Origin of the sequence: Nocardia aurea (assembly GCF_003123685.1) — a bacterium.
Taxonomy (GTDB): Bacteria; Actinomycetota; Actinomycetes; order Mycobacteriales; family Mycobacteriaceae; genus Nocardia; species Nocardia aurea.
Window position 1 is genome coordinate 1 of sequence record NZ_QCYJ01000005.1, and the last position, 57,671, is coordinate 57,671.

Annotated in this window: 52 protein-coding genes and 1 tRNA gene (1 of these 53 running past the window's edge); 27 read left to right on the forward strand and 26 right to left on the reverse strand. The window is 67.7% G+C overall.

Going from position 1 to position 57,671, the window contains the following annotated elements; genetic code table 11:
* The first annotated feature begins 326 nt into the window (after positions 1-326).
* The 3 genes from nhaA to DAT37_RS00735 all read left to right on the forward strand — a co-directional run bounded on the left by nhaA (position 327) and on the right by DAT37_RS00735 (position 3,186).
* A complete protein-coding gene (nhaA, locus tag DAT37_RS00725) occupies positions 327-1,544 on the forward strand; it encodes a Na+/H+ antiporter NhaA (protein WP_109522711.1) in 1,218 nt (405 codons plus the stop codon).
* Between the two features lie 86 nt (positions 1,545-1,630).
* The gene (locus tag DAT37_RS00730; protein ID WP_109522712.1) at positions 1,631-2,167 is read left to right on the forward strand and encodes a phage holin family protein; all 537 of its coding nucleotides are present in this window, start codon (positions 1,631-1,633) and stop codon (positions 2,165-2,167) included.
* A gap of 83 nt (positions 2,168-2,250) precedes the next feature.
* Positions 2,251-3,186 carry an alpha/beta fold hydrolase gene (locus tag DAT37_RS00735; RefSeq protein ID WP_109523187.1) on the forward strand — a complete coding sequence of 312 codons (936 nt, stop codon included), beginning with the start codon at positions 2,251-2,253 and terminating at the stop codon, positions 3,184-3,186.
* A gap of 15 nt (positions 3,187-3,201) precedes the next feature.
* Here DAT37_RS00735 and DAT37_RS00740 read toward each other — a convergent pair whose 3' ends face one another.
* The 4 genes from DAT37_RS00740 to nth all read right to left on the reverse strand — a co-directional run bounded on the left by DAT37_RS00740 (position 3,202) and on the right by nth (position 6,647).
* On the reverse strand, positions 3,202-4,395 hold the full coding sequence (locus DAT37_RS00740; protein WP_109522713.1) for a MarP family serine protease: 1,194 nt from the start codon (positions 4,393-4,395) through the stop codon (positions 3,202-3,204).
* Positions 4,392-5,111, reverse strand: a complete 720-nt coding sequence (locus DAT37_RS00745; protein WP_109522714.1) for an NUDIX hydrolase — start codon at positions 5,109-5,111, stop codon at positions 4,392-4,394. The genes DAT37_RS00740 and DAT37_RS00745 overlap by 4 nt, the downstream gene beginning before the upstream one ends.
* A 145-nt stretch (positions 5,112-5,256) precedes the next feature.
* On the reverse strand, positions 5,257-5,898 hold the full coding sequence (locus DAT37_RS00750; RefSeq protein WP_408637352.1) for a TlpA family protein disulfide reductase: 642 nt from the start codon (positions 5,896-5,898) through the stop codon (positions 5,257-5,259).
* Positions 5,895-6,647 (reverse strand): endonuclease III, encoded by a 753-nt coding sequence (gene nth / locus DAT37_RS00755; RefSeq protein WP_232839480.1) that lies wholly within the window; start codon positions 6,645-6,647, stop codon positions 5,895-5,897. The genes DAT37_RS00750 and nth overlap by 4 nt, the downstream gene beginning before the upstream one ends.
* A gap of 187 nt (positions 6,648-6,834) precedes the next feature.
* On the opposite strand from nth, the gene DAT37_RS00760 reads away from it, so the two are divergent.
* Together DAT37_RS00760 and DAT37_RS00765 are read left to right on the forward strand one after the other, a co-directional pair.
* Complete coding sequence (locus DAT37_RS00760; protein WP_109523190.1) at positions 6,835-7,062, forward strand: hypothetical protein; 228 nt, start codon at positions 6,835-6,837, stop codon at positions 7,060-7,062.
* Between the two features lie 166 nt (positions 7,063-7,228).
* On the forward strand, positions 7,229-7,903 hold the full coding sequence (locus tag DAT37_RS00765) for a Crp/Fnr family transcriptional regulator (protein WP_067648128.1): 675 nt from the start codon (positions 7,229-7,231) through the stop codon (positions 7,901-7,903).
* A 72-nt stretch (positions 7,904-7,975) separates the two neighbouring features.
* Here the strand turns inward: DAT37_RS00765 and DAT37_RS00770 are convergent, their stop codons facing one another.
* From DAT37_RS00770 to DAT37_RS00780, 3 genes are read right to left on the reverse strand one after another with little or no spacing between them, the layout of a single operon-like run.
* Positions 7,976-8,767: an MBL fold metallo-hydrolase gene (locus DAT37_RS00770; protein ID WP_109522715.1), complete on the reverse strand. Its 792-nt coding sequence runs from the start codon at positions 8,765-8,767 to the stop codon at positions 7,976-7,978.
* A 43-nt stretch (positions 8,768-8,810) separates the two neighbouring features.
* The gene (locus tag DAT37_RS00775; RefSeq protein WP_109522716.1) at positions 8,811-9,284 is read right to left on the reverse strand and encodes a RidA family protein; all 474 of its coding nucleotides are present in this window, start codon (positions 9,282-9,284) and stop codon (positions 8,811-8,813) included.
* A 3-nt stretch (positions 9,285-9,287) separates the two neighbouring features.
* Complete coding sequence (locus DAT37_RS00780) at positions 9,288-9,452, reverse strand: DUF4177 domain-containing protein (protein ID WP_109522717.1); 165 nt, start codon at positions 9,450-9,452, stop codon at positions 9,288-9,290.
* 147 nt (positions 9,453-9,599) lie between these two features.
* On the opposite strand from DAT37_RS00780, the gene DAT37_RS00785 reads away from it, so the two are divergent.
* Together DAT37_RS00785 and DAT37_RS00790 are read left to right on the forward strand one after the other, a co-directional pair.
* Entirely contained in the window at positions 9,600-10,619 is a 1,020-nt protein-coding gene (locus DAT37_RS00785) for an ArsA-related P-loop ATPase (protein WP_109522718.1), read from the forward strand.
* Positions 10,619-11,797, forward strand: coding sequence for an ArsA family ATPase (locus DAT37_RS00790; RefSeq protein WP_109522719.1), 1,179 nt, complete (start codon positions 10,619-10,621; stop codon positions 11,795-11,797). The genes DAT37_RS00785 and DAT37_RS00790 overlap by 1 nt, the downstream gene beginning before the upstream one ends.
* A 72-nt stretch (positions 11,798-11,869) precedes the next feature.
* Here DAT37_RS00790 and DAT37_RS00795 read toward each other — a convergent pair whose 3' ends face one another.
* Positions 11,870-12,193 carry a WhiB family transcriptional regulator gene (locus tag DAT37_RS00795; RefSeq protein WP_054816825.1) on the reverse strand — a complete coding sequence of 108 codons (324 nt, stop codon included), beginning with the start codon at positions 12,191-12,193 and terminating at the stop codon, positions 11,870-11,872.
* Between the two features lie 373 nt (positions 12,194-12,566).
* On the opposite strand from DAT37_RS00795, the gene DAT37_RS00800 reads away from it, so the two are divergent.
* Positions 12,567-14,924: a penicillin-binding protein gene (locus DAT37_RS00800; protein ID WP_109522720.1), complete on the forward strand. Its 2,358-nt coding sequence runs from the start codon at positions 12,567-12,569 to the stop codon at positions 14,922-14,924.
* 171 nt (positions 14,925-15,095) lie between these two features.
* Here the strand turns inward: DAT37_RS00800 and DAT37_RS00805 are convergent, their stop codons facing one another.
* The gene (locus DAT37_RS00805; protein WP_109522721.1) at positions 15,096-15,560 is read right to left on the reverse strand and encodes a GatB/YqeY domain-containing protein; all 465 of its coding nucleotides are present in this window, start codon (positions 15,558-15,560) and stop codon (positions 15,096-15,098) included.
* Positions 15,561-15,705: 145 nt separating this feature from the next.
* On the opposite strand from DAT37_RS00805, the gene DAT37_RS00810 reads away from it, so the two are divergent.
* The 4 genes from DAT37_RS00810 (at position 15,706) to DAT37_RS00825 (ending at position 19,891) form a co-directional block, all read left to right on the forward strand.
* Positions 15,706-16,668: a metallophosphoesterase gene (locus DAT37_RS00810; protein WP_109522722.1), complete on the forward strand. Its 963-nt coding sequence runs from the start codon at positions 15,706-15,708 to the stop codon at positions 16,666-16,668.
* 680 nt (positions 16,669-17,348) lie between these two features.
* Positions 17,349-18,053, forward strand: a complete 705-nt coding sequence (locus DAT37_RS43760) for a hypothetical protein (RefSeq protein WP_157978231.1) — start codon at positions 17,349-17,351, stop codon at positions 18,051-18,053.
* A 60-nt stretch (positions 18,054-18,113) separates the two neighbouring features.
* Positions 18,114-18,187 (forward strand) — tRNA-Pro (locus tag DAT37_RS00820).
* A gap of 249 nt (positions 18,188-18,436) precedes the next feature.
* Complete coding sequence (locus tag DAT37_RS00825) at positions 18,437-19,891, forward strand: AAA family ATPase (RefSeq protein ID WP_198654033.1); 1,455 nt, start codon at positions 18,437-18,439, stop codon at positions 19,889-19,891.
* 6 nt (positions 19,892-19,897) lie between these two features.
* Here DAT37_RS00825 and DAT37_RS43765 read toward each other — a convergent pair whose 3' ends face one another.
* The 3 genes from DAT37_RS43765 to DAT37_RS00840 form a co-directional block, all read right to left on the reverse strand.
* Positions 19,898-20,194, reverse strand: a complete 297-nt coding sequence (locus DAT37_RS43765; RefSeq protein ID WP_157978232.1) for a hypothetical protein — start codon at positions 20,192-20,194, stop codon at positions 19,898-19,900.
* 124 nt (positions 20,195-20,318) lie between these two features.
* Positions 20,319-20,498 (reverse strand): DUF6374 family protein, encoded by a 180-nt coding sequence (locus DAT37_RS00835; protein ID WP_157978233.1) that lies wholly within the window; start codon positions 20,496-20,498, stop codon positions 20,319-20,321.
* Positions 20,499-20,552: 54 nt separating this feature from the next.
* Positions 20,553-20,846, reverse strand: a complete 294-nt coding sequence (locus tag DAT37_RS00840; RefSeq protein WP_109522727.1) for a hypothetical protein — start codon at positions 20,844-20,846, stop codon at positions 20,553-20,555.
* Positions 20,847-21,187: 341 nt separating this feature from the next.
* On the opposite strand from DAT37_RS00840, the gene DAT37_RS00845 reads away from it, so the two are divergent.
* From DAT37_RS00845 to DAT37_RS00860, 4 genes are all read left to right on the forward strand, one after another.
* Complete coding sequence (locus DAT37_RS00845; protein ID WP_109522728.1) at positions 21,188-21,895, forward strand: GntR family transcriptional regulator; 708 nt, start codon at positions 21,188-21,190, stop codon at positions 21,893-21,895.
* Positions 21,896-21,903: 8 nt separating this feature from the next.
* Positions 21,904-25,509, forward strand: a complete 3,606-nt coding sequence (uca, locus tag DAT37_RS00850; protein ID WP_109522729.1) for an urea carboxylase — start codon at positions 21,904-21,906, stop codon at positions 25,507-25,509.
* The gene (atzF, locus tag DAT37_RS00855; RefSeq protein WP_109522730.1) at positions 25,510-27,249 is read left to right on the forward strand and encodes an allophanate hydrolase; all 1,740 of its coding nucleotides are present in this window, start codon (positions 25,510-25,512) and stop codon (positions 27,247-27,249) included.
* Positions 27,250-27,412: 163 nt separating this feature from the next.
* The gene (locus tag DAT37_RS00860) at positions 27,413-28,654 is read left to right on the forward strand and encodes an FAD-dependent monooxygenase (protein ID WP_109522731.1); all 1,242 of its coding nucleotides are present in this window, start codon (positions 27,413-27,415) and stop codon (positions 28,652-28,654) included.
* On the opposite strand, the gene DAT37_RS00865 is transcribed toward DAT37_RS00860, so the two are convergent.
* On the reverse strand, positions 28,627-29,178 hold the full coding sequence (locus DAT37_RS00865) for a MarR family winged helix-turn-helix transcriptional regulator (RefSeq protein ID WP_109522732.1): 552 nt from the start codon (positions 29,176-29,178) through the stop codon (positions 28,627-28,629). The genes DAT37_RS00860 and DAT37_RS00865 overlap by 28 nt on opposite strands.
* 60 nt (positions 29,179-29,238) lie before the next feature.
* Here DAT37_RS00865 and DAT37_RS00870 point away from each other — a divergent pair, with 60 nt between their 5' ends.
* The gene (locus DAT37_RS00870) at positions 29,239-31,341 is read left to right on the forward strand and encodes an MMPL family transporter (RefSeq protein ID WP_109522733.1); all 2,103 of its coding nucleotides are present in this window, start codon (positions 29,239-29,241) and stop codon (positions 31,339-31,341) included.
* Here DAT37_RS00870 and DAT37_RS00875 read toward each other — a convergent pair.
* From DAT37_RS00875 to DAT37_RS00890, 4 genes are all read right to left on the reverse strand, one after another.
* Entirely contained in the window at positions 31,327-32,007 is a 681-nt protein-coding gene (locus DAT37_RS00875) for an arsenate reductase ArsC (protein WP_109522734.1), read from the reverse strand. The two genes, DAT37_RS00870 and DAT37_RS00875, sit on opposite strands and share 15 nt — an antisense overlap.
* A gap of 792 nt (positions 32,008-32,799) precedes the next feature.
* On the reverse strand, positions 32,800-33,252 hold the full coding sequence (locus tag DAT37_RS00880) for a Fur family transcriptional regulator (protein WP_109523191.1): 453 nt from the start codon (positions 33,250-33,252) through the stop codon (positions 32,800-32,802).
* An 84-nt stretch (positions 33,253-33,336) separates the two neighbouring features.
* Complete coding sequence (locus DAT37_RS00885) at positions 33,337-34,368, reverse strand: tetratricopeptide repeat protein (RefSeq protein WP_109522735.1); 1,032 nt, start codon at positions 34,366-34,368, stop codon at positions 33,337-33,339.
* Positions 34,365-35,639 (reverse strand): ATP-binding protein, encoded by a 1,275-nt coding sequence (locus DAT37_RS00890; RefSeq protein ID WP_109522736.1) that lies wholly within the window; start codon positions 35,637-35,639, stop codon positions 34,365-34,367. The genes DAT37_RS00885 and DAT37_RS00890 overlap by 4 nt, the downstream gene beginning before the upstream one ends.
* Before the next feature lie 364 nt (positions 35,640-36,003).
* Between DAT37_RS00890 and DAT37_RS00900 the strand changes: the two genes are divergently transcribed.
* Positions 36,004-37,356, forward strand: a complete 1,353-nt coding sequence (locus DAT37_RS00900) for a serine hydrolase domain-containing protein (protein WP_109522738.1) — start codon at positions 36,004-36,006, stop codon at positions 37,354-37,356.
* A 2-nt stretch (positions 37,357-37,358) separates the two neighbouring features.
* Here DAT37_RS00900 and DAT37_RS00905 read toward each other — a convergent pair whose 3' ends face one another.
* The 3 genes from DAT37_RS00905 to DAT37_RS00915 are packed head-to-tail and all read right to left on the reverse strand — an operon-like array spanning position 37,359 to position 40,631.
* Positions 37,359-38,276, reverse strand: coding sequence for an aminotransferase class IV (locus DAT37_RS00905; RefSeq protein ID WP_109522739.1), 918 nt, complete (start codon positions 38,274-38,276; stop codon positions 37,359-37,361).
* Positions 38,276-39,310 (reverse strand): aspartate-semialdehyde dehydrogenase, encoded by a 1,035-nt coding sequence (locus DAT37_RS00910; RefSeq protein ID WP_109522740.1) that lies wholly within the window; start codon positions 39,308-39,310, stop codon positions 38,276-38,278. Before DAT37_RS00910 ends, DAT37_RS00905 begins: the two co-directional genes overlap by 1 nt.
* A gap of 55 nt (positions 39,311-39,365) precedes the next feature.
* Entirely contained in the window at positions 39,366-40,631 is a 1,266-nt protein-coding gene (locus DAT37_RS00915) for an aspartate kinase (protein WP_109522741.1), read from the reverse strand.
* Positions 40,632-40,849: 218 nt separating this feature from the next.
* Here DAT37_RS00915 and DAT37_RS00920 point away from each other — a divergent pair, with 218 nt between their 5' ends.
* Entirely contained in the window at positions 40,850-41,260 is a 411-nt protein-coding gene (locus tag DAT37_RS00920) for a YjbQ family protein (protein WP_109522742.1), read from the forward strand.
* Here the strand turns inward: DAT37_RS00920 and DAT37_RS00925 are convergent, their stop codons facing one another.
* Entirely contained in the window at positions 41,261-41,836 is a 576-nt protein-coding gene (locus DAT37_RS00925) for a dihydrofolate reductase family protein (RefSeq protein ID WP_109522743.1), read from the reverse strand.
* Between the two features lie 58 nt (positions 41,837-41,894).
* Between DAT37_RS00925 and DAT37_RS00930 the strand changes: the two genes are divergently transcribed.
* The 4 genes from DAT37_RS00930 to DAT37_RS00945 all read left to right on the forward strand — a co-directional run bounded on the left by DAT37_RS00930 (position 41,895) and on the right by DAT37_RS00945 (position 44,653).
* Positions 41,895-42,524, forward strand: a complete 630-nt coding sequence (locus DAT37_RS00930; RefSeq protein ID WP_109522744.1) for a TetR/AcrR family transcriptional regulator — start codon at positions 41,895-41,897, stop codon at positions 42,522-42,524.
* A gap of 30 nt (positions 42,525-42,554) precedes the next feature.
* Positions 42,555-42,746 carry a DUF1918 domain-containing protein gene (locus tag DAT37_RS00935; protein ID WP_109522745.1) on the forward strand — a complete coding sequence of 64 codons (192 nt, stop codon included), beginning with the start codon at positions 42,555-42,557 and terminating at the stop codon, positions 42,744-42,746.
* A gap of 166 nt (positions 42,747-42,912) precedes the next feature.
* Positions 42,913-43,368: an SRPBCC family protein gene (locus tag DAT37_RS00940; RefSeq protein WP_109522746.1), complete on the forward strand. Its 456-nt coding sequence runs from the start codon at positions 42,913-42,915 to the stop codon at positions 43,366-43,368.
* 76 nt (positions 43,369-43,444) lie between these two features.
* Complete coding sequence (locus DAT37_RS00945) at positions 43,445-44,653, forward strand: low temperature requirement protein A (protein WP_109522747.1); 1,209 nt, start codon at positions 43,445-43,447, stop codon at positions 44,651-44,653.
* A gap of 6 nt (positions 44,654-44,659) precedes the next feature.
* Here DAT37_RS00945 and DAT37_RS00950 read toward each other — a convergent pair whose 3' ends face one another.
* The 4 genes from DAT37_RS00950 to DAT37_RS00965 all read right to left on the reverse strand — a co-directional run bounded on the left by DAT37_RS00950 (position 44,660) and on the right by DAT37_RS00965 (position 49,898).
* Entirely contained in the window at positions 44,660-45,508 is an 849-nt protein-coding gene (locus DAT37_RS00950) for a hypothetical protein (RefSeq protein WP_109522748.1), read from the reverse strand.
* A gap of 129 nt (positions 45,509-45,637) precedes the next feature.
* Entirely contained in the window at positions 45,638-47,260 is a 1,623-nt protein-coding gene (locus DAT37_RS00955; RefSeq protein ID WP_109522749.1) for a GMC oxidoreductase, read from the reverse strand.
* Between the two features lie 108 nt (positions 47,261-47,368).
* Positions 47,369-49,024, reverse strand: coding sequence for an alpha/beta hydrolase (locus DAT37_RS00960; RefSeq protein ID WP_232839416.1), 1,656 nt, complete (start codon positions 49,022-49,024; stop codon positions 47,369-47,371).
* Between the two features lie 106 nt (positions 49,025-49,130).
* Entirely contained in the window at positions 49,131-49,898 is a 768-nt protein-coding gene (locus DAT37_RS00965; RefSeq protein WP_109522750.1) for a sulfite exporter TauE/SafE family protein, read from the reverse strand.
* A 268-nt stretch (positions 49,899-50,166) separates the two neighbouring features.
* On the opposite strand from DAT37_RS00965, the gene leuA reads away from it, so the two are divergent.
* Both leuA and DAT37_RS00975 read left to right on the forward strand, forming a co-directional pair.
* Positions 50,167-51,960 carry a 2-isopropylmalate synthase gene (leuA, locus tag DAT37_RS00970; protein WP_109522751.1) on the forward strand — a complete coding sequence of 598 codons (1,794 nt, stop codon included), beginning with the start codon at positions 50,167-50,169 and terminating at the stop codon, positions 51,958-51,960.
* A 292-nt stretch (positions 51,961-52,252) separates the two neighbouring features.
* Positions 52,253-53,944, forward strand: a complete 1,692-nt coding sequence (locus DAT37_RS00975; RefSeq protein WP_232839417.1) for a MinD/ParA family ATP-binding protein — start codon at positions 52,253-52,255, stop codon at positions 53,942-53,944.
* 47 nt (positions 53,945-53,991) lie between these two features.
* On the opposite strand, the gene DAT37_RS00980 is transcribed toward DAT37_RS00975, so the two are convergent.
* Complete coding sequence (locus tag DAT37_RS00980) at positions 53,992-54,888, reverse strand: LysR family transcriptional regulator (RefSeq protein ID WP_109523193.1); 897 nt, start codon at positions 54,886-54,888, stop codon at positions 53,992-53,994.
* A 123-nt stretch (positions 54,889-55,011) separates the two neighbouring features.
* Between DAT37_RS00980 and DAT37_RS00985 the strand changes: the two genes are divergently transcribed.
* Together DAT37_RS00985 and DAT37_RS00990 are read left to right on the forward strand one after the other, a co-directional pair.
* A complete protein-coding gene (locus DAT37_RS00985; protein WP_198654034.1) occupies positions 55,012-56,112 on the forward strand; it encodes an EamA family transporter in 1,101 nt (366 codons plus the stop codon).
* Positions 56,113-56,996: 884 nt separating this feature from the next.
* A protein-coding gene (locus DAT37_RS00990) for a hydroxysqualene dehydroxylase (RefSeq protein WP_288049784.1) crosses the window boundary here: on the forward strand, positions 56,997-57,671 show its 5' end (the start). The gene runs 1,002 nt beyond the window's last position; only the first 675 of its 1,677 coding nucleotides appear in the window; its start codon is at positions 56,997-56,999; its stop codon lies off the right edge, out of view.

The window sequence follows — 57,671 nt, forward strand, 5'->3', positions numbered from 1 at the left end:
GCCCGACCCCGCGACATCCACATCGTCCCCGAACTCCCCAAAACCCGCAGCGGCAAAATCATGCGCCGACTCCTGCGCGACATCGCCGAAGGACGTGAACTCGGCGACACCTCCACCCTCGTCGACCCCACCGTCTTCGAGGCGATCCGCGCGGACCGCGCCTGATCCGACCCGGACGCGGCGGGTGGCGAGCCGAGTCAGCCGCCGCGTCCGTTAGGCTTGCCCGAGGTGTGCCGGGAAGTCTGGTCGGCATGCGGGCGAATACCCGGTGATCGATTCGGCGGGTCACGTGTCCGCAGCTCGGACGACCCCGCGGAAGGTTACCTGTGATCACTCGAGTCCGTTCGGAACTCACCCGCTACCTGCGGACCGAAACCGTCGGCGGCACACTCCTTCTGGCGGCCGCTGCGATCGCTTTGCTGTGGGTCAACTCCCCCTGGGGCGACAGCTACGTCACCATGACCGAGACGGTGCTGTCGATCGGGCACCTGCACCTGGAACTGACCCTGGCAGACTGGACCAAGGATGGTTTGCTGGCCGTCTTCTTCTTCGTGGCCGGACTCGAACTCAAACGCGAACTCGCGGTCGGTGAACTCGCCGACCCCAAACGCGCCGCGCTGCCGATCATCGCGGCGCTCGGCGGGGTGGTCACCCCCGCGCTCATCGCGTTCACCGTCGGGCACGGCGTTCCCGGAATGGATCGCGGATGGGCGATACCGGTCGCGACCGATATCGCGTTCGCCCTGGCGGTTCTGGCCATGACCGGATCGCGAATCCCGGCGAGCGCCCGGGTATTCCTGTTGAGTCTCGCCGTCGTCGACGATCTCGTCGCCATCATCCTGATCGCGGTGCTGTTCACCGCCACCCTGTCGATGCTGTGGTTGCTCGCGGCGGTGGCCTGCTGTGGCGCGTGGGCGCTGGCGCAGCACCGCCGGATCCGCACCCCGCTCGTGTACGTCCCACTGGCCCTGCTGAGTTGGTACGCGCTGCACGAAGCGGGAATCCATCCGACGCTGGCCGGTGTCGCACTCGGCCTGCTGACCCGGGTGCGGCCGGATCCGGACGAGGAGCAGGCGCCGGCGACCCGGCTGGAACACCTGGTCCAACCGGTGTCGGCGGGGCTGTGCGTCCCGCTGTTCGCCCTGTTCGCCTCGGGTGTTCCGCTCAACGCGGAGGTTTTCGGCGAACTGTTCACCGACCGCCTCTCGCTCGCCATCATCCTCGGCCTGCTGCTCGGCAAGACGATCGGCATCTTCGGGATCAGCTGGGTGGCAATCCGGTTGGGTGTGGCGAAGCGGCCCGCCGGGCTCGGCTACCGGGATATGTTCGCCCTGTCGGTGCTCGGCGCGATCGGGTTCACCGTTAGCCTTCTTGTGGCGGAGCTCGCGCTGGGCGATATCGGCGACGGCTCCGCCGAGGAATTGGCGAAGGCCGCGGTGTTGGTGACGTCGATGGCGGCGTCTCTCGCGGGTTCGGCGCTACTGTTGCGGCGTGGGCGTGTCCACCAGGCACGGCGCGACGCAGATGCGCTAGAACCGGAGTAGGCGACGGCGCGAGCCGAAGCGCCGCGCGAACGCCATGGATCGAATGGAGTCGAGGCAGTGCCGGGACAGGGAGAAGGGTCGACCAAGTGAGTTTCACCCAAGGCGGTAATGGGTCACAGCGTGGCAGCGCTCATGGGTCACAGCGTGGCAATGGCACCGATGCGGAGCACCGGACACTGACCTCCATCCCCTTGACCGATGCCAACCCGATCGGGTCGGCGAGCTTCGGCAGCCTGGTCCGCGACGCCACCGAGCAGATGTCGACGCTCGTTCGGGCCGAAGTGGAACTGGCCAAGGCCGAGGTGACCGGCGAGATCAAGAAGGGGCTGCAGGGCAGCGTCTACTTCATCCTCGCGCTGACCGTGCTGCTGTTCAGCTCCTTTTTCTTTTTCTTCTTCCTCGGTGAGCTGCTCGATGTCTGGTTGCAGCGCTGGGCGGCGTTCCTCATCGTGTTCCTGCTGATGGTGCTGGCGACGGCCGTACTCGCCTTCCTCGGCTATCGCCGGGTCAAGAAGTTGCGCGCGCCCGAGAAGACCATCGATTCGCTCAAGCAGGCGCGCACCGTGCTGCCGAGCGGATTCGGCGGGTCCGCGCACGAGGAGCATCTCGCCCTGAAGAAGTAGCGGCCCCGCCGGTGTACGGGCGAAACACGCACCGCGCGCCCACCGCGCGCACCTACGCTTCGCGCGCACTAGGCTCGGTCGGCGTGTCGTCGAACCTCATTCCCGATCCGTCCACCGTCCGCTACGACGGCCCGTGGACGCACCGGGATGTTCGAGCCAACGGCATCCGCTTCCACGTGGTCGAGGCGACGCCGGAACGCCAGGACGCCGGGCTGGTGGTGCTGCTGCACGGTTTCGCCGATTTCTGGTGGTCGTGGCGGCACCAGTTGACCGATCTCGCCGATCTCGGATATCGGGTCGTGGCGGTGGATCTGCGCGGCTACGGCGACAGCGACAAACCGCCGCGCGGATACGACGGCTGGACGCTGGCCGGTGATGTCGCCGGACTGGTCAGGTCACTGGGTCATACCGAGGCGACCCTGGTCGGGCATGCCGAGGGCGGACTGGTCTGCTGGACGACGGCGGTGCTGCATCCGCGACTGGTCACCTCGATCGCGCTGGTCAGCTCACCGCATCCGGCGGCGCTCAAGGCCGCGGTCCTGCGCGACGCTCACCAGCGCTCGACCTGGCTGCCGAATTTCCTGCGCTACCAATTGCCGAGGTATCCGGAGAATCTGCTCACCGCCGCGGACGGGTTCGAAGTGGAACGACTGCTGCGGCAGCGCACCAGCGCCGAGTGGGCAGGGACCTCCGAATTCGTCGACACCGCGCGACGGATGCGCTCGGCGATCCGGATACCCGGCGTCGCGCACTGCGCGCTGGAATATCAACGCTGGGCCTTCCGCAGCCAGTGGCGACCGGACGGACGCCGATTCATGGCGACCATGCGCGATCCCATCCACATCCCTGTTCTCGCCCTGCGCGGCGAATCGGACACCTATCTGCTGCGCTCGACGTTCCATCGCGGACAGCAGTGGTCACCGCGGCGTCGCCTGGTCACCGTCCCCGACGCGGGGCATTTCGCGCATCAGGAGAATCCGGACGTGGTGACGGCCGAACTGGCCAAATTCCTCGGCTGAGCCGATCCGTTCGGATCAGCTCAGCACGCAGGCACCCGTATCGATCGGCGTGCTCGCGCCGATCGCGGCCTCCAGGTCGGGACGGACCTCCGCCAGGGTCAGCACGTAACCGGTGTCGTCGTCGGTGACGGCGGCGCCGAACACCATGCCGAGCACCTGGCCCTCGGTATCGACGAGCGGACCGCCGGAATTACCCGCGCGTACGAGTCCGCGCACGGTGTAGACCTCGCGTTCCACGGTGCCGTTGCGATAGATCGTCGGACCGGTCAGATCCAAGGTCTCGCGAACCCTGGCCGCACTGGCCGTGTACGGGCCGCCGCCGGGGTAGCCGAGCACGATCGCGCTCTCCCCCGATTTGGCGGGTTCCGGCGCCTGTGGCACGACCGGCGCGGTCAGCCCCGGTACCTCGAGGACCGCGACGTCCTTGGACGGATCGAACAGCACCACGGTCGCGTTGAGCGGGCCGCGAGCGGTGTCCACCGCGACGCTGGTCGTACCCGCGACGACGTGGGCGTTGGTCATCACCCGTTCCGGCGCGATCACGAAACCCGAACCCTCCAGCGCCCGCTGGCAACTCGGCGCGACGCCGCGGATGCGGATCACGCTCTGCTGCAACGAGGCCGCGACGGGGCTGGCGAGCACGCTCGGATCGGGCGGCTCGACGGCCGCGATGGGCGCGCGCCCGAACGGCCCGATGACATCGGGCAGCCCCGAGGTGTTGAGCAGTCTGGAGAATTCGTTGGGCACCTTGCGCAGCCAGTTCGGCGCGACCTGGTTGACGTCGGTCAGCACCTTGGAGCCGTTGATCGCGGTGGCGATCGCGGGCTGCGACGAGGTCGCCAGCGGCAGCGCGAGCAGCCACGCGGTGACGAGCACCGCGACGGCTTGGAGTCCGGCGCCGACCACGCTGTCCACGCTGCGGGTGAACGGATGCCGCATGCTGCCGCGGGCGGCGCGGCCGAGCACCATTCCCGCGACCTCGCCGACGATCACCAGCAGCACGATGAGCAGCACCCCGGTGAGCACACGCCTGCGGCCCGCGTCGACGTGGACCAGGATGTGCGGGGCGATCAGGATGCCCGCGACCGCGCCGAGCACCACGCCGAGGAAAGCGAGGGCCGAGGCGACCGCGCCCTGCCGCCATCCGGAGGACGCGGCGAGCAGAGCGAGCAGGATCACGGCGATATCGAGCCAAGCCGATGAACTCATAACGTCATTCCCACGGCGGCGAGCGAGCTTTCGAGATCACGCACGTCGTCACGATCCCATTCCGGTTCCCAGCCCGAGGATCCGAAGAGTCCGGCGAGTATGCCGCCGGTGAGTCCCCACACCAGCAGACCGTCGACCTGGAACGCCGGACTCTGATAGCCGAGCGGGCCGCGGACGAGGAACCGGTTGGCCGGGTCGAGCAGTTCGGCGAGCGGAACGCGCACCACCCGCTCGGTCTCGCTCTGATCGACCACGCGCACCTCGCTCGGCGCGCGCCAGTAGGCGACCACCGGGCTCACATCGAAACGCGACGGCGGCACGAACAATTTCGGCAGGACGACGATGGGTTCGACACCGGCGGGGTCGAGACCGGTCTCCTCGCCCGCCTCGCGCAGCGCGGTGGCGACCGGACCGCTGTCGTCGTGGTCTACCGCACCGCCGGGGAAGGCGACCTGCCCGCGATGCTGGCGCATGGTGGACGCGCGCTGGGTCAGCAGCACGTCGGCGTCGGCGGGGAGTCCACCGGGTCCGCTCGGATCACCGTCGGCCGAGCCGCCGAAAAGGACCAGCACCGCCGCCTGTCGCGGTTCGCCCGAGATCGTCGCGGCACGGCGGATGGCGCGCGCCAGCGAGAGGGTTTCGGCGGCATCGCTTGCGCCGGGTTCGGTGGCGAAACGCAACCACCGAGGGATGTCGGCGGGAGTCGACGTCGTCATGCCTCCCCCTCGGCCGTGCCGGCCCCGGTGAACGTGCGCACCATCACCTCCGCAAACGATCTCGTCGCCCGCAACAGTCGCTGCGAGATCCCCGCTGTCACGCCGTGACTCGTACCCACGGTCACGCCGTGACCCATACCCACGGTCACGCCCTGACCCCCAAGCGTGCCGCGACGGTATCAGTGATGTCGTCGACCCCGGTGAACGACCGCACGACCACGTCCGCGACGGATCCGTCCGCGCGAAGCAGCACCGAGATCGGCAGCACCGAAGGTGCGCCGACGGCGGTGCGCACGGCGGCGTCCGGATCGAGAACGCCGGGCAGGGTCACATCGAGTCCCGCCAGCCGGGACAGCGCCTTGTCCTCATCGGGATCGCTGTGCACAGTCAGCACGGTAATCGCGTTCCCCGCCCGCTGCGCGTACTGCTGCAGATATGGCAACTCCTGTGCGCAGGGTCCGCACCAGTACGCCCACAGGTTGAGCAGCGCGGGTTTGCCCGCGAGTGCGGTGACCAGGTCGACGGGCTGTCCGTCGGCGAGGCAGGTCAGGGCGATCGCCGCGAGCGGTCGGGCGGTCTCGGCCCCCGGTCGGGAGGTCGTGTCCTGGACCGGACACGGCGCGAGTCCGGCTTCCTCACGGAGTTGCCGGGTGACCAGCGAATTGGGGTGGACGTGCGGTTCCGGCGCCGAATCGTTCCCATCGCGTGGCCACAGGGCGACGGCGAGCGCGACGACGATGATCAGTCCGGCCAGCCCTAGTCGCGCGGCGACCGGCAGCCGTGTCACAGGCCGACCATTCCCAGCAGGTGTTCGCGCTCGGGTCCCTTCACCAGCTCGGCGGCCGCCTCGGGATCGGTCGGTCCGGCTCCGAACGAGGGGCAGTCCGCCGCCAGGACACAGACCCCGCAGGCGGGTTTGCGGGCGTGGCACACCCGTCTGCCGTGGAAGATCACCCGATGCGACAGCAGGGTCCATTCCTTGCGTTCGATCAGTCCGCCGACGATGTGTTCGACCTTGACCGGATCCTCCTCGTCGGTCCACTGCCAGCGGCGCACCAGGCGGCCGAAGTGGGTGTCGACGGTGATACCGGGAACGTCGAAGGCGTTGCCGAGGATGACGTTGGCGGTTTTGCGCCCGATGCCCGGCAACTTCACCAATTCGTCCATGGTGTGAGGCAATTCACCATCGTGATGTTCCAGCAGTGCCCGACCGAGACCGATGAGCGAATTCGTCTTGTTGCGGTAGAAGCCCGTCGGCCGGATGTATTCCTCCATCTCGGCACGGTTGGCCTCGGCATATGCGCGCGCGTCCGGGTAGCGGGCGAACAGCGCGGGGGTGGTCATATTCACGCGAACGTCGGTGCATTGCGCGGAAAGTATTGTCGCGACGGCCAATTCGAGCGGAGTCGTGAAGTCCAACTCGCAGTGCGCGTCCGGGAAGGCGCGAGCGAGGGTGCGGTTCATCCGCCGCGCCCTCCGCACCAGACCGAGAGGGGTTTCCGCTTGTCGCGACCGGGTTTTGCGTTTGGGGGCCACCGCCGCCGCGGGTTGCGGATCGGTCGCCTCGGCGGCGGGCGCAGGCCCGCCGGCATCGGCGGTGGAAGGGGTGGCACGCACTCGTCCACCATACGGAACCCGACCGGGGCCTATCCCGCCCAGATCGGTGCCCGTGTTCCATCTGAGACCTGGACCGTGTTTACTCCTCGCTATGCAAGGACTCGCTGTGGTGCTCTTCCCAGTGGTGTTGATGCTGTTCGCACTGCTCATGGAGCGGGTCGAGAATCGGCTCCGCAAACTTCTCGAACCCGAACCCGAGGTTCAGCAGTACTTGGACAAAGCAAGCAACGCCGAGGTCAAGGAGCTGACCAAGCTCGGGCTGCCCGCGGCGGTGGCCCGGATGCGCAAGCGCCGGTCGAGAGGTGAAGAATTGGATGTCGCGCGGGCGAGCTGAGCCGCGCCGACCACCGACCCGACAGCCCCTCACTCATATCGGCCACGCCGCGCAACCCAGTCGTTACGTGGTGTCTGTCACTAGGCGATCCCAACTCCGCGTAGACTCCGCTGTTGGCCGATTCGCTTCGGTCCAGGACAGAGCCATTTCCCTAAGGAGCACATTCGTGGACGAGGCCCTCGCCAGAGCAGGCATCTTCCAAGGCGTAGAGCCCACCGCGGTGGCGGCACTCGCCAAACAGCTGCAGCCTGTGGATTTTCCACGCGGACACATCATCTTCAACGAGGGCGAACCCGGTGATCGGCTGTACATCATCACGACCGGCAAGGTGAAGATCGGCCGCCGCAGCCCCGACGGCCGGGAAAACCTGCTGACCATCATGGGTCCTTCGGACATGTTCGGTGAGTTGTCGATCTTCGACCCGGGTCCCCGTACCTCGACCGCGACGACCGTCACCGAGGTCAGGGCCGTCACGATGGATCGGGACGCCCTCAAGGCCTGGATCGATCAGCGGCCCGAGATCGCCGAACAGCTGCTCCGGGTACTGGCCCGGCGTCTGCGTCGCACCAACAACAACCTGGCCGACCTCATCTTCACCGATGTTCCCGGCCGGGTCGCCAAGGCGCTGTTGCAGCTCGCTCAGCGGTTCGGCACGCAGGAAGCGGGTGCGCTGCGCGTCACCCACGACCTCACCCAGGAGGAGATCGCCCAGTTGGTCGGCGCCTCCCGCGAGACCGTGAACAAGGCTCTGGCCGATTTCGCGCATCGCGGCTGGCTGCGACTGGAGGGCAAGAGCGTGCTGATCTCCGACTCCGAGCGTCTCGCTCGGCGCGCGCGCTAAGACATAGACGAAAAACCCGCCGACCCGGGGGCTCCGCCGGGTCGGCGGGTTCGTCGTGTTCCTACGTGCGCCCTAGCCGTTCGTACGCAGGTACTCCAGCTGGGCGCGCACCGAACTGCTCGCCGCGAGCCACAGTCGCTCGTCCACGTCGGCGTAGACCTTGCGGACCACCTCCATCGTGTCCGCGTCCGGACCGAGTTCGCGCAGTGCCGCGCGGACCTGCTCCAGCCGTTCGTGCCGGTGCCCGATGTAGTACCGGGTGATCGGCTCCAGATCCGGATGGTCGGGCCCGTGCGCGGGCAACAGGGCCCGGCCCGCGCCCGTCGCGACCAGCCGGTCCAGCGAGGCGAGATAGTCGGCCAGGGTGCCGTCGGTGGAATCGAGCACCGTGGTGCCGCTGCCGAGGATGGTGTCGCCGGTCAGGACCGCGTCCTCCAGGACGAAACTCACCGAGTCACCGGTGTGGCCCGGGGTGGCGAGCACATCGATGGACAGGCCGGCGGCCTCGATCACCTCACCGTCGGCCAGCGGCTCCGAGGAACCCCGCAGGAACGCGGGGTCGGTGGCGCGGACCGGGCTGCCGGTGAGTTCGACCAGACGATCGATACCGCCGGTGTGATCATGGTGGCGGTGGGTGATCAGGGTGAGCGCGACGTTGCCGCCGGTGACCCTGGCGATGTCCTCGCTGTGCGCGTGATCTTCCGGACCGGGATCGACGACGACGAAATCCGACGATCCCGCTCCGCGCAGGATCCAGGTGTTGGTGCCGTCGAGGGTCATCTGGCCGGGATTGTCGGCCAGCAGGACCGCCGCTGTCGGCGTCACCTGCCGCAGCTGCCCGTATGCGGGATGTGTCAGCGTCATCGGTTTATCCCATCGGATCGGGAGACGTTGTCCACCACCGTGTCTAGCGCACCTCGGCGATGAGTTCGACTTCGACCGGGGTATTCCTGGGAAGTTCGGACACACCGACGGCCGAACGCGCGTGCACACCGGCGTCCCCGAAGACCTCGCCGAGGAATTCCGACGCGCCGTTGATGACGAGGGGCTGATCGCTGAACCCCGGCGCCGACGCGACGAATCCGACGACCTTCACGATGCGCACCACATTGTCGAGTCCGACCAGATCGTGCACCGCGGCCAGCGCGTTGAGCGCGCACAGCCGTGCCGCCTCTGCGGCCTGTTCGAGGGAGACCTCGGCGCCCGCTTTACCCGTCGCCGAGAGCTGTCCGTCGACGAAGGGCAGCTGGCCCGAGGTGTAGACCAGCGAACCGGTGCGCACGGCCGGGATGTACGCGGCGACCGGCGGCACGACCGCGGGCAGCGTCAACCCGAGCCGGTCCAGATTCTTCTGCCACGGGGTGGCGGCTTCGGCGGACACGGCCTACTGCCTCGGACGCTTCAGGTACGCGACATGCTGCTCACCGGTGGGGCCGGGAAGCACGCTCACCAGTTCCCAGCCGTCGGCGCCCCACTGGTCGAGAATCTGCTTGGTCGCGTGCGTCAGCAGCGGCACGGTCGCGTACTCCCACAGGGTCACATCACTCATACCGGTGAGACTAGCGCGCTGCCCTGTGACGTCGGCGCATCCCCGGTGTCTGATACAGAACGGCCGCAAATCCTCGCGTCAACCGGATCCCCGGGGCGGACCTCTCGTACGGGTTATAGGCTCGCGCTCGTGGGAGTACCAACAGCAGTGCCTATTTCGGCAGAGCCTGCGCGGGAGACGGGGTGGCCCGAGCGCGCCGAGACCGCGCGCCTGCATTTCGTCTCCGGAAAAGGCGGAACGGGGAAGTCCACGGTCGCCGGCGCATTGGCACTCGCACTCGCCGCCGGTGGCAGGCGGGTACTGCTGGTCGAGGTCGAGAGCAGGCAGTCCATCGCGCAGCTGTTCGACCTGCCGCCGCTGCCGCCGACCGAGACCAGGATCGCCGCCGCGGACGGCGGCGGCGAAGTGGTCGCGCTCGCACTCGATATCGAGCACGCGTTTCTCGAATATCTCGACATGTTCTACAACCTCGGATTCGCCGGACGCGCGATGCGCCGAATGGGCGCGATCGAATTCGTCACCACGATCGCGCCGGGACTGCGCGATGTGATCGTGACGGGAAAGATCAAGGAATGCGCGGTCCGCACCGACAAGGCGGGGAAACGGATCTACGACGAGGTGGTCGTCGACGCCCCGCCGACCGGACGCATCGCTAGTTTCCTCGATGTCACCCAGGCGATGGGCGAGATCGCCAAGGGCGGTCCGATCGCCTCGCAGGCCGACGGTGTCTCCCGGCTGCTGCATTCGGATCAGACCCTCATCCATCTGGTCACCCTGCTCGAGGCGCTACCCGTGCAGGAAACCGCCGACGCCGTCGCCGAACTCACCGCGAACGACCTGCGGATCGGCACCGTGATCGTGAATCGCGCGAGCGAGGGTTTCCTGCCTACCGACATTCGTGACCGCGCGGCCGCGGGCGATATCGACACCGAGGCGATCGCCGCCGAACTCGCGAAGGCCGGGATAACCCTGTCCGATGCCGATTTCCGCGGCCTGGTCACCGAGACCCGTGAGCACGCCGCGACATTGCAGGCCCAGGACTCCAGCGCCGAGGAATTGCGCGGAGTCGACGTGTCCCAGCTGTATCTGCCCGCCCTCGCCGACGGCATGGACCTGGGCGGCCTCTACGAACTGGCCGAGCACCTGAGCACGCAGGGAGTCCGTTGATGACCAGCTCGGCAGTCCCCGTACCGCTCGACATCTCGGCGATCATCGATGACCGCACCGCCCGTGTCGTGGTCTGCTGCGGGTCGGGCGGCGTCGGCAAGACGACCACGGCCGCGGCGATCGCCCTGCGCGCGGCCGAGCGGGGCCGCAAGGTGGTCGTGCTCACCATCGATCCGGCGCGTCGACTGGCCCAGTCACTCGGCGTCGCCGACCTGGACAACTCCCCGCAGCGGGTCGAACTCGGCCCCGAGGTCGAGGGCGAACTGCACGCGATGATGCTGAACATGCGTCGCACCTTCGACGACATGGTGCTCGAGCACACCAGCCCGGACAAGGCCGAACAGATATTCGCCAACCCGATCTACCAGACCCTCGCGTCCTCCTTCGGCGGCACACAGGAGTACATGGCGATGGAGAAACTCGGCCAACTGGCCGGACGGCGCGAATGGGATCTGATCGTCGTCGACACCCCGCCCTCGCGTAACGCGCTCGACTTCCTCGACGCGCCCAAACGTCTCGGTAATTTCCTCAACGGCAAGATGATTCGCCTGATCATGGCGCCGGGGCGCGGGGTCGGCCGCTTCGTCACCGGGGCGATGAGCCTGGCGATGCGCGGTGTCTCGACCATCGTCGGCGGTCAACTGCTCAAGGACGCGTCGAATTTCCTGCAATCGCTGGAATCGCTGTTCGGCGGATTCCAGGATCGCGCGGACCGGACCTACGCGATGCTCTCGAAACCAGGCACCCACTTCCTGGTGATCGCCGCCCCGGAACCCGACGCGCTGCGCGAGGCCTCGTTCTTCGTCGACCGCCTGTCCACCGAGCACATGCCGCTGGCCGGTCTCGTACTGAACCGGACACACCCCGCGCTGTGCGCGGGCCTTCCCGCAGAACGGGCGCTCACCGCCGCCGATCAGATCGCGACGACCGAACCGGACACCATCGGTTCGGTCACCGCCGCGGTGCTGCGCATCCACGCGCAGCGGGTGACGACTTCCAAGCGCGAACAGCACCTGCTGCACCGGTTCACCGGCGCGCATCCCCGGGTGCCGATCGTCGCCGTGACGGCGTTGCCGTTCGAGGTCTCGGACCTGCGCGCGCTGCGCGCGGTCGGCGATCAGTTGACCGGAACCGCCCCCGAATCAGCCGGATTCGAACCGGACACCGCTATCCACTAAGGCGCGATCGCTATAGCCGCGAACGAGAACGAGCCCGCGGCGGCGGGCTCGTTCCGATATCCGGGTTCCCCTTTACATCGCAATTTGATGCTGCCGCTGGGCCTGGAAGAAATCGGCCCACGACGTCACCTCGGGATGTTGTTTCAGCAGCGCACGCCGCTGTCTTTCCGTCATGCCACCCCACACCCCGAACTCGACACGATTGTCGAGGGCGTCGGCGCCGCACTGCATGAGCACCGGGCAGTGCCTGCAGATCGTCGCGGCCTTGCGCTGCGCCGCACCACGGACGAACAGCTGATCGGGGTCTACTTCCTTGCATCGAGCCTGGGCTACCCAGGCGATTCTCGCTTCGGCCTGCTCCACGTCCAATCGAGCGATGGGGGTTGTCATGTGCATTTGGTGTGCCCCTTTGCAGTCCGAACACCGGGTCATCGGCGCTCCAGAATCGCGTGACAGCCTCGCAGCAACCCGTACCCCGCTGCGAACTGCACCACATTCCACTTTGAGTGTTAGCTCTATCACACTGGGTTCTCAATCTAGGTAAAGGTATGGGCTCAGCGCAAGACCGTCTCGAGTTTTACTGGTACGTGCGTCCCTGCGGGCCGTGGTAGAGAACCGGTCGGTCGGCTCGCCACGCGGTTCCCCGGCCCGCGACACGCCGAGGTCGAGAACGCGACACGCCCATCCGTTATCGCGATATCGGGAATTCCCCGAGAACCGGCAAACACTCGTGCGAGCGGTGGCGAGCGAACCCCGTAGTCTGGGACCCGTGCCGATCACACATACGCTCGCGAAGCTGGCTGGCAGCTGCGCGTTGGCCGCAGTGCTCGTCGCCGGTCTCTTGTTCCCGCTCGCGGGCGGTTTCGGATTCGTCTCCAACCGTGCCGCCGACGCCGTCGACAATGTCTCCTCCGAGCTGGTCGAGGGCACCGTCCCCGCGGTCTCGACCATGGTCGACTCGACGGGTGCGCCGATTGCCTGGCTGTACGAGCAGCGCCGGTTCGAAGTCCCGAGCGACAAGATCTCCAACGACATGAAGTTGGCGATCGTGTCCATCGAGGACCGACGGTTCTCCGAACACGAGGGCGTCGACTGGCAGGGCACGCTTCGCGCGTTCCTCACCAACACCAGCAGCGGCGAGGTCCAGCAGGGCGCGTCCACCCTGGACCAGCAGTACGTCAAGAACTTCCAGCTGCTCGTCGTCGCCAAGACCGACGCCGAACGCCGCGCGGCCATCGAGACCACCCCGGCCCGCAAGATCCGCGAGATCCGGATGGCGCTGACGCTGGACCGCGAACTCACCAAAGAGGAGATCCTCACCAGGTACCTGAACCTGGTGCCGTTCGGTAACTCCTCCTACGGCATCCAGGACGCGGCGCAGACCTACTTCGGCGTCGACGCCGCCGACCTCAAGGTCGGGCAGGCCGCGATGCTGGCGGGCATGGTGCAGTCCAGCTCCAAGCTGAACCCCTACACCAATACCGAGGGCGTGCTCGCCCGCCGCAACACCGTGCTGGACACCATGATCCAGAACATCCCCAACCGCGCGGACGAGTTCCGCAGGGCCAAGGCCGAGCCGCTCGGCGTGCTGCCCGAGCCCAAGGGCCTGCCGCGCGGCTGCATCGCGGCCAAGGATCGCGGCTTCTTCTGCGACTACGCGCTGCAATACCTGGCCAACGCCGGAATCAGCCGCGAACAGATCGACAAGGGCGGCTATCTGATCAAGACCACCCTCGACCCGGCCGTGCAGGATTCGGTGCAGCGTTCGTTGGCCGAGGCCGCCAATCCCAACCTCGACGACATCGCCGAGGTCATGTCGATCATCGCGCCCGGCGCGGACTCCCATCCGCTCGTCGCCATGGGCAGCAGCCGGACCTACGGACTCAACCGCGACGCCAACGAGACGGTGCAGCCGCAGCCCTATTCGATGGTCGGCGACGGCGCCGGCTCGATCTTCAAGGTCTTCACCACGGCCGCGGCCATGGAGAAGGGTATGGGGATCAACGCCGAACTCGACGTCCCCGGCCGCTTCGACGCCAAGGGCCTGGGCAACGGCGGTGCGCGCGGCTGCCCGCCCGCCACCTACTGCGTCGAGAACGCGGGCAAGTACAAGTCGCCGATGTCGGTGACCGAGGCACTGGCGACCTCGCCGAACACCGCGTTCGTCAAACTCATCCAGGCCGTCGGCGTGACGCCGACCGTCGACATGGCCGTCCGGCTGGGCATGCGCTCGTTCACCGAGGCCGGAAGTTCCGGTCACGGCAACCAGAGCCTCGCCGACATGGTGAAGGAGCAGAACCTCGGCTCGTTCACCCTCGGCCCGGTGGCGATCAACCCGCTCGAACTGTCCAATGTGGCCGCGACGCTGGCCTCCGGCGGCCGGTGGTGCCCGCCGTCGCCGATCAAAGAGGTCATCGATCGTGGCGGCAAGCAGGTTCCGCTGACCCAGCAGGCCTGCGAGCAGGTCGTCGAGCCGGGTCTGGCGAACACCCTCGCCAACGCGATGAGCAAGGACGACACCAGCGGCACCGCCGCGGGCGCGGCGCGGGCCACCGGCTGGACCTGGCCGCTGGCCGGTAAGACGGGAACCACCGAAAGCCACCGTTCCTCGGCATTCCTCGGATTCACCAACTCGCTCGCGGGCGCCGCCTACGTCTACGGTGACAGCCCGACGCCGGGCGAGATCTGCTCGTTCCCGCTGCGCAGCTGCGGCAGCGGTGACCTGTTCGGCGGTAACGAACCCGCCCGCACCTGGTTCAACGCGATCAAACCGGTGGTCGAGAAATTCCCGGCGCCGGTACTGCCGCCACTGGACGACAAATACGTCCGCGGCTCGAATCAGGCACAGGTTCCCGACGTCACCGGCATGCCGCAGGGCGAGGCGACCGCCGCGCTGGTCGCGGCGGGATTCCAGGTGCAGGCGGTGAACGGCAACGGCTCGCTGCCCAAGGGCAGCGTCATGAGCAGCGCGCCCAACGGGTCGGCCATTCCCGGCTCGGTGGTCACGATCTACATCAGCGACGGCACCCAACGCGCGGCGCCCGCACCGTCGGGGCCGACACCGGGGGCCCCGGCACCGCCCGCGCTACCGCCCGGACTTCCGCTACCGCCCTGGTGGCCGAGGTAGCTGTAATTCGGCCGCGCGGGCGCGGCGTGGTTCGCGGCCCCTTTGTCTTGCTGGTCAGCGTCCGAGACTCGCGCCTCCGGCGCATACGCTTCGGACGCTGACCAGCAAGACGGCCGCGAACCGGCCAGCCTAGACCGGGGCCGGCGTGAGCTTCGCCGGTTCTCGGGTTGCTCAGAGCCTGGCTTTTACCGCGGCCGACAGGCGCGAACCATCGGCTTTGCCCTCGGCGAGCGCGGTGGCGATCTTCATGACCTGTCCCATCTGCCGCATGCCCGGACGTTCGCCGTTCTGCTCGGCGATCTGGGCGATCGCCGTGTCGGCGATATCGGCGACCTCGGCTTCGGTGAGCTGGGTCGGCAGATAGTCGTCGATGATCCTGGCCTCGGCGTGCTCGTTCGCCGCCAGCTCGCCACGCCCGGCCTGCGTGAAGACCTCGGCGGCCTCGCTGCGCTTCTTCGCCTCCTTCTGCAACACGGAGACGACCTCGGCGTCGGAGAGTTCGCGCGACTGCGAACCCGCGACCTCGGCGGTCTGGATCGCGGCCAGCAGCATGCGCAACGTGGCCAAGCGCAATTTGTCCTTGGCTTTCATCGCGGCGGTCATATCCGTCCGCAGCCTCGCTTTGAGTTCCGACATGGGCCCAACCGTAGCCGGTCGTCCCTGCACCGCCCACATATTTAGCGCCGGGCACGGTGTCGCGGGCACAGGTCGGACCGGGCAAATGCGACACCGTGCCGAAACACACTCGGCGTTCCGCGCCGGGCTCACCTATGCTGGGCAAATGCCCGTAATCTCGACTTCCGTTGTCCGCCGTACCGCGCTGGGCGCTGTCGGAGCCGCGGTGGCCGGAGTCGGCTACGCCTCCCTCGTCGAACGCAACGCGTTCATCCTGCGCGAGGCGACGATGCCGGTTCTGCAACCCGGTTCGTCGAGCCTACGGGTGTTGCACATCAGCGACCTGCACATGATGCCGGGGCAGAAACTCAAGCAGCAGTGGCTGCGTGAGCTCGACCGGCTGGAACCGGATCTGGTCGTCAACACCGGCGACAACCTCTCGCATCTGAAATCGGTGCCCGCGGTGGTCCAAGCGCTCGGCGGATTACTTTCCCGCCCCGGTCTTTTCGTGTTCGGCAGCAACGACTACTTCGCGCCGGTGCCCAAGAACCCCGCGAAGTACTTCAACAAGAACCATCGTCGTGTCTACGGCGCCCCGCTGCCGTGGAAGGATCTGCGCGCCGTCTTCACCGAACGTGGCTGGCTCGACCTCACCCACGTGCGGCGCGATCTCGAGGTTTCGGGAATCCGCATCGCCACCGCGGGCGTCGACGACCCGCATCTGCAGCGCGACCGCTACGACACCGTGGCCGGGGCTCCCAATCCGCTCGCCGATCTTCGTATCGGCCTGACGCATTCGCCCGAGCCCCGCGTGCTCGATCGTTTCGCCGCCGACGGCTACGACCTCGTCATGGCGGGTCACACCCACGGCGGCCAGCTGGTACTGCCCGGTTACGGCGCGCTCGTGACCAATTGCGGTATCGACAAATCCCGGGTGAAGGGCCCGTCGCAGTGGGGCGAACACACCCAACTGCACGTCTCCGCGGGTATCGGCACGTCGCCGTGGGCCCCCTACCGCTTCTGCTGCCGTCCCGAGGCGACCCTGCTCACCCTGGTCGCCGCACCGCCGAAGCGCCCCAACGCCGCGACCGACCACGGGATTTCGACCTCCGAGGCCGTCGCGCGCTGAAACGCGCCGAACAGGGGCGGGCGTTCGGCGCGGGGTGCGTCGACGGGGACGAACGCTGTAAGGTCGCGTGCCGAGACTTGATGTCGGAGCAGGGGAACGACGAACGTGAGACTTTCCAGGGGTAGAGCGCTCTTCGTCACGGCCGAGGCCGTCGGTGGGGCGCCGTGGTGAGCGGCGGCGCGGGCAGACCTGCGTCCGGCGCGGATATACGCACGGTACCCGTTGGGGGACGGCTGGATTCGGCCGTCGACAGCCACGCGCAGACCGCACCGACCGCCGGTGCCGAGGCGAAGGCTTACGGCGACACGGCTTTCGGTCTACCCGTGCACGCACCCGGGGCCGTCGATTCGAGAAGCCCGTTCGGGACGCCGGTGGACCTACCGCCTCCGGTGAGCGCTGTGCCGCACGGGAACGTCGTCGGCGGGCATGCCTCGCCCGGACGGGCGTTCGCCACGGATCAGCGGGGGCACAGCCCATTCGGGATGATCCACCAGTCGGCTGGAAGTTCCGTCCAGACGGTCGCGGCCCCACCTTCGTCCGGCTCGATTCCCCCGGCCCACTACGGATTCGGTACCACCCGGGGCGAATTCGACGAGTGGCGGTTCGGGGCGCACGCTTTTCCGTCCGACTCGATCCAGCGGCCGAGGCGACACAGGCGACGGCTCGTACTCGCCGCCGGTGTGGCGGTAGCGCTACTGGTCGCCGGGGTGGGACTAGCGACGGCGGCCGGAAAGCGCGGCGGCGACCCCGGCAGCAATGATCCGACGCCGGGCCTGGTCAGCGCGCTGACCACTTCGCTCAGACCGGCCACGAGCCCCAAGGCCGCGGCCGCCGTCAGCAACGAGACGCCGGTGGTTCCCGGCTACCAGGTGGTGGTCGCCCCCGACAGTGGCGCGGCCTACGACGTGCCCGCGGATTGGACCGTGTCCGCCCCCGAACATTCGGGCGGTTTCGGCACTGCGCCGCATTCGGTCGGCGGCAAGGGCTACGCCACCGAGGGCAAGAACTACTGCCCCGGCTCGACGCGAACGGTCTCCTTCCTCACCGGCACCGACGACGCCGATTCCGCCGCCGCCGCGACACAGCTCGGCACCCGCACGGCCAAAGCCGCCTACCCCAACTCTCCCAGCGGCGGCACCCCCGGCCCGGCCCAACCACTGGATTCCCTCGACGGAAGCCGCCACGGCGTATTCGTCGAGACCAGGGGCGCCATCACCGACGCCAAACCTGGCTGCGCCACCGAGTACTCCGTCTACACTTTCGCCACCACCGCCGAAACCGGTAGTTTTGTCATGGTCATCGCCGCCGACACCGGCGTCCCCAAGGCCGTCGACCCCGACACCGCCCGCCGCATATTCGCCAGCATCCGCCCCCACGGAACCTGACTGACCTGCGGGTTTAACGTCTGGACCTTCCCTGTTGTAAGCTACTGCAGGTTCGCTTCACGGGGTGTGGCGCAGCTTGGTAGCGCGCTTCGTTCGGGACGAAGAGGTCGCAGGTTCAAATCCTGTCACCCCGACGTGTTGGTTGAGACACAAGAAGAGGCCCTGACCGTTCCACGGTCAGGGCCTCTTCTGCTTTCCATCGACGGGCATTCCGCAAGGGCTGCACAAGAGGCGAAGCCTGTCCACTCACCGACCCGCGTGGAGCGGCGATACGCGCCCGCGAGCACTCGAACCGCGCACTCCCTTTATGAGGAACTATACTTAGCGGAAATATACTTCCTCATGTTCGGGAGGAGAATCCGCTGATCAGCAAGCCGATCGACATGTTCAACCGCGACAGGGAGTGGCGGGCGCTGACGAATTTCGTCACGAGCGGACAGCCGAACGCGACATTGGGGGTGGTCTCCGGTCGACGTAGGCAGGGAAAGACGTTTCTGCTCGAGGCGCTGTGCGAGGCCACCGGAGGGTTCTACTTCGCCGCCGACCAGGCCACCGAAGCGGAGTCGCTGCGAAATCTCGCGGGGGCGGTGGCCGAGTTCAGTGGGTCGTCGCTGCCGATACGGTTCGACGACTGGCGACAGGCGGTCGATACCCTGCTGGCTTTGTCGAGAGAGCGCGAACTGCCGGTGGTTGTCGATGAATTCCCCTACCTGGTGAAGTCGAGCCCCGGCCTGCCGTCCATCATTCAGGCGGCCCTCGCGCCGAGGCGCGCCGAACGGCTCGCCTCGCGGTCCCGATTGCTGCTGTGCGGTTCGGCCATGTCCTTCATGGGGTCGCTGCTCGCCGGTACCGCGCCGCTTCGAGGACGGGCGGGGCTGGAATTGATCGTTCCGACACTGGATTACCGCCTCGCGGCCCAGTTCTGGGGAATCGAGGATCCGCGCTTGGCGCTGCTCGTGCACGCGATCGTCGGCGGCACCCCGGCCTACCGGCGCGAATTCGTCGAGGACGACACTCCGGCCGACCTTGCCGACTTCGACGACTGGGTGCTGCGGACCGCTCTGAACCCGTCGAGTCCGCTGTTCCGCGAGCCGCGATACCTACTCAGCGAAGAACCGGGTCTACGCGATCCCGGCCTCTATCATTCGGTGCTCGCCGCTGTCGCCCAGGGGAATTCGACGAGTGGCGGTATTGCCTCGTATGTCGGTCGCAAGACCAGTGACATCACCCATCCTCTCTCGGTCCTGGAGGACTGCGGTCTGCTACGGCGTGAGCCGGATCTGTTCCGCGGTAACCGCATGATCTATCGGATCAGCGAACCGCTGGTCACGTTCTATCAAGCTGTCGCGCGTCCCGACTGGACCGAGTGGGAACGCGCCCGCGACTCCGCCCGCTTGTGGAAACGGCGTCGGCACCGCTTCGAAAGCAATGTGCTCGGACCACATTTCGAAGAGGTGTGCCGCAACTGGGTTGCCGATTACGCCGCCGACACCGTGTTCGGGGGCCCGATCACTCGCGTGGGCAGTGGCATGGTGAACGATCCGGTGAGCAAGACCACCCACGAGGTCGACGTGGTGGTTTTCGGCGAATTGCCGGACGGCACCGAGGCGCTGCTGTCCGTAGGCGAGGCGAAGTGGAACGACGTGATGGGCAGCGGCCATATCGACCGATTGCGCCGCATCCGCGACCTGCTCTCGACGAAATTCGATACCACCCACACCCGACTCGCCTGCTACAGCGGTGCGGGGTTCATGCCCGCGGCGCGCGCGGCGTCCGATCGCGGCGAGGTCGTGCTGATCGACTCGGACGCGCTCTATTCCAGCGATCGAGAACGGTAGCGGCCGTTACCGCTCCCGCTCGTGATTCCAGGCCGAGACGCGGCGGGCGTAGAGGACGTTGCCGATGCCCGCGGTGAGGAAGAAGAGGGCGAGGTGGATCCACGGGGATTGGCGGCGACGGCCGGGGGGTGCCGCGGCGGCGGGCAGGTCGGTGGGGATCGGGAGGGGCTGGGTGAAGGGCTGAGTCACCGGGTGGGAGCGGCGCGGGGGTGGCGGGGAGAACCTCGCGGGCGGTGGCGTGTGTCCGGAGCGTGTGTCCGCGCCCTGCGCGTGGGGGGCGGCACCCCGGTTCGGCGAGGCCATGATCGGCTCCCCTCCTGCTGTGCGTGATAGTCGGGGATCTCACAGTAGACCGGCGAAGACGCCGTTGGCACCCGAAATCGGTGGTGACCTGACGGTAACTCGACACCCGGTCGCGAACGGTGGTTCAGCGGGGACGACCGCGCAGGTTCTCGGTGTAGATTCTGAGTCCCTCGTCGAGTTTTCCCGCCGCGTTCTCGAGCTGCTCGGGCGTCAGATGCTTACCGAACGCGGCGGCGTCGAGCAGCTGACGTTTGACCTCGGTGATGTTCGTCGCGGCCCGATCGAGGCGGGATAACTCGGACATAGCGAGACCATACACCCGATCGAACATATATTCGATGCGGGCGCGGTCTCCGATTCAGTCCCGACCGGGATCGGTGTAACCGGCGGCGCGCAATGCCCTGGACGCCGCGGCCTTGCGGGCGCAACGCTCGGGATGGCAGGGGCGGTGGCGGCGCAGCGCCTGCCGGGCTTCGACGACGCTGAACGGCCGTTCCGGCGCCTCGTGCGGCCACCCCGAGGGCCAGACCTCGCGCACCCGTTCGTCACCGTCGACGGCCGGGGACGGCAGCGGCCACCAGACCGTTCCGACGATGACCGCGAGCAGCCCGGAGACCAGCACGAGCAATCCGACGAGTACGAACAGTTCCATCGCTACCTCCACGAGGCTCGAGTGCGGAGCACCCGGCGCCGGGGTGTGGGCCACCCTCCGACGGCGCGGTCGGAGGGTTGTGCCGCTGAGGGGTACGGCATCATCCCGGCGCCGGGGCTGTCATCAGCCTGGGGGCGCTATATGTCATTCGATAGCGTCCGGGTGTTGCCAGCTGTTGCAGTCTGCTCCCCTTTTTCGACGGGAATCGGTGAAGTCGGTGACCGGCGGGCGGTCGCACGGCGAATTCTCGGTGCCTATCCGCATTCGTGGTGAGCAGACGCTTACGCCCGGATAACTTACCGTCATCTCGACGAAACACGAGGTACATAGCGTACACAGGCATGTCGACACGGGTGGCTACACTGGCCGATGCTGCGGGCAGGCCGTTGCGCGACGTCGTTTATACGACGTTACGCAGCGAGTTGATGAACGGTGACATCAAATTCGGCGAACGCCTGACCGAGCCGAAATTGTCGACGCGCTTCGGAATTTCACGGACCCCGATCCGCGAGGCATTGACGGTCCTGTGTTCGGACGGACTGCTGCGCCGCGAGGAATACGGCTTCAGCCCCGTGCGCCCGAGTATTCCACTGATCCGGGACCTCTACGAACTTCGAATCACCTTGGAACTCGGCGGTATCGCGCGCGCGATCGACAATCCGTCGGTGCGCCACGATCTCGAACTGCTGGAAACCGAGCGGCAGAGCTGGCTGGCCTTGCAGGCCGATCCGCCCGAGCAGGAGCCGGGATTCGTGGTGCGCGACGAGGAATTCCACGTCACGCTGCTGACCTCGGCGGGGAACGCGGAGCTGGTACGCGCGTTGCAGGCGGTGAATTCCCGCATCAGGCACGTGAGGATGTACGACTTCATGGTCAACAACCGGATCGAGACCACGATCACCGAACATCTCGGAATTCTCGACGCGGTACTCGCCCAGGATCTTCCGCTCGCGTATCGCCTGCTGCACAGCCACATCGGGGAATCCCTCGATGTCGTGCTGGAGCGCGTCACCAGGGCCATCGCCGCGATGTCCATGGAAACCGAGTAGGAGCCGCGGTGGATTTCGATACCGTGCTCGTCGCCAATCGCGGCGAGATCGCCTGCCGAGTCATGCGCAGCGCACGTGCGCTGGGGTTGAAGACCGTCGCGGTCTATTCCGAGGCCGACGCGGGCGCGGCACATGTCGAATTCGCCGATACCGCGGTACTACTCGGGCCGAGCGCGGCGGCCGATTCCTATCTACGCGCCGACCGGGTGATCGACGCCGCGCTGTCCAGCGGGGCGGGTGCGGTTCATCCCGGGTATGGATTCCTTTCCGAGAACGCCGATTTCGCCACCGATGTGACCGCGGCCGGTATCGCCTTCGTCGGCCCTACGCCGGAGCAGTTGCGGATATTCGGCGACAAGCACACCGCGCGCGAGGCGGCGCGCACCGTCGGGGTGCCGCTGATTCCCGGCAGCGGCCTGTTGGAATCGGCGGATCACGCGGTGGCGCAGGCACGGCGGGTCGGCTACCCGGTGATGTTGAAGGCGGTCGGCGGTGGCGGTGGTATCGGCATACAGTCCTGCGCCGATGACGACGAGGTTCGTGCCGCCTACCAGCGGGTGCAACGGCTGGCGTCGACCAATTTCTCCTCGTCCGGGGTCTTCCTCGAACGTTTCGTCGCTCGCGCCAGGCATATCGAGGTGCAGGTGTTCGGCGACGGGCAGGGCCGGGTGGTCAGCCTCGGCACCCGTGACTGTTCGCTACAGCGGCGCAACCAGAAGGTCATCGAGGAGGCGCCCGCGCCCGGTCTGGCCGACGAGACGATCGAACGCCTGCTCAGCGCGTCGCGGGAGCTGGCGCGTTCGGTCGACTACCGCTCCGCCGGAACCGTCGAATTCGTCTACGACGCCGACCGCGGCGAGGCGTCCTTCCTGGAGATGAATACCCGTCTGCAAGTGGAACATCCGGTGACCGAGGCCGTGACCGGGGTGGATCTGGTCGAGTGGATGCTGCGGCTGGCGGGCGGGGACAGTTCGATGGTGGACGAGCTGCCCGAACGCGGTCCCGAGATCACCGGGCACGCCGTCGAGGCGCGCGTCTACGCCGAGGATCCGGCGCACGACTACCGTCCGAGCGCGGGTCTGATCACCGCGGCCGACTTTCCCGGCGACGCCAGGGTCGACACCTGGGTGCGTACCGGAACCGAGGTCAGCCCGTATTACGATCCGCTGCTTGCCAAGGTGATCACCGCGAACACCTCCCGCGACGCGGCCTTCGACGATCTGTCCCGCGCGTTGGCCGGCACCGTCATCCAGGGCGTCCGCACCAATATCGCGCAATTGCGCGCGGCCGCGCACGACACCGCGGTGCTGGCCGCCGACCATCTCACCTCGACCCTGGCGGGCATCCACCCGGTCGAACATCGCGTGGACGTGCTGCGCGGCGGCACCATGACCACCATCCAGGATCATCCGGGTCGAATCGGGTTGTGGCAGGTCGGCATTCCCCCGTCCGGCCCGATGGACGATCTGTCGTTCACCCTCGCCAACTCCGCCGTCGGCAATCCGCCGCAGGCGCCCGCGCTGGAATGCACGCTGCACGGTCCGCGGCTCGCGTTCTCCGAGCCGACCGTGGTGTGCGTGACCGGCGCCGAGGCGCCCGTCACGGTCGACGGTGTGCCGGTGCGGATGTGGCAACCGATGACCGTCGACGCCGGAGCGGTCCTCGATATCGGGGTGCCGTTCGATACCGGGCTGCGCACCTATGTCGCGGTCCGCGGCGGTTTCGACGCACCGCTGTACCACGGCAGCGCCGCCACCTTCACCCTCGGCGGTTTCGGCGGGGTGACCGGGCGGGCGGTGGCTTCGGGCGATGTCATCGGCATCGTCGCGGGCGCCGAACTGGGCGCGCCGCACGATGTCACGCCGGATGAGCGACCGGAGTTCGGGCACGTCTGGGAGTTGGCGGTCGGTGTCGGTCCGCAGACCGCCCCCGCCTATTTCACCGATGCCGATATGACGCAGTTCTACTCGTATCCGTGGCGGGTCGGCAGTCACGCCAACCGCACCGGCATCCGCCTGGAGGGACCGAAACCGACCTGGTCGCGCGGCGACGGCGGCGACGCCGGACTGCATCCCTCGAACCTGCACGACAACCCGTACAGCGTCGGAACATTGAACGTCTCCGGTGACACGCCGATCCTGCTCGGCCCGGACGGTCCGAGCCTCGGCGGTTTCGCGTGTCCACTCACGGTCGTGTCGGCCCACCGCTGGAAACTCGGTCAGATGCGCCCGGGAGACACCGTGCGATTCGTCCCGGTCGACGACGCCGAGGCCGAGGCGCTTCGCGGCTCGAATACCGCGCGGTCACGCGCCTCGATCGGGGTATCCGGTCGCGCGGGCGACGACGATCGCGGTGTCCTCGGCGCTGTCGAGGCGGCCACCGATCGCCCGGCGGTGGTCTACCTGCGCGGCGGCGACGACAACATCCTCGTCGAATACGGCGAGATGGTGCTCGATCTCGGACTCCGCATGCGGGTGCACGCGCTGGCCGACGCACTCGCGGCGTCGGGTCTGCCCGGCATCATCGATGTGACACCCGGCGTGCGCTCCCTGCATATCCATTTCGACCCGGACGTGCTGCCCCAGTATCGGATACTCGGCGTGCTGGCCGAATTGGAGACCGAACTGCCCGCGACCGGTGACATGGTGGTTGCCAGCCGCACCATCCGGCTCCCGCTGTCGTTCGACGATCCGTCCATCGCCGAGGCGATCGATCGCTACCGCAGCGGGGTGCGCGACACCGCGCCGTGGTTGCCGTCGAATACCGAATTCATCAGGCGGATCAATGGACTCGACAGCGTCGAACAGGTGCGCGCGGCGGTGTTCGACGCGGAATACCTGGTACTCGGCCTCGGCGACGTGTATCTCGGTGCGCCGCTCGCGGTTCCGCTCGATCCGCGACACCGCCTGGTCACGACCAAATACAACCCGGCGCGCACCTGGACCCCGTCGGACGCGGTCGGCATCGGCGGCAAATACCTCTGCGTCTACGGCATGGCCTCCCCCGGCGGTTATCAGCTGATCGGGCGCACCATTCCGATCTGGTCGAGTTACCGTCAGTCCGCGCCGTTCGAGTCGGGGACACCGTGGCTGTTCCGGTTCTTCGACCGCATCGTCTGGGAACCGGTGACGCCCGCGGAACTGCTCGAATACCGTGCCGCCGCGAAGGCGGGCCGATTCGACGCCGAGGTGGGCGAGGGCACCTTCGCCTATGCCGATCACCTGCGCATGCTCACCGAGAACGCCGCGTCCATAACGGAATTCGAGACGCGGCAGGCCGCCGCCTTCGAGGCGGAGAAGCAGGCGTGGCGCGCCTCGGGCGAATTCGAACGCGCCGCCACCGTGGAGACCGTCGCCGAACCAGCGGCGGACCCGCTGGACGGGCTGCCGCCCGGAGCGACCGTGATCACCGCGCCGATGATCGGCAATGTGTGGCGTGTCGAGGTCGAAGCAGGTCAGCGGCTGGCCGCGGGAGATACGGTCGCCATCCTCGAAGCCATGAAATTGGAGTTGCCGGTGCACAGCCCGGGTGCCGGCACGGTCCTGAGGGTGTTCGCCGCCCCGGGAGCCAAGGTGGAACCGGGAACCCCGCTAGCAGTGATCGGAGTGGACTGAATGCCCGCAGGCGTCGTGGACAATACAGACAACACCGAAGTACACGGATCTCCGACCGAACGGGTGGCAGCCGCCTTCCGGCGAATAGCCGAGGTGGATCGCCCCGAGGTGTGGATAACACTGCGGGCACAGCGCGAAGTCACCGCCGAGGCCGCCGCGCTGGAGCGCAGACTCGCCGCCGGTGAAGTACTGCCGTTGGCCGGTGTCCTGGTGGCGGTCAAGGACAATATCGACGTGGCCGGGTTGCCGACCACGGCGGCCTGCCCCGATTTCGCCTACACCCCCGAGGTCACGGCGTCCGCGGTCGAACGCCTGGTCGCGGCGGGCGCGCTGGTGTTGGGGAAGACCAATCTGGATCAGTTCGCCACCGGCCTGGTCGGCACCCGCAGTCCCTACGGGGCGGTGCGGCACGCGGTGCATCCCGAATTGATCTCCGGTGGTTCGAGTTCCGGCTCGGCGGTCGCGGTCGCGCTCGGCATCGCCGATATCGGTATCGGCACCGATACGGCGGGGTCGGGACGGGTACCCGCGGCCTTGCACGGCATCGTCGGCATCAAAGCGACCCTCGGGATCATTCCCGCGCACGGCGTCGTCCCCGCGTGTGCCGACTACGACGCGGTGACCGTCTTCGCGGCCGATCTGGACCGCGCCGTCGCGGCGGCCAGGGTGATGACCGGCCGTGACGATCGTGATCCGCGCAGCAGGACCTGGCCGGCCGATATCCGGCTCGCCGCCCCGCGACAGCCGCGCCTGGCCGTGCCGCGCGCGGAGGATCTCGCCGCGCTCACCCCGGGCTACCGCAAGGCCTTCGCCGAAACCGTCGCCGCCGTGACGGAATCGGGCATCGTCACCAAGGAGATCGACATCTCCGGGCTGCTGGAGGCCGCGCTGCTGCTCTACGACGGCTCGATCGTCGCCGAACGCTATACCGCGGTCGGCGCCTTCCTCGACACCGCGCCCGCCGGTGCGGATCCGACGGTGGCGGCGATCATCGCGGCGGCGGGCCGTACCACCGGCCCCGGTTTCGCGGCGGATCTGGATACCCTCGCCCGCGCCGAATCGGCGGCCGAGGAGTTGTTGCGCGAATTCGACGGACTGCTGCTGCCGACCACCACCGAACATCCGAGTATCGAAGCGGTGCAGGCCGATCCGATCACCATCAACCGCAGGATGGGCACCTACACCAACTTCTGCAATCTGCTGGATATGGCGGCGGTGGCGATTCCGGGCGCACCGACCGCCGACGGCGAACCGTTCGGCGTGATGGTGGTGACACCGGCCTTCACCGACCAGGTCGGCATCGATCTCGCGGCCCGCATCGCGGGCGTCGATTCACCGACATTGGTCGCCGACGGCGTCGACCTGGCGGTATTCGGCGCGCATCTGCGCGGGCAAACGCTGCACTGGCAGTTGGAGGAGATCGGCGCGCGGTTCACCGGGGAGATCGAGACCACCGACGCCTACCGGCTCACCGCGCTCGACACCACACCGCCGAAACCGGGTCTGGTGCGCCACGGCCCGGGACTCGGCGCGCCGATCGTGGGCGAACTGTTCCGGGTCTCACGCGCCGGACTCGGCGGCTTCCTCGCCGAACTGCCCCCGCCCATGGCGTTGACCAGTATCGAATTGGCCGACGGCCGTTCGGTGATCGGCTTCGCGTGCACCTACGAGTCCGCGGTGTCCGCGACCGATATCACCGCGTTCCGCGGGTGGAAGGCGTATTCGCAGCGCAAGAACTGAACCGAATTCTCGAAGTGACGGACCGGGGCCGGGTAACGGCTCCGGTCCATCGTCGTCTCCGGCCCCCCGCCTCATACGCACGTCTTGAACATTTGTACTAGACAAACGTTCTACGACTCTGTTAGACATATGTCTAAGACATTCGAGCAAGATTGGGGCCATCATGAACTCCCTCGACAACGCCACCGCCGCACCGCGCGTACTCGTCTGCGGCGGCGGCATCGGCGGCAACGCCGTCGCCCTGCAACTGGTCCGCGCCGGAATCCGGCCGACCGTCGTGGAGCGCGCGGCAGCCCCCCGCCCCGGCGGTCAGGCCGTCGACCTGCGCGGACCGAGTCGCGACGTCGCGGATCGGATGGGCCTGATGCCGGGCATCGACGCCAAGCGACTCGACGAGCGCGGCATGCTCTACGTCGACGCGGCGGGCAAGGAATCGCTGCGCATGCCCGCCGACATGTTCGACGGCAAGGGCGGCGTCGCCGAAATCGAGATCACCCGTGGTGACCTGAACCAGGTCCTGCTCGACGCACTCACCGAAGCCGGCGGCGCGGACTACCGCTACGGCGACCGGGTGACCGAGATCCATCAGGACGCGAACGGCGTCGACGTCACCTTCGCCTCGGGAACCGCCGAGCGCTACGACATCGTTATCGGCGCCGACGGGTTGCATTCCGCCACTCGCGAACTGGTTTTCGGCCCCGAGCGCGACTACAGCACCTACCTGGGCGGATACATGTCCTTCTTCACCATGCCGACCCCCGCGGGCGTGGAGCCGCACTGGTTCTCCATGCATTCCCTGGTCGGCGCGACCGGTATCGGAATCAGGCCCGACGCCGATCCGGCGACGTGCAAGGCACTGGTGGTCGTACGTGGCCCGGCCGATCCGGCACTGCGCCGCGACGTCGGCGCTCAGCAGCGGTTGATCCGGGAGCGGCTCGCCGGTGGCGGGTGGCATGCCGAGGCCATGCTCGCGGCGATGGGCGACGCACCGGATTTCTATTTCGACGAACTGGCCAGGATCGATCTGCCGAACTGGTCGCGCGGCCGGGTCGTGCTCCTGGGTGACGCCGGGTTCTGCGGTTCGCCGCTGACCGGACAGGGCACCGCGATGGCTCTGGTCGGCGCGTACCTGCTCGCGGGCGAGATCGCCGCCGCTCCCACCGATCCGCGCCGGGCACTGGCCGCCTACGAGACCACGTTGCGCCCCTTCGTGGCGGCCGCGATGGAATTGCCGCCGGGCGGGGTGAGGGCGATGACCCCGTCGACCCGTCTCGGCATCCGCGCGGGCATGGCCGTCTCACGCCTGATGACGACCAGAATGATGAAACCGCTGATGATGCGCATGCTCGGCAAGACCGACAGCTACACGCTGCCCGACTACCCCCGTGCCGTCCGCTCCGCCTGATCGCGAGGCGCGGGCGCGCCGAGCGCGTCGAAATGCTGTCCGAGCCCCTCGATGATCGCCGAAAGCACCCGGTGCGTGGTCCGCAGATCGTCCACGCCGAAGTCCGCGATCGCGGCACGGGTGCTCTGTCCGACCGGGACGAAGAAGTCCTCGGCGGCGGCCCGCCCCGGTTCGTCGTGGTAGAGCAGCACCCGACGCCGATCGGATTCGTCCCCGGCTCGGCGCAGATGGCCGGATTCGATCATCCGTTCCACCAGATAGGTCACCGCCGCCGACGACATTCCCATGAGTGTGCCGAGTCGGCCGGGAGTGAGCGGGACACCCTCGTATTCGGCCGTCGCGATATGAAGCAGGGCGCGGAAATCATTGGGGCGCAGACTGTTCGACCGCGCGAAGATATGACCGAGTTGATCGGAGACAGCGGTGAGCGCGCGCAGGTCGGCGCCGATCTCCCGTTCCAGCGCCGCGCGTTCGGAACCCGCGCCTGCGGGGTGCGCGGCGGCCGTCGCATCACTGTCGGTCACGAGGTCAGCGTACAACTCTCTCCATTGCTTGATAGTTAAGAATATGAGAGAGTCCGTTTCGTGGGTATCTGGGATCGCTACGCCGCCGTCGTCACCTCCCGTCGCTCGTGGGTGTTCCTGCTGCTGCTCATCGGCCTGTCCGCGGCGCTGATCGGCGGCATCGGCGCCAACGACACCGCGGGCCAGGCACCGAACTCGCTGCCGGATGCCTCGGAATCGGCGCGGGCGAAGGAAGCCGCCGCGCGGTTCCCCGACGCCGGTACCGCCTCGGCCATCATCGTGGTCACCAGGACCGACGACGGCGCGCTCACCGAATCCGACCGCGCCGCGACCGTCGAGGCATCGACCCGCGCGAACGTCGCCGGGGCGGCCGGTCGGGACCCGATGCCCCCGGTGCCGTCGCAGGACGGCCGAGCACTGCTGGGTCAGGTCTCGATCCCCGCGCAACTCAACGGTTCGGCACTCACCGATCGGATCGACGCCGTGCGGCAGGCGGCCGGCGAAGGTCTGCCCGACGGACTGCGGCTCCAGATCACCGGCGGTCCCGCCTTCGGCGCCGATATCTCCGATTCGTTCTCCGGAGCGAACACCACCCTGCTCGCTGTCACCGCGATCGTGGTCGCGGCGCTGTTGATCCTGACCTACCGCTCACCGGTGCTGTGGCTCGCGCCGCTGCTCGTGATCGGCTGGGCGGACCGCCTGGCGACGACCGTGGGAACCGGCGTGGCCGAGGCCACCGGTCTGAGTTTCGACGGTTCCACCGCGGGCATCACCAGCGTGCTCGTCTTCGGCGCGGGCACCAACTACGCGCTGCTGCTGGTGTCGCGCTACCGCGACGAACTGCACACCGAACGCGACCACCGCACGGCGTTGCGCCGGGCGGTGCGGCGCGCGGGTCCGGCGATCCTGGCGAGCAACCTCACCGTCGTGGCCGCCCTGCTCGTGCTGGTGACGGCATCGGTACCGAGTACGAGAAGTCTCGGCGCGCTGGCCGCGTCGGGACTGCTGGTCGCCCTGGTCTTCGTCCTGCTCGGCCTGCCCGCCGTACTGGCCGTGTGCGGGCGAAACATCTTCTGGCCCTTCGTGCCGCGCCCCGATGGCCGCGACCCGGCCGAGAGCGGAATATGGCATTCGATCGCGCTGCGGGTCATCCGGCGGCCCGCACTGGTCGCCGCGAGCGCGACCGCACTGCTCGCGGTCTGCGCCGCCGGACTGTTCACCGTCGACATCGGGCTCTCCCAGACCGAGCAGTTCCGCGTCACCGCCGAATCGGTCGACGGATTCGACACCCTCGCGACACATTTCCCCTCCGGCTCCTCCGACCCGGCACTGGTGATCGCACGCACCTCGGCCGCGCCGCGCGTACAGGAAACCCTCGCCGCGACGCCAGGCGTGGTCCGCGCGACCGACACCGCGACCGCGCCGACCGGGTTCACCCGGTGGTCGGTGGTCATCAATGCCCCGCCCGCCTCCGATCGGGCATTCGACATCATCGAATCGATGCGTACCCGGCTCGCCGATATCGACGGCGCGCAAGCCGTCGTCGGCGGCAGCGACGCCGAGGAACTCGACGTCACGACGGCGGCCGCACGCGATCGCATGCTGATCATCCCGCTCGTTCTCGCCGTCGTCTGTCTGGTGCTACTCGCCCTGTTGCGCGCGGTGCCCGCCGCACTGCTGCTGGTCGCGGTCACGGTGCTGAGCGCGGTCGCCGCCCTCGGTCTGGGCAGTTGGCTGAGCGTGCACCTGTTCGGATTCCCCGCGATCGACACCGACGTGCCGCTTTTCGCGTTCCTGTTCCTGGTGGCACTCGGTGTCGACTACACGATCTTCCTGGTCACCCGCGCGAAGGAGGAGACACCGGCACACGGCACGACGGGCGGCATCGTCCGCGCGGTCTCCTCGACCGGCGCGGTCATCACCAGCGCGGGAATCGTGCTCGCCGCGGTGTTCTGCGTGCTCGGCGTGCTGCCGCTGATCACGCTCACGCAGCTGGGAATCGTGGTCGGACTCGGGATCCTGTTGGACACGTTCGTCGTGCGCACGGTCATCATTCCGGCGCTGTTCACCCTGATCGGGCCGCGCATCTGGTGGCCGAGCCGCACGATCGATCCGGACCCGGACGAGCTGGCACACGCCGACCGAACGTCATCGAGCGCCTGAACCGCGCAGCACCGCGACGCCGAGTTCGACCAGCAACTCCCCGACCCGCCGCTCGATATCGTCGCGGATCGGACGGACCTGCTCGACATCGAGACCGGCCGGATCCTCGATGATCCACTCCAGGTAGCGCGGTCCTGGCAACAGCGGGCAGATATCACCGCAGCCCATGGTGATGACGACGTCGGCCGCCGCGATGATGTCCTCGGTCCACGGTTTCGGATATTCCTCACCGATGTCGACGCCGACCTCGGCCATCGCCGCGACGACGGCCGGATTGAGCGCGGCGCTCGGTTCGGACCCGCCCGACCAGGCCACCGCACGGCCCCGCGCCATCTGGGTGAAGAAGCCGAGCGCGATCTGCGAACGCCCGGCGTTGTGGGTACACAGGAAAAGCACCGTCGGATGGCGACGCGCGACCTTGCCCTCCAGCCGCGCCCGCGCCTGCAACTGCTGACGACAGAAACGTTCGGCCAGCGTCGGCAGATAGAGCGTCACCCTGGAGCGGGCCGCGAATTCGTCGTAGGACGACATCAGATAGTGGTGCACCGTATCCCAGTCGAAAACCGTCACGAATTCGGCGCGCAAACGTTCCCGCGCGCGGTCGAGGGCGATCTCGTGATCGAGTGCCAGGAGTCGATAGGACGGGGTGACTGAATGGTCAGGCACCTGTTCAGCCTGTCAGGCCGTGGTTGAAGCGGCAAGCGAACGTCTCGTGAAACGCCGCCGAACGCGGTGCGGCCGAGCCGGTCACCCCTCGTGTGGACCGGCCCGGCCCGTACCTCGGATGGGATCGTCGGCCCGCACAGATTGGTTACCTGTCGCAGTGGTGATGCCTCGATCGCCGATCAGCTCTCGGAAGAGCCATATGCCATGCCTGCCCGACAACGTTCACGGTCGGGCCGGTCACCCCTCGTCGACCGGCCCGACCGGTGTTGTCTCCGGTTCGACTTGTCACCCCTCGTGTGGACAAGTCGAGCCTGGATCCCACCCCGGCAGTGGCTGTTGTCCCCCCTTTCCCCGGTTACCGGCGGCAGTGGTCGACAGCGTGCGACCCCGCGTGGTTCGTCCCGTCCGCCATCTGTGCTCCCTTCGTCTTCTGCGGAATGTCTCCGGTGTGGTCCGGCTTCGAGACAAACAATGCCGTCGCGCGCTTGCTGGGGACTTAATAAGACCTTGGAGTAACGAAGTGGCCGGTGCGGAAATCAATCCGCTCCGCCCCGGCGGTGTTCGCGGGATGATGTAGGCGGTGCGCCAAAAGGATTGGAGCGACGATGGAAACCGTGGTGGTCTGGGTGCTGGCCTGCTTGCTGTACTGGTGGGGCCTGCTCTGAATCGAAGGAAATCCGGCCGCGCGACTGCTCTCGCCCTCGGCACGGTGGGCGCGCGGACCCTGTCCTCATAGGCACCGATGACTTCGCCCCCGGTCCATCGACCGGGGGCGAGCCGATTCTCGAGGAACTACGGGCGGGTCGAGCCCGCCGCGGACCGCTCGCGCGAGCGGCAGGCGGGGCACAGACCCCAGAAGACGACCTCGGCCTCGTCGATCGCGAACCCGTGGTTGTCGTCGGGTTCCAGGCACGGGGCGCCGCCCACCGCGCAGTCCACATCGACGACCGTGTCGCAGGCCCGGCAGACCAGGTGGTGGTGGTTGTCCCCGATCCTGGTCTCGTAGAGCGCCGAGGAGCCCGCGGGCTCTATCCGGCGCAGGATGCCCGCGTTCACGCATGCCCTGAGCACGTCGTAGACGGCCTGGGTCGAAACGGTGCCGAGCGCTTCGCGCACGGTGGCCGCCACCCGTTCGGCGTCCGAATGCGGCCTGGTGGCGACAGCGTCCAACACCGCGAGCCGGGGAGCGGTCACCCGAAGGCCCGCCGCCCGCAACCACTCGCGTGGGCCGCCACTGTTCTGCATGAATTCGATGGTCACCCGCTATTTGGAGTTAGTCAAGAAAGCGAACACGCATGTGAGGCGACCGACACGCCCCGCCGCCGTCGTTCAGGTCGGCGGCGGGGATCCGGGCGGGGTGAAGCGCCACGACGGCGGAATGACCAGGGTGGGTGGAATACGCGGAAAGCTCGGCGGCACATAGATCTGCGACGGGTAGAGCGTCTGTGGAAAGCGGTGGGGGGTGGGCGACACGCGCGTGGGTTTCGGCCCATCGGAATCCGAGCCGTCGCCTTCGGACAGGATGACACCGGACACGATATTGCCGACCACCGCCAAGGCCACGAGTACCAGGACCACCGGCCGCCGAAGCGGCGATCTACGCGGCTCCGCGTGCCCGTGCGCCGCGTCCTGCACCGCCGAATGTTCCGCGGCGGCGAGCTGGGCCATATCGTTCTCGATCATGGCGAGCCCGACCCGCACCGCGGCCGCCCTCGACGGATCCCACTCCGCGACCTGGCGCAGCCTGCGCATCGCCGAGTCACGACGACCGGCGGCGAGATCGACCGAGGCGAGTTCGTACAGCGCGTCGGCATTGTCCGGGTCGAGCCGCAGGGCCTCGTGCAACACGCGCTCGGCCTCGGCGAGCGCGACGGCGCCGGTGAACTGACGGAGCATATATCCGCGCAGGACATACAGATCCGCGTTCTCCGGATCCAATTCGATGGCGTGGGTGATGATCTCCAGCGCGGCGGCCAGGTCGACATCCATCGTCACCATCGCCAGAATGCGTTGATTCTCCGAACTCTCGGGATCGAGCTGCACGCACCGCAGCCCCGCCGCCCGCGCCCGCGCGCTCCGTTCGCTCGCCTCGTCACCGGCGGCGGCCGTACTCGCCAGCTGCGATTCGGCCAATGCCTTGATGCGCCAGGCGAACTCGTAGGTGGGCGCGTTCCGGAGCGCGGCTTCGGCGCAGTCGAGGGCCTTGTCGTAGTCACCGGTGGCGTACCACGAATTCGCCAGGTGCGCGTGCGCCTCCGCGTGGTCCGGCTCGCCTGCCAGCACCGTGGACAGCAGCGCCCGCGCGGCTTCCGGCCGCTTCAGGCCGATCAGCACCCTGGCTTTTTCGACCTGCGGATTCACCGCAATTTCATTCGCTTCATATACATCGCCAGATCGTCGTAGCTGCCGTCACCGTTGGCGAATTCCACGACATTGCGGGCGGATTCGAACCACGCGCCCGCACTCGGCTTGATCCCCGACAGCGCCGAATGCATATCGGCCATCGTGACCGGCCTGACCTCGCCGGTCTTGATGGATTCCGCCATCGCCAACTGGGTGGCCGACGTGCAGACGTGCGCCAGATCGGCCCCCGAGAAACCCTCGGTGAGCTGGACTATCGCGCCGAGGTCGATACCGGCCACCGGCCGGTCGCGCAGGTGGTAGTGCAGGATCGATCGGCGCGCGGCGGGATCGGGCAGCGCGACCAGAATCATGCGGTCGAACCGGCCCGGGCGGCGCAGCGCGACATCGACATCCCACGGGTGGTTCGTCGCGCCGAGGACATACACGCCGTCGTTGACGTTACCGACCGAATCCATCTCGTTGAGCAGCTGATTCACCACGGTGCGCATGGTGGCCGAACCCGACATCTGACTGCGTTTGTGCCCGAGCGCGTCGATCTCGTCCAGGAACAGCACACACGGGGCGTTGCGCCGCGCCACCTCGAAGACATTGTGCAGATTGCGTTCGCTGGCGCCGATGTAGATATCCAGGATGTCGGCGATCTCGATCGGATAGAAATTCGCGCCGAGTTCACCGGCGATCGCGGAGGCGATGAAGGTCTTGCCGCAGCCGGGCGGACCGTAGAGCAGCAGGCCGCCCCGCGCCGACGTGCCGAAGGCCTTCGCCAGCTCCGGATTTCGCAGCGGACCGAGCAGGGTGAGGTCGAGCTGACGTTTCACCTCGTCCATGCCGCCGACCTCGGCCAGTGTCACCCGCGATTTCTCGAACAATCCGGCGTCGCCGTCGGCGGCGTATTCACCCGGCCCCTGATCGATGAAGGCGGGCGCGACGATATCGGAGACCTGATCCTCGGCGGCGGCCCAGTCGTAGCCGTTCGCGGGGGCGATGCTCGGATCGGGTTCGGGGACTTCGGGATTCGGATCTGTCGGGTTCGATGCCTCCGGCGCGACTCCCCCGGACGCGCCGAGGGCGGTCGTGCACTGCTGGAGCAGTTGTAGCACTCTCGGGTTGCCGGGCTCCTGGGTCAGTGCCGCGCCGCACTGCCCGAGCGCCTCGGCGTAGCGACCGCGTTCGGCGAGCAGCTCGATGACCCGCACCCGCAGCGCGAGCACCTCGGGACTCCGTTGCAGCGCCGCGAGCATTTCGGTCAGCACCGGATCGTCGATCACAACAGCCCCCGTTTTTCGATTACGCGAAATCCATCTAGATCGTAGACGTTTGCGGCCGGTATGCCGTCCATGGCGCAGGTCACATCTGTTCGCCAGGAATACATTCACCGGGGCACTCGTTGTAGATGACTGTCGACGTCCGGACAGCCCCGGGCCTCACCCCATCGTCGCTACGAGCGACCACCCGCCGAGAGGCGCTTGTGGGACGTCGACGCAGGTCGTGACGTCGAAGTGACGTTCGACGATCGGACGCCGCCGGGTGTACACATCCGGCGGCGTTTCGTGTTCCGACGCAACCCACGAATCGAGCACATCCTGGGCCCATTGACCGGTGCGCGACCGCTCGGAGCGATAGCCTTCCGACATGGGGCGTATCCGTGGTTCGCTCGCCGCGCTCACCGCGGCAGCGCTGGTCGTGGGGAGTGCCGTCACCGCAGTCGCGCAGGCCGACCCCGTCGGAGGCGAAACCTCCTGCGCGGTGCGGTCGGACCGGGAACCGGAGCGGGCCACGCCCGAGCAGGTCGGATTCGACTCCGCTCGGCTGGACGCGGCATTGCGATTCACGGGTACGCGAAATCGTCTCAACGTACAGGTCTTTCGGCACAACTGCCTGGTCGGCGAGGGCCCGAACAACGCGGTGACCGATAACGTCGCGTGGAATATCTGGAGTTCCACCAAGAGTGTGGTGTCGATCCTGGTCGGAATCGCCTGGGACCGTGGCCTGATCGACCTGGACGCGCCGATCGACCGCTATCTGCCCGCGGGCCTCGGCGACGCGGCGCACCGTTCGATCACCGTGGAGAATCTGCTCACCGAAACCTCCGGGATGAAAGTCGGTGTGCTCACCGAAGGTCTCACCGGCGTCATCCCGATCGACCCCAACAGCGCGGTGCAGGCACTCGGGGTGCCGCTCGACACTCCTCCCGGCACCGCGTTCAGCTACAGCCAGCGCAATGTCGACCTGCTGGCCTACGTCCTGGAATCGGCTATCGGCGAACCATTACAGCAGTTCACCCAGCGGGAACTGTTCGATCCGCTCGGTATCGCCCGCACCGACTACTACTGGGCGCGCGACCGCGCGGGCCACACCTACGGCTACGCGCACCTGATGATCCCGCCCGACGACTTCGCCAAACTCGGTCTGCTGCTGAGCAACGACGGCCGATGGGGCGCGCGGCAGATCCTCTCGGAGGAATACCTCCGGAAAGCGCGCTCGCCCTCCGCGACGAACAGCTGCTACGGCTATCTGTTCTGGATCGGCCCCGGCTGCGCCGAGTTCGCGGCATTCCTGCCCCGCGATATCGTCTCGACGGCCGGATTGGGAATGCAGAACCTCTTCGTGATCCCCAGCCTCGACCTCATGGTCATGTGGACCGGCGTCTTCGGCAATGTCAGCAGCCAGGGCATTTCCGGGGTCGTGCAGAACACCGCCGAATTACCGCACGAATTCTTCCGCAGACTCTTCGACGCCATGGTCGACAATCCGGTTCCCGATCCCGGACCGTTCGTCGAACCGCCGCTGCGCCTGGATCCGGGACGACTGGTCGACTCGAACTTCCTGCTCGCCGTCTTCGGCGTCGGCCCGTTCTCCTATCCGGGCTGCGATGTGTTCGCCTGCCTGAACTCCCCGCTGGCCGCGCCGTTCACCGACGCACCGCCCGGTTGCGCGATACTGGCCTGCCTCGGCCCGGACCCGCGCACACCGGGCATCCGCTGACGCTATCCGAGCAGCCGGGTGACCCAGCCGTGCACGTCGTCGGTGCGCAGGGCCGCCGCGTGACGTTTGCGCACGGCCTGGGATATCGGGCCCGGCGTACCGCTGCCGATGACGCGACCGTCCACCTCGAGCACCGGTGCGGCGCCCGCCGACGTGCCGGTGACGAAAATCTCGTCGGCGATGTACAACTCGGTCAGATCGACACCGCGTTCGATGACGGGAATGCCGTCCTCGGCCGCGAGCGTGAGAACGGTACGCCGGTTGATACCGTCGAGAATGTCGCAGGAGACATCCGGGGTGATCAGCGTGCCACCGCGCACCAGGAAGATATTGGCCGCGCTGAGCTCACACACGTGCCCGTTGCCGTCCAGGAAGACACAATCGTCGTAACCGCTGTCGATGGCGTCCTGTTTGGCGAGCACCGAATTCACGTACGCGCCGTTGACCTTCGCGCGTGACGGAATGGCGTTGTCCGGAATCCGACGCCACGGACTGGATTTGAGCCGCATACCGTCCTGCGGCACGATCGGCACCGCGTCGTAGACGAACATGCTCACCTGGATCTCGCATCCGCGCACCCTGGTACCGGGAATCGATGCCACGACGTGCACCGTCGCGCGGACGAAGACGTCATCGGCGGGCGCGTTGGCGGCGATCAGTTCGACGACCGCCGACCGGAACCGCGCGAAATCCCATTCCGCCGCGAACCGGTCGATCCCGATGATCTTGCAGGATTCCTCGAGACGCCGGAAATGATCGTCGAGGCGGAACGCGGTATACCCCGAACCCTCCGGATGGACGGGAAATACCGTGTACACGCTCAGGCCGTACAGCACCGCCGACGAGGCGATACCCACATGCGCGTCCTCGGCGCGAACCAGCCGGTCACCGAGATATACCTGGGGATGAGGGTTCGCCATCAGCGTTCGGCGAGGAGTACTTCGGCGATCTGGATGGTGTTGAGCGCGGCGCCTTTTCGCAGGTTGTCGCCGGAGACGAACAGGGCGATGCCGCGACCGTCGGGGGCGCCGGGGTCGTGGCGGATTCGACCGACGAGTGATTCGTCGCCGCCGGCGGCCTGCAAGGGCGTGGGTACGTCGACGAGCCGGACTCCGGGGGCGGCGGCGAGGATCCGGGTGGCGCGTTCGACCGAGAGTGGTTCGTCGAATTCGGCGTTGATCGACAGCGAGTGTCCGGTGAAGACCGGGACGCGGACGCAAGTGCCGCTCACCAGCAGGTCCGGGAGGCCGAGGATCTTACGGCTCTCGTTGCGCAGCTTCTGATCTTCGTCGGTCTCGAAACTGCCGTCGTCGACGATCGCCCCGGCCAGCGGGATGACGTCGAAGGCGATCGGCGCGACGTATTTGTTCGGCGCGGGGAAGGACACCGCGCCGCCGTCGTGCACCAGTTTCTCGGCGTCGTCGATCACGGCGCGCACCTGGGTGGCGAGTTCTTCGACACCGGCCAGGCCGCTGCCGGAGACTGCCTGGTAGCTGGACACGATCAGTCGGCGCAGCCCGGCCGCGTCGTGCAGCGGCTTGAGCACCGGCATGGCCGCCATGGTGGTGCAGTTCGGGTTGGCGATGATGCCCTTGACCAGATTGCGGGTCTGCTCGGGGTTGACCTCGCTGACGACCAGCGGGACCTCGGGGTCCTTGCGCCAGGCCGAGGAGTTGTCGATCACCGTGACGCCCGCCGCCGCGAAACGCGGCGCCTGCACCCTGGACATGGTGGCGCCCGCCGAGAACAGCGCGATATCGAGACCCGACGGATCGGCGGTCTCGGTGTCCTCGACCACGATCTCGCCGCCGCGCCACGGCAGCGTCTTACCGGCCGAGCGCGAGGACGCGAAGAAGCGCACCTCGTCGGCCGGGAAATTCCGTTCCTCGAGGAGTTTGCGCATCACGGCGCCGACCTGACCGGTCGCGCCGACGACGCCTACCCGAATGCCCATGACTGAAGTCCTTCCGACGCGATCGGTCGATGTGCGCGGCGCGGTGTCGCGCCGCTCAGCGGCCGGTTCCGGCGTGCACGACGGCGACCTCGTCGCCGCCGAGATCGAACGCCTTGTGCAGCACCTTCACCGCTTCGTCCAGCTCGGTGTCCTTGACCAGCACCGAGATCCGGATCTCGGAGGTGGAGATGAGGTCGATGTTGACCCCGGCCTCGGCCAGCGCCTCGCAGAAGGTGGCGGTGACGCCGGGATGGCTCTTCATGCCCGCGCCGACGAGTGACACCTTGCCGATGTGGTCGTCGTAGAGCACCTGGGAGAAACCGATCTCCTCCTGGCGCGCGGTGAGCATCTCGACGGCGCGCGCGCCGTCGGTCTTGGGCAGGGTGAAGGTGATGTCGGTCTTTCCGGTCTCCACCTTCGAGATGTTCTGCAGGACCATGTCGATATTGACTTCGACGTCGGCGACGGCACGGAACACCTTGGCGGCGTAGCCGGGTTCGTCCGGCAGTCCGACCACGGTCACCTTGGCCTCGCTGCGGTCGTGCGCGACGCCGGTGAGGATTGCTTGCTCCAAGGGGATGTCCTCCATCGATCCGTAAACGTAGGTGCCCGGCTTGTCGGTGTAGGACGAGCGCACATGGACGGGCACGTTGTAGCGGCGGGCGTACTCGACGCACCGCAGCATCAGGACCTTCGCGCCGCAGGCGGCCAGTTCCAGCATCTCCTCGTAGGAGACCTGGTCGAGCCGCTGCGCGTCCGGCACGATCCTCGGGTCCGCGGTGTAGACGCCGTCCACGTCGGTGTAGATCTCGCACACATCGGCTTCCAGCGCGGCGGCCAGCGCCACCGCGGTGGTGTCGGAACCACCGCGCCCGAGTGTGGTGACGTCCTTGCTGTCCTGGCTGACACCCTGGAAACCGGCGACGAGGACGACCAGGCCCTCGTCGAGGGCCGAACGCAACCTGCTCGGGGTGACGTCGATGATCTTCGCGTTACCGTGCGCGCCCGTGGTGATGACACCCGCCTGCGAACCGGTGAACGAGCGGGCCTCCGCGCCGAGCGAGTGGATGGCCATGGCCACCAGCGCGTTGGAGATGCGCTCACCGGAGGTGAGCAACATGTCCATCTCGCGGGCGGGCGGCGACGGGGCGACCTGCTGCGCCAGATCCAGGAGTTCGTCGGTGGTGTCACCCATCGCGGAGCAGACGACCACGACGTCGTGGCCCTGCTTCTTCGTTTCGACGATCCGTTCAGCGACGCGCCGGATACGCTCGGCGGTAGCCACCGAGGATCCTCCGTACTTCTGAACAACGAGAGCCACGACAGGGTCCTCCACGATCGACGATCAGCTGCTGACAGCTGTTCAGACTACCGGCAGAAGCCTCGCGAATCTGTGCCTACCTCTCGGGCAGTCCTCGTCGCGCCTGCCGCGACCGGGTCTTTTCCGGCCTTCGATATCGCAAAGACTCACTGGTACTTCATGTTCTGAAAGCCCGCGCCGTGACACCGACGCGGACCGGAGTCGAGGAGAATGCTGTTATGAAGAGCACGGTGCTGAATGTGCGGACCGGGGGTTCGGAGGTCGTCTTCGACCTCACGCCGCAGTGCGCGGCGTTCGTCGACGGGGCGGGTGACGGACTGCTGAACATCTTCGTCCCGCACGCGACGGCGGGTATCGCGATCATCGAACTCGGCGCGGGCAGTGATGACGATCTGCTGGCCGCCCTCGGCGATCTGCTGCCCGCAGACGATCGCTGGCGGCACGCGCACGGTGCGCGCGGCCACGGCCGCTCGCACGTGATGCCCGCGCTCATCCCGCCCTACGCCACCGTGCCCGTGCTCGCGGGCAGGCCGGCGCTGGGCACCTGGCAGTCCATCGCGCTGGTCGACCTCAATGTCGACAACCCCGACCGCCAGGTGCGCCTGTCCTTCCTCACCGACGCGCGCTGATCAGGATCTGGTGAACCAGGTCACCTGGGCGCCGTTGCCGAATTGCTCGCGCCGTGTCGGTGTGAACAGCGTGGGGTCGAATGTCCCGGAGAAGGCCGATATCCCGCTGCCCGCCACCACGGGATAGCTCTTGATGATCAGCTCGTCGATTTCGGTGAGCAGTTGTCCGGCGAGCACACCGCCGCCGCAGAGCCAGATATCGAGGCCCTGCTCTTTCTTCAGTCCGCGCACGAGTCCGAGCGGGTCGGATTCGACCAGTTCGACGTTCGGATCATCGATCCGCCCGAGCGTGCCGGACACGACGTACTGCTTCATATGGCTGTACGGACTGGTCACTCCCGCCGACAGCGCGGGTTCGTAGGTGCCGCGGCCCATGAGGACCGTGTCGCAGCGCCGGTTCGGCTGGTCGACGGCCATACCGACGTGACCGCGCAGATGGGTGGGTACGAATTCGGGATATTCCGCGTTGGTCCACGCGCCCATCTCGGCGTCCAGGGGATAGAAATCGTATTCGCCGCCCGGACCGGCGATGTAGCCGTCGAGCGAGACACCCACGTAGTAGACGAGTTTTCGCATTCGGATACCACCCAACCTGTAGTACTCTATCTGGAGTGGTTTAAAGATAGTACTACAGATGGAGTGGTGTCAAGTGCGGACCAACCCGGAGCGACGGCGGGCGCTGATCGATGCGGCGATCGAGGTACTGGCCGCCCAGGGCGCGCGCGGGCTCACCTTCCGCGCGGTGGACAAGGAGGCGGGCGTGCCCGCCGGTACCGCGTCCAATTACTTCGCCAACCGCGACGACCTGCTGACCCAGGCGGGCGCACGGTTCTACGAGCGATTGCAGCCGAGCCCGGAAGTGATGGCGAAGGTGACCGAGGGGCCGAAGACCCGGGCGAACATCACCGAACTCATGACCGACGTGGTCGGGCGGATCGAAGCGTTCAGCACCGGATACCTCGCACTGCTGGAACTGCGCCTGGAGGCCACCAGGCGACCGGCGCTGCGCGAGGTGCTGACCGAACGGGTCCGCGCCGATCTGGAATTCAATGTGCGCAACCATCTCGACGCCGGGATGCCGGGTGACGAGCAGACGGTACGTCTGCTGTACCTGGCGCTGAACTGGCTGATCCTGGACCGCCTCACCCTGCCCGGACTGTTCACCGAGGAACAGGGCGCGGCCTTGATCGAGGACGCGGTCCATCGACTCGTCGGCCCGGAATCGAAAGACGAGCCACATCACAGCAGGTCGAACGGGTTGTGACCCGCGTCACTCACGGTCGATAATGGGGTGATGATGGCGAATGTCGGAGACCGGCTGCACGTGCACGGGCACGTGGTCGGACAGCGTGACCACCAGGGCGAGATCATCGAAGTGCGCGGCAGGGGCGGATCACCGCCGTACGTCGTGCGATTCGACGACGGACACGAGTCACTGATGTACCCCGGACCCGACGCGATCGTCGAGCCTGCCACCGCCGACTGACGGCATGTGCCCCCGATGATTGGCGCCGTTCTCTGTCCCGGCGCACTTCGGGCGACATCACTACCGGTCGGTAGAGCCATACTGGAACCGAATAGCCAGGTTGACGGATGTGAAGACGGCTGTGCAGAATCGGCCGAGTTGATCCGCCGGGGGGTGGAGGTATGGCATGCGCACGAAAATCGACATTCACTTTGTCGTCGACATCACCCCGGCACAGGTTCTAGAGGCCCTGGCGGCCACCGAGATGTTCCCCGAGTGGTCCACCTACCACGACGCGCGCGTGGCGACCCGCGACGAGCAGGGCAGACCGCACCGGGTCTACGTCACCGCCGACGTGATGGGAAGTTCCGATCTCCAGGTCCTCGAATACGAGTGGACCGAATCGCGCTGCGCCTGGCAGGTGGTCGACAGTTCGCGCGGCATCGGCGGCGACGGCTGGTTCCAGGTCGCGCCGGGCCCTTCCGGAACCAAGGTCTGGTACCACGTCACCGTGCATTCGCGGATTCCGCTGCCGGGGCTGCTGATGAAGCGCACGGTCCAGCGGTGGCACGAGACCGTGGTCCAGAATTTCATCGAATTCGCCGAGGCGTACCCCGAGCCCAGGGACTACCAGATGATGTGACCGGAATCGTCCCGACGATTTCGCCGAGGGAAAACCTCGGTCGCCGACCCGGTCCCCGGATGCGACGATATCCACCATGATCGGTAGCAAGAGGATTCGGTTCCAATCGCAGGCCGAGAACGGCGCGGTCACCCAGCTCGAGTTGTTCTTCGATCTCGTCATCGTCTTCGCGTTCACCATGGTCACCGATCTCGCGGCCCACGAGACCACGGCTCAGAACATGCTGCGCGCGGTGCTGGTGCTCGCGGTCATGTGGTGGGTGTGGATCGCGTATTCCTGGCTGGGCAATGTGGTCAAGGCGGACGAGGGTTTCACCCGCGTCGCGATGTTCGCGGCGATGGGCGGTGGCCTGATCGCGGCCATCACGATCCCCGAGGCCTTCCGGGATCTGCCCGGCGGCTGGTTCGGCCCGCTGGTGTTCGCGATCGCCTATCTGGTGACCAGGATGATCCACGTCGGAGTCTTCTACTTCGCCAGCGCCGAAGATCCTCAGCTGCGCGGTCAGGTCACCCGCTGGGCGCTCGGCTCCATCACCATCGGCACCACCCTGCTCGTGATCGCCGCGATGACCGACGGGCGCGTGCAGACCATCCTGTGGATCGCCGCGATCGCGGGCGACATGCTGTGGACGATCCTGGCGGGCGAGGACTGGCGGGTGAATTCCGCCGGCCATTTCGCCGAGCGCTACGGACTGATCATCATCGTCGCGCTGGGCGAATCCATCGTGTCCATCGGCATCGGGGTCGCCGGGCTACCGATCTCCTGGCCGATCGCCGTCGGATCGTTGCTCGGCCTCGCGATCGCCGGACTGCTGTGGTGGGCCTATTTCGACGTCGCCGCGCTGGCGGTGGAACACGAACTGAAGCGCGCGACGGGTCAGCGTCAGATCAAGATCGCCCGCAACTGCTACACCTATTGGCATTTCCCGATGATCGTCGGCATCATCGGCCTCTCGCTCGGCCTCAAAAAGGTGCTGTACTACGTCGGCGACGCCTCGGACCACACCCTGAAGGACGCGCTGTACGGGATCCCGCTGTTCGCGCTCTACGGCGGCGTCGTGCTGTACCTGATCGCGCTGGTGGGCTTCAAACACTATGCGACAGGCCAGATCACGGTGCCGCGCGTAGTCGCCGCCGTGGCCTTGCTCGCGCTGATACCGCTCGCGTGCGCGCTACCGGCGCTGGCCTCGCTCACCCTGTTGTGCGCTGTACTCGTGGTGCTGATCGTCTGGGAGACAAAGCGTTACGCGCGGCCGCGCGAGGAGATCAGGCACGGCGCGCACTGACCGGCGTCACGGATTGCTCGACTGCTGCATGAGCAGGTGCCGAACCCTGCGCTCGTGCGGGGTGTGGCCGTAATAGGACGGCTCGACCCGCACGCCGTCGCGCACCGCCGTCCTGATCTGGTCGACGTTCTCGCGGATCATGTCCGAGACCAGTTCGTCGGTCCTCGGATCGGCGAGTACCTGGAAGACGATGCGGAAGGTGGTGTCGGCGACCAGTCGCATGATGTCCTCGTGGAAGGGGATGTAGCGGACCTTGCCCGCGGCCGGATCCTTCTTGATGAGTTCGACGATCATCTCGTCCATCTCCGACCGGTTCTCCTCCAACGCGGCGGCGATATTGCGGGTGTAGTGACCGGTGCGCAGCACATGCGCCACCTCGTCGAGTACGGCGATCGTCATCGGCCGCTTGATCACGTCGACGATGGTTTTCACGAAATGGTTGACCACCGCGGCGGTCACCCGGTCACCGAGCGCCCGATCGGCCACCCGCCCGAGCCGCACCGCGATGACCACGATGCGCAGCAGCCGGAAACCGCGGAAGAACGGGCTGGTCACCGGGATCATGCCGAGCACTTCGTACCAGTAGACGAACGGGAAGGTCCACGGCCAGCCCGCGCGACGCCAGCGCCACAGGAATTCCGCGGCGAAGATCCCGCAGATGACCCAGTCGGTGACCACGACCGTGTGGTAGACGGTGTCGGACACCGTGAAGAAGCTGACCCAGACGACCAGCACGAGCGAGACGACAGCCAGTGCCAGCATGACCAGATCGGTCCACAAAGCGGGCCGCTTGTCCGCGGCCCGGGCCGGATCCGACGCCGCGTCGACATTCGACGGGGTGGTAGAAGCTGCCACAGGAGGATCCCTTCAACGCCGAACGGTCAGCCGAGAGTAGCCCGCCGCGGCGGCCCGTACCGGCGTACACGCACCATATCCACCGTCCACGCGGCGAATCCGATCAGCGGCCCGCGGGGGCCGAAGGGCTCAGCGACCTTCCCGGATGACGGCCTCGATATTGCGTTCGGCAAGGGCGGTGATGGTGAGCGACGGATTGACCGTGCCGGTGCTTCCCGGTATCGCCGCGCCGTCCATGACGTAGAGACCGGGATGGCCGTGCACCCGCCCGTACCCGTCGGTGGCCTTGCCGAGTACCGCCCCGCCCAGCGGATGGGCGGTGAACATCGCGTTGGCGTCGTAGCCGAGGGCGCTGTATTCGACGAGGGCGTCCGCGGCCTCGGCGACTCGGCGATCGACCGCGCGGGCCACCGCCGTGGTCTCCTCGCGATTGCGCACCGACCAGGACAGCCCGACCGAATCCGAGCCTCGGTCGTAGCCGAATCGGGTGCGAGTGGAGTCGAGCACCATGCCGAGGGAGGCGAGCGCGCCGGTTTCGAAGGGGATGCCGGGGATGTACCAGTTCTCCAGGGTCACCGGCGCGGTGCGCTCGTCGAAGATCCGGCTCGCGCTCGGCACGCCCTGCCCGAAACCGCCGACGGCGCTCGCGCCGCGGGCCAGCACGACGTCACCGTTGGTGCCCCAGCCCGCGCCGATGTGCTCGTTGAGATTCGGCAGCGTGCCGGTGGCCTGGGCGCGTACCAGCAGTTCGGAGGTGCCGATGGAACCCGCGCCGAGGAAGAGGCGGTCGCAGGTCAGCGTGCGGGTGCCGAGCCGGTCGCCGGTGGGCGACAGTGTGGTCACCGTCACCGTGAAACGTCCGCCGGACTCCTGGGCGATGCTGTCGACACGGTGGCCGGGGAAGATCGCCGCCTTCCCGGTCTCCCTGGCGTACCGCAGGTAGTTCTGGTTCAGGTCGAATTTCGCGCCGTTGGAATTGCCGAGATTGCTGCGCGCCACCGTGGCCGACGCACGGGTGGCCCCGGCGAGTTCGGCACGAAGCACATCCCAGGTGAAGATCGAATCGTTGGGCAGCGGTTGATATCCCGCCTTGCGCACCTGCGCGTCCCACGCCCTGGAGTGCGTGAAGGGTTGGGCGGCATAGAGATCGGCGGGAATCGGGTCGAGTCGCAACATCTGCCTGACCCGGGGGTAGTAGACGCTGTCGAGTTCCCCGTAGTCGGCGACGCCGCCGAAGACGTGATCGAAGAACCGGCGTTCCGGGGCGACCATCGCGCCGGTGAAGATCACCGAACCGCCGCCGACCGCCGCGGCCCGCCACACATCGATGCCCGGGTAGGAGGTGCAGTCGAGCACACCGCCGAAACTGGCGAACTGCATCGGGACCTTGGTGACGCCGGTGAAACTGGTGCGATGCCAGAAACCCCGGCCGTCGGGTAGGTCGTCACCGGTGAAGATCTCGCGCCACGGATCGTTGGGCCACTGCGAGCCCCGTTCGAGCACGGTCGTGGCGACACCGGACTGCGCCAGCCGCAGCGCGGTGACCGAGGCCCCGAATCCGGAGCCGATCACGATCGCCGGGGAATGCTCCGGCGGATCGGGCAGCGTCGCGAAGATCTCGGGAACCCACTCGCGGAACAGGTTGAACCAGAGCGGATCCGCCGCCGCCGGGCGAGTACCGAGCACGGAACCGCCCGCGGCTCCGAACAGCGCCGCCGCGCCCGCCGCCCGAAAGAAGGCGCGTCTATCCACCGGCCACCTCCCTCATCACGCATGGCCGAGGCGCAGATTACCGGTATTTCGGCGTACAAACCACACCGATCGCGGCCGAAGAACACCGCGACGGCGGTAATTACACGGTCAGCGGGCGAACGGTGCCGAATCGGCCGAACAGGTGGCGCCGGGAGCCGGGAGTTGCAGGTCGATCAGATAACGCTCGCGGAGGTGGCGGGTGCATTCGTCGGCCGGTTCGTGGCCGTAGCCGTCGGAGATCACGACCAGGCGCGCGTTCACCATCGCCTGCTGCGCGCGCTGCGCGAACAGCAGCGGCGTCGCGGGGTCGAAGCGGTTGTTGATCAGCAGCGCCGGTTTGTCCGAACTCAGCGTCCACGGGCCCGCGTAGCGCTGCGGGTATCCGGTCGCGGGCGCGGGCCACGCCGCGCAGGGCTGACGCAGATACAGCCAGAAACCGCTGAAGGTCGGCGCGCTCGCGGCGAACCGGCTCGCCAACTGCGGCCAGATCTCCGGCTGACGGGGCAGGGTGTTGTCCGCGCAGGAGATGGCGGTGAAGGAGTCGAGATAGTCGAAGTCGATGGCGCCGGCGGCCAGGATCGCGCGCACCGCGCCCGCGTCGCCCGAGGCGCCGTGTTCGAGTTCGGTGAGTAGTTCGCCCAGCGCGGGCCAGCCCTTCTCGTGGTCGTACAGCAACAATGCCTGGGCTTGGACGGCGTCGCTGTAGGTCACCCGCACGGCGGTGTCACCGGACCCGACCGAGACGGGCCCTTTCGCCAGCGCGTCGAGCAGCGCGTCGTAGCGCGGGCGCAGATCCGCACTCGACCAGCCCGACGCCGAGCGCTCGGCGAAACCGGTCGCGGTCGATATCGGTGATTCGGCGAAAGCGCACGCGCTCCTGTTCGCGGCGCACAATCGCAGGAATTCGTTGAGGACGTTCTCGCCGCCGGTCGCGGTATCGAGGATCGCGGCGGTGGTGTCGCGCGTGTAGGCGTCCGGGTCGATCATCGAACTCAGTTGCAACGCGCGCACGCGGTCGCCGAAGAGCGCGCCGTACACCTGGCCGAGATAACTCGCGTACGAACTGCCCTGAAAGGTCAGCTGGGACTCGCCGACCGCGCGGCGCAGCAGATCCAGATCGCGCGCGGCGTCGACGGTGGTCAGATGCGGCAGCAGCGCGGCGCTGTGCGCGGCGCAACCCGCCGCGAGATCCCTGGCAGCCCGCTCGGTCGCGGCCTGCTGTTCGACGGTGACCGGCGGGATCGTCGCACCGGTCCAGAATCCGCGCTGGTCGTCCTCGTCGGTGAAACAGCGGACGGGTGCGCTGCGGCCGACGCCGCGCTGGTCGAAGGTGACGACGTCGAATCGGCGGCTCACCTCGCCCGAGAACATCGCGCCCTTCGCCGCCCAGTCGAGGCCGGATCCGCCGGGACCGCCCGCCGCCGCGAACAGGGTGCCGACCTTGCGGTCCGCGTCGGTGGCCCGCTGCCGGACGACGGCCAGGTCGATGGTCGCGCCGTCGGGCCTGGCGTAGTCGAGCGGCACCGTCGCGGTCGCGCAGTCGTAGCGGGTCAGATCCGGGTCGGCGCACGCGGTCCATTCCAGGTGCGGGGTCGCGGCGGCGTCGGCCTGCGCGACGAGTTCGGCGACCGCGGACTCGTGCCCGGCGACCGGGCCGCATCCGCTCACCGCGGGCAGGACGGCGATCAGGGCCGCGACGAGCGACACGGTCGAGCGACGCGCGATCCGGCTACGCACGGTCGCCCCGGCGTCGCGGGTCAGCACGGTCGGACACCTCGGCGCCGCAGGTCGTCATCCTCGGTGACGAATTCAACCCCGAATCCTCCTTCGCCCGGTGTCGTCGGTCGGCCGGACCGCGCCGCACGGCGACTCACGAGGCGAGCAGCCGGATCACCGCGATCGTGCCGACGACGACGATCACCGCGCGCAGCACGGTCGGCGACATGCGCCTGCCCACCGTAGCGCCGAGTTGCCCGCCGATGATCGAACCGACCGCGATCAGCGCGACGGCGGTCCAGTCGACGTCGGCGACCACGATGAAGATCAGCGCCGATACCGCGTTGACGATCAGCGCGAGCACATTCTTCACACCGTTGAGCCGCTGCATGTCCTCGTGTACGAAGACGCCGAGCAGCCCGATCAGCAGCACACCCTGGGCCGCTCCGAAATAGCCGCCGTAGATACCGGTCGCGTAGACCGCGGCGAGCAGGATCGGCCCGCCGTGTTCGGGCGCGGGACCGCCGTCGCCCTCGCGTCGCTGTTTCACCCAGCGCGCCAGCCTCGGCTGCACCATCACCAGGATCAGCGCCGCGATGATCAGCACCGGCACGATGGCCTTGAACGCGTCGGCGGGAAGGGTCAGCAGCAGCACCGCGCCGGTGATGCCGCCGAGCAGGGACGCGCTGCCGAGCGTGAGCAGTCTGGCCCGCTGGCCCGCCAGCTCACGGCGGTATCCGATGACACCGCTGATCGAGCCGGGAACGAGTCCGATCGTGTTCGACACATTCGCGGTGACCGGCGGGAGCCCGAAGGCGAGCAGTACCGGGAACGTGATCAGCGTTCCCGATCCGACGATGGTGTTGATGCCGCCCGCCGCGATACCGGCGGCGAGGACGGCCAGCATTTCCAGCCAGGTCATGGTGAACAGTTCCTTCGACGTCCCGCCGGATGAGTACCCGTACGAGCGTTCAGTTCGGACGTCGAAACGCTAACCTCCCACGACGGACGATCCGACGACGGGGACCTGCGTTGGCTCGTTGATTGCGGCGCGGTAAACTGGCCGACATCATGCTGCGGGCGCTTCTTCTCGAACGCCGCGACGGGGTCTGATCAGACCGGCTCTCCGTCGCGGGGTTTTGCCGCGCCGGTCGACCCACACGGGATCCACCACACCCTGGAGAAATCGCATGTCCCCCGCTGACGCCTTCATTTCCGGCACGCGCACCATTTCGGCCCCGTCGAAAGCCGCGCCCGTCGACCAGCCCGCCTGGAACACGCAGAAGAACTCGTCCATGCCGACGTTCCGGTACCGGCCGTTCTCCGAGGAAGTCGAGCCGATCACCGTCGCCGACCGCACCTGGCCGGACAAGATCATCGATCGCGCCCCCGGCTGGTGCGCCGTCGACCTGCGCGACGGCAACCAGGCACTGATCGATCCGATGAGCCCGGCCCGCAAGCGCCGCATGTTCGACCTGCTGGTCCGGATGGGCTACAAGGAGATCGAGGTCGGTTTCCCGTCGGCCAGCCAGACCGATTTCGATTTCGTGCGCGAGATCATCGAAGACGGCGCGATCCCCGACGACGTGACGATCCAGGTGCTGACGCAATGTCGCGCCGAACTGATCGAGCGCACCTTCGAGGCGTGCGCGGGCGCGACCGATGTGATCGTGCACTTCTACAACTCCACCTCGATCCTGCAACGCAAGGTCGTCTTCCGCGCGGACCGCGACACGGTGAAGAAGATCGCCACCGATGCCGCCACGCTGTGCCTGGAAGTGGAGAAGCGCTACCCGGACACCAACTGGCGCTACGAGTACAGCCCGGAGTCCTACACCGGCACCGAGCTGGAATACGCCAAGGACGTCTGCGACGCGGTCACCGCGATCATCGCGCCGACGCCCGAGAAGCCGATGATCATCAATCTGCCCGCGACCGTCGAGATGGCGACGCCGAACGTCTACGCCGATTCGATCGAGTGGATGAGCCGCAATCTGGCCCGCCGCGAGTCGATCGTGCTGTCGCTGCATCCGCACAACGACCGTGGCACCGCCGTCGCCGCCGCCGAACTGGGCTACCAGGCGGGCGCCGACCGCATCGAGGGCTGCCTGTTCGGCAACGGTGAGCGCACCGGCAACGTCTGCCTGGTCACCCTGGGCATGAACCTGTTCTCGCGCGGTGTCGACCCGCAGATCAACTTCTCCGACATCGACGAGATCCGCCGCACCGTCGAATACTGCAACCAACTGCCCGTGCACGAACGCCACCCCTACGGCGGCGATCTGGTCTACACCGCGTTCTCCGGTTCGCATCAGGACGCGATCAACAAGGGCCTGGACGCGATGAAGGCGACGGCCGACGCCGCGAACGCCGATGTCGACGACATCGTGTGGGAGGTGCCCTACCTGCCGATCGATCCCAAGGATGTCGGGCGCACCTACGAGGCCGTCATCCGGGTCAACTCGCAGTCCGGCAAGGGCGGGGTGGCCTACATCATGAAAACCGATCACGGCCTGGTGCTGCCGCGCAGGCTCCAGATCGAATTCTCCCAGGCGATCCAGAAGATCACCGACGGCGAGGGCGGCGAGGTGACGCCCAAGGAGATGTGGGACGTCTTCTCCGAGGAGTACCTGACCCCGATTCTGCCGCTGGAGCGGATCCGCCAGAAGGTCACCGCCTCCGAGACCGACGGCGGCGTCGACTCCATCACCGCCGTGGTGAAGGTCGACGGCGTCGAGCAGGAGATCACCGGTTCCGGCAACGGACCGCTGGCCGCGTTCGTCGACGCCGTCGCCACCGTCGGCTTCGACGTGCGGGTGCTGGACTACTCCGAGCACGCCATGTCCGCCGGTGACGACGCGCAGGCCGCGGCCTACGTCGAATGCGCCATCGGGGACAAGGTCGTGTGGGGCGTCGGCATCGCCACCTCCATCACCACCGCGTCGCTGCGCGCCGTCGTCTGCGCGGTCAACCGGGCACGCTGAGCACCGCGGCCGAGTAGGCTCGAGGGCCGGACGTCACGCCTGCGGGCGAGGTGATGTCCGGCCCTCTGACCTGCTGGGGGAGAACGACAATCAGTGAATTACCACGACCGGGTGAACAGTCGTGGCAACCTGCGCGTCCGCCGGAAGACCGCGACGCGGGGCCGTGAACCCCGTGCTAGCGTTGGATTCGCATTCAAGCGCCGAGCTCTCTGCTCGCTTCCGAGCAGATGGGGGAACTGTGACAAACAACGACCACAACCCGACTTCGCCGCCCTGGCTGCAGAGTCATTCGGTGGATACGGCCGAGGTCACCGGCGATTCCGCGAGCGGGACCGCGGCGCACGACGATTCGCCCGAGTCACCCGCAGCCGAGTCCACCGCCGAGCGCGGGCAGGAACGACCGGAGGCCGCGAGCCGGGAAGCCGAGGCGGCACCGCAGCCCGAGGACCAGTACGCGGGCTATTCGACCGGCCCCGCGGACCAGAATGCGTACGCGCCGCAGGGTGGTCCCCAGAGTTACGGCGCAGGCGAAGGTTTCGCGCCGCCGGCGGAGCAGGGTTACCCGCAGCCGCCGTACCAGGGCGGACCGTATCCGTCGGCGCCCTATCAGGGCGGCCCCGGCCAGGAACAGCACAGCGGCAATCACCCGATCCACCAGCAGGGTCCGCAGTACGGCGAATACCGTCAGGAGCCCGGCCCCGATCCGCGCGGGCCGCAACAGTATCCCGAAGCCGGTCCGGGACAGGAACCGCAGAGCGGCCCCATCTACAGCTGGGCTCCGCCGCCGCCTCCGGCCCAGCAGCCGCCCCCGCCCCCGATGTACCCGTCGCCCGGTGGGCCCGGTGGGCCGAATCCTCTCGGCCCCATCCCTCCCGGCCCCAGCGCACCGGGTGGTTTCAACGCGCCCCCGAACGCCGCCGGGCCGATGGGCCAGACCGGCCCCGGCCAGGTGTGGCAGGGCGGACCGCCCGGATACGCGCCGCAGCAGGGGGCGTTCCAGCCGCAGCATATGCAGCAACCAGGTCAGCCCGGTCATTCTGTCAATGATCTGAACCTGCTCAAGCGAGCCAGGCGCGCCCCGCGCAGCGGCTGGCGGCGGGCGTTGCACAAGGCGTCCGGCGGTGCGATCAATCCGGGTGAATCCTCGGCCGATATCGTGCACCGCGATCTGGTCGACCGGGTGAATCAGCCTGTGCGCGGCGACTATCGGATCGCGATCCTCTCGCTCAAGGGCGGCGTCGGCAAGACGACGACCACGGTGGGGCTCGGCTCCACCTTCGCGTCGCTGCGCGGTGACCGGGTCATCGCGATCGACGCCAATCCCGATCTGGGCACCCTCGCGCACCGGGTGCCGCGGCAGACCCGGTCGACGGTCCGCAATCTGCTCGAGGACCAGCAGATCTCGCGGTACTCCGATGTCCGGGCACACACCTCGCAGGCGCCGAGCCGCCTGGAAGTGCTTGCTTCGGAACAGGATCCGGCCGTATCGGAGGCGTTCAGCGAAGCCGACTACCGCAAGGCCATCGGCATACTGCAATCCTTCTACAACATCATCCTCACCGACTGCGGTACCGGACTGATGCATTCGGCCATGTCCGGCGTGCTGGACATGGCCAGTTCGCTGGTCCTTGTCACCTCCCCCGCCATCGACGGGGCGCGCAGCGCGTCGGCGACCCTGGACTGGCTCGAACACCACGGCTACAACAAACTCGTCGAGCGAACCGTGGTGGTGGTCAACGCTTCTCGGCGTGGCGCCTCCACCATCGACCTCGAACAGCTGCGCAGGCTGTTCCTCGATCGCACCAGGGCGGTGCAGGTCGTCCCCTTCGACGATCACCTGGCCGAGGGCGCGGAGATCGACCTGGAACTGGTCAGCAAGCCGACCCGGCGCGCCCTGCTCGAACTCGCGGCGATGGTCGCCGACGATTTCGGCTACATCGGCGCGCAGCAGTACCGGCAACAGGGCCCGCCCGGCGTGTACTGAGCGCGGTTCTCGCGAACGGCCCGGCGTCTCGAATGCCGGGCCGTTCGCTATTTCTCGGTGACCAAGGCCGCCGCGGTGCGGAAGGCCCCGAGTACCGAGGCGATCGCGGGCCGCTTCCCCGCGTGCGGACGCGTCGCCAGTTCGTAGGCGCGCGCCGCACGGACACCGGAGAGCCGTAGCACGGCGAGACCCGGGTGCACGACGGCGAAGCGCGGCATCAACGCGACGCCGTACCCGGCCGCGACCACCGTCTCGATCACACGGAAATCGTTGAGACGCTGAACTACTCGTGGTTCCACCCCCGTCACCGTCGCGATCGAGCGCAGGACGTCGTCCACCGGGAATCCGCCGCGGACGCTGATCCACGACTCCTGCGCCAATTCCGCCGGGGTCACCGAGGATTTCCCGGCCAGCCGATGGGTCGGTGCGACCACCACGTCGATCGGCTCGCGCATGAGCACCCTGGCCGCCACGCGCGCGCCCGAGACCGAAGGCGCGCGCTCGTCGCGGTGAGTGAGCACGATGTCGTAATCGGCCAGCAACCGGGAGACTCCCGCGGGCGGCACATCCTCGTCACTGGCGAGGACGTCGACGCCGCTGTCCGCCATCGCGGTGAGCACATGCGGCAGCAGCAGCGCCCCACCGGACGGGAACACCGCGACCCGCACCCGCCCGCGCGGTGACCCGCGATAGTGCGCCATCTCCGCCACAGCCCGGTCCATGGCGGCAAGTACCTCGTCGGCACGGACCACGAGGGCGTGTCCGGCGTCGGTGAGCCGGACCCGTCTGCCGTCGGGTTCGAGCAGGGCGACGCCCGCCTCCCGCGCCAACACCTTGAGCTGCTGCGACACCGCCGAGGGGGTCATCGACAGCGCCGAGGCGACCGCGCCGACGGTGCCGCGATCGGCTAATTCGCGCAGGACACGCAACCGTTCCACCGACATCGCGCTGCCGGACCGTTCCGTCATCACCCTCCCGCCACCGCCGCTGAATGTGAAGCACCACTACATGGATACTCCATATTAATTCGATTGTTCTGATCTATCTTCGATCCGACGATGGGAGGCGTGACCACCCGCGACCGATTACTCGGACTGACCGTCGTCCTGCTCTGGGGCCTGAACTTCCTCGCCATCCGCGTCGGCCTCGATCACTTCCCGCCCTTCTTCTTCGCCGCGCTGCGATTCGCCGTCATCGCGATCCCCGTGCTGCTGTTCGTCCCACGTCCCCGAGTGAAATTGCGCTGGATCCTGCTGTACGGCACCGGTTTCGGCATCCTGCAATTCGCGTTCCTGTTCACCGCGATGCGCACCGGCATGCCGACCGGCCTCGCCTCGCTGGTACTGCAATCCTCTGCGCCGTTCACGGTGCTGCTCGGCACGGTCTTCCTGCGCGAACGGATCCGCCCGGCGCAACTCGCGGGAATCGGCGTCGCGCTGACCGGAATGGCCGTCATCGGCTGGGACCGCCTCGAACACGCGACCCTGCTCCCGGTGCTGCTCACCCTCGCGGGCGGACTCGGCTGGGCCTTCGGCAATATCGGAGCGCGCATGGCCGCCAGTACCTCCCCCGGCTTCGACCCGCTGCATCTGACGCTCTGGATCGCGGTGGTGCCCCCCGTGCCGCTGCTGTCGCTGTCCGCCGCCACGGAAGGCCCCCTCACCGGACCGCGCGCTCTCGCCGCCGCGTTCTCCGGCACCGGCTGGCCCGCCCTGGCGGCCCTGGCCTACATCGCCGTCCTCGCGACCATCGTGGGCTCGGGGCTGTGGACCTACCTGATGGGCCGCTACCCCGCCGGCACGGTCGCCCCGTTCTCCCTGCTCGTCCCCGTCGTCGGCATCGCCGCCGCGTGGGCGTTCCTCGACGAGACACCCACCGCCACCTCGCTGGTCGGCGGGGTCGTCGTCATCGGGGGTGCGTTCGTCGCCACTTCCGCGCGGTCGCCGGGGGCGAAGCAGGCTGTAGTCCCGGTCGCCGCTGTAGTCCCGGTCGCCGCCGTCGCACCGGCCACCGTCACCGTCCCGGCCACCGCCACCGCCGTCATCCCGGCCACCGCCGTCATCCCGGCCACCGCCGTCATCCCGGTCACCGCCGTCATCCCGGTCACCGCCGCGGCCACGGTCCGCGCGGTGGCACCGGTCACCGCGGCGGTACCGACTTCGGCGTAGTACTGGCCCCCGCGACAACACCGACCTCAGCGATAGCTACCGGCCTCAGCGATAGCTACCGACCTCAGCGATAGCTACCGGCCTCGGCGAACACCCGCTGTCAGCCGATGGAAGAAGGTGGCCGCTGTGCGGGCGGCATGCCGACGGACGGAGTCACCACCCCACCGATGTCGGTCGGCGGGCTCGACGCGGTTGGCGCACCCGCCCCGAAGTGGCTCGCCCCGAACGATGCACAGGGCCGATAGCGCACAGACCGGCGACCGCTTCGCCCGGTCCGGGCAACCGGGACCATTCGGCGATCTCGGAAACCGACGACTGTTCCCGAGTCGGTCGGGTGGTGGCACTCTGGCGTAGCGCTTCACGAGGCCGCCGCAGCGGATCGGGCGGCGCACCGATGTCGGTCGCCGCACCGATGTCGCACACAGCCGACGACGGTCGCCGTCGTGGATCAAAACGGATCGCACCTGGTCAGCGTGCCGAAGTCCGTTGGCAGCAGGGCTCGTACGGATCGCCGATCAGCTCGCCACGCACCTCACCGAGGTCCGGCGAACCGTCCGTCGCACGGGTTCGCACCGAGCGAATGGCGCGAAGTCGCCATGGGGCGCGACGCACGGCGGTACTCTCTGGACGCCCGTACTCGCGCGGCCCGTCGACGCTTCATACCGACGGTGGCCCGCGGGCGGCGTCCGGGGTTGGGTCGGTCGACTCGGAGTCGCCACTTTATGGTGGGTGCGGCGGTGCAGGTAGGTCCCCCGAAGGCTTAGGCAGCAGAGAAGCGCATGGCAGACAAACGATGGGCCGTCTCGCGGAGATCGATGATTCGCGGCACGGTGGCAGTGGGCGTTGCTGGAGTCGCGACAGCAGGCGGTTTCTCGGCAGGCGCGATGAGACCGGCCTCGGCGGGCGCGCAGCCCGGTCGACGAGTCGCGGTACTCGGCGGTGGGGTGGCGGGGTTGACCGCCGCCCACGAACTGGCCGAACGCGGATTCCAGGTCACCGTGTACGAGCGACGTGCCATCGGAGGGAAAGCGCGGAGCATTCCCGTGCCCGGCACCGGCTCCGGCGGGCGGCCCGATCTGCCCGGCGAACACGGGTTCCGCTTCTTCCCCGGCTTCTACCAGCACATTCCGGACACCATGCGGCGCATTCCGTTCGCGGGCAACCCCGACGGCGTCTGGAACAATCTGCTCGCCGTGCCGGAAGCCCGTTTCGCCCGGCGTGACGGCGACGACTTCCGCACGCTGCCGCTCGGCCCACGCGCGCGCACCGAACCGACACCCGAGGCATTCCTCGAGACCGTCGGCGCGGCGATCTCCACCTCGCTGAAACTGCCCGCGCCCGAAGGGCTGTGGTTCGCCAATCGCCTGCTCGTCTTCAACACCAGTTCCGATGCCAGGCGGCTCGGTCAGTGGGAGGGAATGGCGTGGCACGACTTCGTCGGCGCGCACCGTCGTTCCCACGAATTCCGAGCGTTGCTCTCACGGGCACTGACCAGCATCATGGTCGCCGCCAAGGAGGATGTCGCCAGTGTGCGCACCATCGGCACCATGGGCGAACAG

What these genes read in the sequence shown, in the direction of transcription:
- DAT37_RS00905 (WP_109522739.1), bottom strand. Translation starts at nt 38,276, where the DNA reads ATGGCGAACCCTCATCCCCAGGTATATCTCGGTGACCGGCTGGTTCGC.
- DAT37_RS00930 (WP_109522744.1), top strand. Translation starts at nt 41,895, where the DNA reads ATGGAGTGGTGTCAAGTGCGGACCAACCCGGAGCGACGGCGGGCGCTG.
- DAT37_RS00940 (WP_109522746.1), top strand. Translation starts at nt 42,913, where the DNA reads ATGCGCACGAAAATCGACATTCACTTTGTCGTCGACATCACCCCGGCA.
- DAT37_RS00965 (WP_109522750.1), bottom strand. Translation starts at nt 49,898, where the DNA reads ATGACCTGGCTGGAAATGCTGGCCGTCCTCGCCGCCGGTATCGCGGCG.
- DAT37_RS00810 (WP_109522722.1), top strand. Translation starts at nt 15,706, where the DNA reads ATGCCCGTAATCTCGACTTCCGTTGTCCGCCGTACCGCGCTGGGCGCT.
- atzF (WP_109522730.1), top strand. Translation starts at nt 25,510, where the DNA reads ATGCCCGCAGGCGTCGTGGACAATACAGACAACACCGAAGTACACGGA.
- DAT37_RS00840 (WP_109522727.1), bottom strand. Translation starts at nt 20,846, where the DNA reads ATGGAACTGTTCGTACTCGTCGGATTGCTCGTGCTGGTCTCCGGGCTG.
- DAT37_RS00920 (WP_109522742.1), top strand. Translation starts at nt 40,850, where the DNA reads ATGAAGAGCACGGTGCTGAATGTGCGGACCGGGGGTTCGGAGGTCGTC.
- DAT37_RS00935 (WP_109522745.1), top strand. Translation starts at nt 42,555, where the DNA reads ATGATGGCGAATGTCGGAGACCGGCTGCACGTGCACGGGCACGTGGTC.
- DAT37_RS00925 (WP_109522743.1), bottom strand. Translation starts at nt 41,836, where the DNA reads ATGCGAAAACTCGTCTACTACGTGGGTGTCTCGCTCGACGGCTACATC.
- DAT37_RS00790 (WP_109522719.1), top strand. Translation starts at nt 10,619, where the DNA reads ATGACCAGCTCGGCAGTCCCCGTACCGCTCGACATCTCGGCGATCATC.
- leuA (WP_109522751.1), top strand. Translation starts at nt 50,167, where the DNA reads ATGTCCCCCGCTGACGCCTTCATTTCCGGCACGCGCACCATTTCGGCC.
- DAT37_RS00745 (WP_109522714.1), bottom strand. Translation starts at nt 5,111, where the DNA reads ATGACGACGTCGACTCCCGCCGACATCCCTCGGTGGTTGCGTTTCGCC.
- DAT37_RS00900 (WP_109522738.1), top strand. Translation starts at nt 36,004, where the DNA reads ATGGGGCGTATCCGTGGTTCGCTCGCCGCGCTCACCGCGGCAGCGCTG.
- DAT37_RS00910 (WP_109522740.1), bottom strand. Translation starts at nt 39,310, where the DNA reads ATGGGCATTCGGGTAGGCGTCGTCGGCGCGACCGGTCAGGTCGGCGCC.
- DAT37_RS00740 (WP_109522713.1), bottom strand. Translation starts at nt 4,395, where the DNA reads ATGAGTTCATCGGCTTGGCTCGATATCGCCGTGATCCTGCTCGCTCTG.
- DAT37_RS00880 (WP_109523191.1), bottom strand. Translation starts at nt 33,252, where the DNA reads ATGCAGAACAGTGGCGGCCCACGCGAGTGGTTGCGGGCGGCGGGCCTT.
- DAT37_RS00835 (WP_157978233.1), bottom strand. Translation starts at nt 20,498, where the DNA reads ATGTCCGAGTTATCCCGCCTCGATCGGGCCGCGACGAACATCACCGAG.
- DAT37_RS00945 (WP_109522747.1), top strand. Translation starts at nt 43,445, where the DNA reads ATGATCGGTAGCAAGAGGATTCGGTTCCAATCGCAGGCCGAGAACGGC.
- DAT37_RS00860 (WP_109522731.1), top strand. Translation starts at nt 27,413, where the DNA reads ATGAACTCCCTCGACAACGCCACCGCCGCACCGCGCGTACTCGTCTGC.
- DAT37_RS00780 (WP_109522717.1), bottom strand. Translation starts at nt 9,452, where the DNA reads ATGAGTGATGTGACCCTGTGGGAGTACGCGACCGTGCCGCTGCTGACG.
- DAT37_RS00980 (WP_109523193.1), bottom strand. Translation starts at nt 54,888, where the DNA reads ATGTCGGTGGAACGGTTGCGTGTCCTGCGCGAATTAGCCGATCGCGGC.
- DAT37_RS43765 (WP_157978232.1), bottom strand. Translation starts at nt 20,194, where the DNA reads ATGGCCTCGCCGAACCGGGGTGCCGCCCCCCACGCGCAGGGCGCGGAC.
- DAT37_RS00795 (WP_054816825.1), bottom strand. Translation starts at nt 12,193, where the DNA reads ATGCACATGACAACCCCCATCGCTCGATTGGACGTGGAGCAGGCCGAA.
- DAT37_RS00845 (WP_109522728.1), top strand. Translation starts at nt 21,188, where the DNA reads ATGTCGACACGGGTGGCTACACTGGCCGATGCTGCGGGCAGGCCGTTG.
- DAT37_RS00770 (WP_109522715.1), bottom strand. Translation starts at nt 8,767, where the DNA reads ATGACGCTGACACATCCCGCATACGGGCAGCTGCGGCAGGTGACGCCG.
- DAT37_RS00805 (WP_109522721.1), bottom strand. Translation starts at nt 15,560, where the DNA reads ATGTCGGAACTCAAAGCGAGGCTGCGGACGGATATGACCGCCGCGATG.
- DAT37_RS00825 (WP_198654033.1), top strand. Translation starts at nt 18,437, where the DNA reads ATGTTCAACCGCGACAGGGAGTGGCGGGCGCTGACGAATTTCGTCACG.